Here is a 57,671-nt window from a genome sequence, read left to right as displayed (position 1 = left end):
TTCCAGTTCGGGACTACTCACCTCCAAAATTTTCTGGCCCTGTGAAACGTACTCCCCGCTTACCACCAATATCTCTTTTACCTCCACGACCTCTCCATAACTGATAATTTTCTCGTCCTTCTCAGCTACTCCCAAAAAAGCCGAATTGGATTGTATGTTTTGAAAATTAAAGAAAATAAGAAAGCCCACCGCGACTAGCCACAATAAGAGCAGGTAACCAAATTTTTTCATCTTCAATTAAAGTTTTCATTCGTGTCTTCATATTCAATTCTTGCCGTCAATGAAGGGGTGAGCTTTTCCAACTCAAAGAGCAGGTTAACCTCTTCATTTTGCGATTTCATCCGGATCTGGTATTCCAGTTGCACCCTTCTCTCTTTATCCACCGGCCTGGTATGTCTGATGTTCATCAAAGAAACACCATGACACCAATCTCCCAGTACTTTTTCCACTTTGTTTTTTTGCTCCATATCCCCCTCATAACTGATCCTGACAAGGGCAGAAGGCATGTATTTTCTGCCGAAATAGGTAAAATGAAGGGCAAAAGCCGCCATACAGAAAAACAGCGTGCCTACTATCGCTATGGCGTAACCATATACCCCACATGCAATGCCGATCGCCAACGACGCGAATAAAAATATAATATTTCTCGGGTTTCGGAAATTGGTCCTGAAGCGTATGATGGCCAAGGCCCCCAACATACCTAAACCTATAGCCACACTGTCTCCAATCGCTTGAATTACCATAATGGCTACTATGGGACTCAAAACCAATGCCTGTATGAAAGGAGCACTATAACCTGAAAGAGGAGTGGTAAGGTAATAGGTAAAAGCGATGAGTATGGCCAAAGAAAAGGCAAAAAGCACTGTGTACAACACAGTGAAAAATGCCGGAAATTCCCCCGATGTGTGTAAACTAAAATAGTCCATTAAGTAATATCGCTTTAATGCTTGATAAACCGCAACACTTCCATATGCTGTGAAGTCGTGATCTTGATGCTGTATGCGCCTGCCGGTAAGCCATCCAATGCTACCGAAATGCTTTGGTCCGGCACTTTGCCAAACTTATTGACGATAACTCCTTGCGAATTGATAATTTCAAAACCATTAATATTTTCCCATCCCTCACTGAAATCAATTTTCAAGCCCGAAGGGGTAGGGTTGGGATAAATTCGATTTATCAGCGACTTTTTCTCTTTATTCAAATGGTCAGGAAGACCGGTAATTATTTCATCCCTCATTGGTACCCCCTCCACGGCAATGTTGTTGAACCTCGCGTTTCCACTGTTTCCCGTGACGGTGCTGCCATCGAATGAAAACCGGATGGCAAGGTCGGAATTGTCATTGGCTTCCGTTATTTCACTTAAGTCAATGGTCAACAATTGATAATTTTCGGCAAGCTGAATGGTGTTTTCAGCCAATCCTTCGGTTGTCCAGTCACCATTATTGCTGTTGAAATATTCCCAACGCATGACAGAAGGACCGTTATTCGTCCTGGAAACCGCTAAGGTAAGCTTTATATCGGTGTGAAACGAGGAAGGTATTTTTAATTCTAGCATGCCTTTTCGAATTTCCCCATTCTCTACCACCTGCAAAGGATTTCTAACCCTTATTCCTCTCATTTCAGCGTCCGCAAAAGGAATACCGCTGTTGGCTTCCTCCCTGTAATTAACTGCGGTAGGATCATTTACCCTGTCCATGATGCCTTCTGTTCCTTCTTCCGGCGGATAATCGGAAACAGCAGGGTGAAAAATCAATTCACCTAAAGGTACTAGCGGCAAGCGGTTGTAATGGGGATGGACCTGACTTAAAGGGGTATCGTTTGGAACTTTGGTATCAAACAGCCAGAAATGGATCAGCTGATGGTCTTTTTCTTCTTTTTCCCTGAAAAATACCTCTACCGTGAAATCTTCTGAAAATGTAACTTCCGGCTCCTTTTCCTCGGTAGGTACCCCATTGATAAGCCAATGATCAAATTCATATCCGGAATGGGGGTTTGCGGCCAATTTTATGGGGACATCCTTAAAATAAATCCCGTTCCATGGATAAGGAGCTTCTCCTACGCCAGCTGTTTCGGAATTGAGCGCTACGGTATTGATCCGTATCGAGCCTGCTCCCGGATCATTTACATTTGCCGTGACCTTCAAGGTTCCCGGGATGTTAAAATAACTACAAAGCTGCTGGAACTGGTGGCTGGGCCGATGGTGGGCAAAATGTATATAATTGTTCAATTTCTGCTCCGTTGCCCACTGATAATGCCACCTCCTTTCATGCTCCTCCAACTCTGACCGCACTTTTTCGTAAGTGTCCCTAAGTATCGGCTCCATGCGCTCGGGCCTGAAAATCGTATTGATATGATCTGCAAACCGGTTTAAAAAAAGATGCTTGAACTCCTCATTTTGCAAAAGGCTCCTTAACATCGCAGTTTTCTCCGGATCGCCCGATGCAAACTGATTCCCCCCACCCTCAGGATGGATAAAATTAATCAACATATCAAACTCCGGTCCGCCATGGGGTGCAGCGTCAAAATCCCATACCATAAACCGCCATTTCCCATCCTGATAAGGGCGGTCATTAGGGTTTTTCACCCTCCAATAGTTAAAATGTTTTTCTCCGTACCAGTCGGAATTGCTCAGGTAAATAAAAAGGACATTATAATCAATGTAACTTAGTACATCCACCCTGTCCTCAAACGTTTTGTAGTTTTCGGCCTCCGACATATCCCTCCCTGTCACGTGATTGTACAGCGCTCTGTACAGAAGTATGTCCTCAGGATTATCTGTCTCCACCTGACTGCTGTTTCCCTGGCCCCAAGGCGCCGCCAATATCACCAGGTTATCTCTCTCAATAAGGTATTTTTTGGAAAGAAAATGATCGTTTGTTCTATCTCTGATATTGGCTACCCCCCAATATTCTCCATTAAAAAAATGGACAACAGGCAGGGAACGCTGCACCTCGACTTTGGCAGGCTGCATGATCCTGTGAGTGGCAGCATCAGAAAAAACATCCATTAAGTCCCCTCCCATCCTCACCAGCAAGTGCTTATGGTCATCCATGGGCGCTCCATAGATATCAGTTCCCCCTTGAAAAAAAGGATAAACCATGGAATTTTGTTCGTCGTAATCGTTCCGGGCATACAGCCGAAACCCTTTCATGGGACGTGACCTTGACCCTCCCCCATGAATCCTCATCCCCAAGTTTTGGGAAAATTCCAATTCTCCTTCCGTACTGAAGAATTCTGCATGGACCGGCCGTTCCCATTCTATGCCCCTTTTTCCAAAGTTCGCATAGTCCACATAATTACTTGGAGTCCCTCCCGCATCAAAATAAGTTTTGCCCTGTACATAAATGCCTTTTTCATAACCAAATAGATTTTCAGCATCAGTAGAAATGGACAGGACGGGTAACGAATACCGGGCACTTTGCTCCGGATGCACAAAGTAGGTCGCCGTCACCGTCTCACTCTCCTCGCCCTCCTTGATCACTTTGGCTTTAATTACCTGACCTTTGAAAGTTTTCTCCGTGGGTTTTCTCCAATAAATTCCAAATGAGGTATCATAACTCGTGATGATCTCCGAAAGATCGTTGTTTTCCGAAGTTCTGTTGTTTACATGTACAGGGTCGCTATAAATATATGTGATATTATTTCGGGGTATATTCTGACTCTCAGTCCATTCCTGGTGATGGAAATAATTCACCAGATAAGACACAGATTCTTCTATATTTTCCAGGCTTGGCTCAGAGCCGTCAAGTGTATACAAAATGGTCGCCGACGGATCCTCCGTCTGTATGAGCACATCCAAATCACTGCTGTACCATCCCGGGTCGGGAGAAAATAGGGGAGCCGGTACCTGGACCAACAACCTGGGAGAAGTAAGAAAACCCGGAAGCATCCCCGGTGAAGCATACGTCTCTCCAATGGTTTTTAAAAATGAGACCATTAACAAGATTCCAAAAAGTAAAACTTTTCCCATTCGCAATACTGTTTTTAAATAAACCAAATAGCCGAAATCAATAGACAGGCCAGTCTAAACTTACGTACAAATGCCGCCGAGGTTCAAAAATAGTTTCAAAAACACCAATCGTCCAACTATATTCCTCAAAGTTATTTAAGAATATAGTTAATCCCTATGTTGGCCACGAAGTTTTTCCGGTCCCATCCAGGTATAAAATACTGGTTCGGTTGGTTTACGATGTACCATTTGTAATTCAGAGTATTCACATATTGTATCCTGCTGTACAACAGCAGATTACCAAACCTCCAGTCTCCTACTACAGAGGGGACCATATCCACGTATTTCACCCGCCAATCTTTGATGTGCTCAAACCTAAAATAATAAAAGTCATTATTGTATACAATCCTTTCAAATTGCAGACCGATTCGGTTAAAATCCTTGATCCAGCTTACCTCAGCAAAGATTACATTGCTTCCGGGCCCGTTCCCTGCGCCCAAAACCTGGCCAAGGTGGGTGTAGCCATGTCTCACATGGTGATGCACATACCAGCTGTCCACATTCCGGATTGTCTCCCTTACTGTCTGACCTGTTTGGGTGATCTCCATCGCAACCTGAAGATAACCATCCTTTTTAAGCCGCTGGTAATTTACAAAACCGAAAGTGAATGCGCGATTGAGTTCCGGTACTGTCAGAAATTCCTCCAGGACGCGATCATTCCCTTTGGTTCCGAATTCACCATAAAACTCAAAATGCCCTTTGGGACTCATCCATCTGAAAAATCCTGAGCTCATCTGATAGCGCTTGTCCCGTCTTGGATTGACCACGGACCTGCTGCCTTTTTCACCATTAAAAACCGGCAACCAATCGGAGAACCCTTCCATATCATTAAAATACATCTGGGAAACGGAACTGAAACCCAAAAACAAACCCGGAACCCATTTGGGTTGATAACTCAGGATAAGACCCGAGAGGTATCTCCCGTCCCTGTCCCTTTTGGGCTGGTACACGGTTGTTTGCTGCCATACATAATCAGAATGAGGGGGCTGGTATTGTGAATTCTCCAAATATCCGGCAATTAACTGCCCCTCAAAAGCTCCGACAGTTGTTTGAAGGGGCTTTTGGGTGTTCGCCGTAAGATGCCAAAACCCAGGAGCGTTATTGCTTAGCATCAAGGAATTGCGCTTGGCTGGTCCCCACCACAGATTTTCAGAGGATATCCCGAAGGAAAGGCCATTTACATTGTAGCGAAGACTGGATTGACCGGGGTGCAAACTGGTGTAGGCCCTTTCTCCAAACCGTTCCGGGGCATCAATCCGGTTCATCCACTCATAATAGTACAGTACAGTGCTGCGATGTTCAACAGGAAATCCCAGAAAATCCTTGTTTTGGGCGACTACCAATTCGGGCTGGACCTGTAAACTCAGCTTGCCTATTTTATAAAAGAACCCCCCTGAAACCAGCGTCTGCATTCCCCTGGCAGGAATCATCGCGCCGTTGTTGATCCCAAAACTGTATTTAGAGGTGAACTGGTTGTTCATGATCAAAGGGAGCACATTAAAACGGCCTTCGTCATCAGTGATGCTGTGGTAGTCTGAATTTTCATAATCCAAAAAACTCCCGTCCAAATCTATCCCATCTTTTCTTCCGAACACCATTTCTGGCAGGATAGGCCTGATGGCAAAGGAAAAGGTGCTATCCACATTTCCCAAGAGCTGTTGCCTCCTCATGTACTCTTCCATCATAGGTGCATTCAGGGATATTGATTGAGCCTGCCCTTCCCATGTCCGGAAAAACAATGCGGACAACAACAAAAAACCGAGTATTTTTTTCATTAGCGTTCTGGGGTCAAAAAATTTCAATTAACGGATAATGCGTGGATTGTGATGCGGGAAACGGACCAGCTTTCGTCGCATTTTGGATCTGCTGCGTTTTCCTGTTTCAGCCCGTCCCCCATAAGAATGCTAACCTGCCCCCCTCTATGTCTCACCAGTTTATTGATTTCATATTTGGAAGTATGATTGGGTATACCCTCATATTGACATCTTCCAGGCAGGTCGGTCTGGACCGCTCCTGATTTTGGTTCAAATTGGCGCACATAGTTTTCAGGATAGGACTGGTATAGACAATAAAGGGATTCACAAATTGAATTGGAAAAAGTGGTTCTCATGATCTCATGTCCGTCTACCTGCAGGTACCAGAAATCGGGTCCGCCAATATTGTATGAATTTCCGTCCCAGCTATCATGGGCCAACAGCTCGATGGTAATCCGCAATACATTGTGGGGAGGGAGTTGATCCAGGCTAAAAGTAACTTCCTCGTTGTGAAAAGGCCCGAGGACGGTATCCCCGTCAAATTCAAACCACTGAACATTATCAATTCCGGAAAAATCAAGTTCTTTAAAATTCCTTGAATGGATCAACCGCTCGCTTTGGAGGTTTTCCATACAGGAACTAAACAGCATAAACAAGGGGATAATACCCCAATACACAGAATTAAATCTTCCCACCCTCGTCATAAACATAAAATTCCTTTTTCTTTCTTGGGATTAGAAATATTTAAATTTTCATTAGAATAATTCAAAATAAAAGATTAATTCTGATTAAACAAAGCACGGATACCAAAATATCGTTTTTTTAACTAAACAGTTATGGGGGTTCTCTACATAATTAGCTTTTTGTTTAAGGAAAAGATTGATTTTAATACTATCTTCGCCCCCTACATGAAAAGGATATTATTTTTTTCGCTGACCTTATTCGGCATGACCCTCCAGGTGTGGGCTCAGATGGAGAGCGAAAGCCGAAATAAAGGATTTATAGAAGGACTATTTGACACCGCGGATGAAGTGATCGGTTTTATCAGCAGAGACAAATGGACTTTTATACCCGCGATAACGTACGCCCCCGAAACCAGCCTTGGGCTAGGGGCAAGGGCCATAAAGGTCTTCAGGCACCAAAACGCGGAGGATTCTTTGACCCGTCCTTCAACTTTACCTATTACTTTTTTATATACGTTAAATAGACAGGCATTCCTTACGGGCGAACTCAATTTATGGAAAAGTGAAAACAACGCCTATCTGAACGCAAGGGTTGAATTGGCTGATTTCCCCTTTAAGTTCTCCGGGATTGGGGAAAATGTCGGGGAGATGCAGGACGAACTTTATGCTACCCGCTACTTCTATTTTCACATCAATTATGAAAAAAGAATTGCTCCCGGAATCTATATCGGTCCAAGGTACGAGTTTAGGGCCGATGATATCTATGAAAAAGAGACGGGAAAAATGCTGGATAGCGGTCATATACCCGGCAGTGACGGCCAAAGATTATCCGGCATTGGAATGGTCCTGAACTATGACACAAGAGACAATATATTCCAACCCGCAAACGGAGCTTTCCATCAGGCTTCATATATGGGATTTCATTCCGCTTTGGGCAGCAATTTTTCCTTCAGCCAATATGTGTTGGATTTTCGTAAATACCTGACTGTCCGACCGTCCCACGTTTGGGTGGGCCAGGCTTGGTTCAGTTTTACCTCCGGCGATGCTCCATTCCAGCACATTTCCCTGATCGGTGGCAGTGATGTCATGAGGGGCTACTTTGAAGGACGATTCAGGGATCGTCATGCCATGGCCTATCAGACAGAATACCGCCTACCCGTCCACCGAAATCTTGGCCTCGTTTTATTCGGAAGTGCCGGTCAGATCAGTCCGGACCTTTCGGGATTCAGGTGGGGAAAATTTCGATACGGTGGGGGTGTAGGTTTCAGGTATAAGCTGAATGATGACGGGTTAAACATTCGACTGGATATCGCCGTTGGGGACCAAAAAGCCTTTTATTTCGGACTTAATGAAGTTATCTGAGGTGGTTCAAAAATCTATCCATTGTCTAGTGGAGGTTAAAAAACCATTTCAGGCTTAGTGCGATATCGGTTACATTGACTATATTGGATGATATGGATATCAAATCGCTTAACCGGTTACTGGGTAACATAGACCTCTATCTGCTGGACCTTATTTTGAAAGGCAGGTTTGATAAATCCACTAAAATCCTGGATGCTGGGTGTGGTGAAGGCCGGAATACCCACTATTTTATCCAGGAAGGTTATAGCATATACGGCATCGATAAAAGCCCATCAGCCATAAAGATGGCACGGGCGTATGCGACAACCCTTTCTCCAGCTTTTGACCCGCTACGGTTTCAGGTTGCCCCGGTAGAAGATCTGCCGTTCCATAACGGTGCTTTCGATGCTTTGCTCAGCAGTGCTGTGATGCATTTTGCCACAGACACCGTGCATTTCCACCGGATGTTGGACGAGCAAATGCGGGTACTCGTGCAGGGAGGTATTTTTTGGCTCAGGATGTGTACTGATGCGGATGGGCTTTTTAAGGAGATGGAGCATCTGGAAAACGGAAGGGCTCTTCTTCCGGACGGGTCAGAGCGTTTTATTTTAACAAATGCCCTCCTGGAAGAGCTCATGAAAAAACACCATCTTCATTTTGTCGAACCGCCAAAATCCGTTTTGGTACATGGTTTAAGGGCCATGGGGGTATTTTTGTTCAAAAAAGAAAAATAAAAGATTAACCTGAACCTCTCCTGAAATCGGCAGAAGCCATTAACTTCGCATCAAAATTTCAAATGCCCCTATCTTTATGAATTTGCAATATGCTTTAGAATTGGCCGGAACATTCGTATTTGCCATATCAGGGGCTTTGGCGGTTCAGGACCGCGAACATGATTTATTCGGTGCAGGATTTACGGGCTTCATCACGGCCATAGGCGGCGGGAGTCTTAGGGATATTTTGTTGGGAGCATATCCTTTGGTGTGGATAGGAAATGTGAATTTTCTTTATGCCATTTTCGCGGGCATTGTCACCACTTTCCTTTTTTTCAGGTTCGTGGCCAAATTGCGCCGTACCTTGTTCTTTTTTGACACATTGGGAATTGGTTTTTTCACTATTCTCGGTGTAGAAAAAGCGCTCGGCCTTGGCTTTAGGCCGGAAATAGCGGCCATTATGGGGATGTTCTCCGCTGTCATGGGCGGTGTCATAAGGGATACGTTAACCAATGAAATCCCTATCCTGTTCCGGAAGGAAATTTACGCTTCTGCCTGCCTGGCAGGCGCAGTGGTTTATCTTGCTTTAAACCATTGGGGTATGGAAAGGGATTACAACCTCTTACTTTCCATAAGCATCATCATCACCATAAGATTGTTGGCTGTGAAATACAAACTAAGCCTTCCCGGTCTGGGGCAACACCCAAAAAGAAACGGTTGAATAGCCTGGAAAAAAACATATCGGTATATATTGTTAAATTCTAATTTGATTGTCTTAATAAAGAAAGAAATGCAGATCGTTACTCACAAAAACTCCGAAAAGGTATACGAGGCAGTGACAAAAGAAATTACAGAAGCCACAAAGTCCAATCCCCATATTGTACTGGGCCTGGCCACCGGCAGCACACCAGTGGGAATCTATGCCAGAATGGTAAAAGAGCATAGGAGCGGCGGTACAGATTACAGCAACGTCACTACTTTTAACCTGGATGAGTATGAGGGATTGGCAGGAAATCATCCCAGCAGCTACCGCTATTTCATGAACGACCATTTGTTTAATCACCTGAATATTCTCTTAAAAAACACCCATGTCCCGGCCGGCACCGGGGATCTGGCAGCAGCGTGTGAGGAATATGAAAAAGCTATCGAAAAAGCAGGGGGGATAGATATTCAGCTTTTGGGGATAGGGGCTAACGGACATATAGGTTTTAACGAACCAGACACCCCTTTCGACACCAAGACCCATATCGCCTACCTTGCAGAAGAAACCATACAGTCTAATGCAAAGTTTTTTGCGGACGGCCAAAGCGTGCCTTCCAGGGCTGTCACCATGGGGATCAGTACCATCATGAAAGCAAAGAGAATAATTTTAGTGGCTTTGGGAAAGAGCAAGGCTGAGGCTGTGCAAAAAACCGTCGCCGGTCCGGTGACCGAGCGTCATCCTGCCTCTGTACTTCAAAGACATCCCCATGTCACCCTGTATCTGGATGAAGACGCTGCTTCATTGTTATGATGTGGTCATAAGCTTATAAGGAGGGGGAAGTCACCGGAAATCAGCACTTTCGTTCCGAATCAAGTTTCTCAAGTAAATCTTAAAAACGGTCCCCTTCCCCACTTCACTTTCAATGGTTATTTTTCCGTCATTGGCCCTGATCTGTTCCCTGACCAGATAGAGCCCCAGCCCTTTACCCTCCACGTGGTTGTGAAACCTTTGGTACAGCCCGAAAATTCTGTCACCATACCTTTCGAGGTCCAGTCCGATCCCGTTGTCTTCAAACCGGATCACGCAGTAATCATTTTCTTTATAGGTGGTGATCCACATCTCAGGCATCCTATCCGGATGTCTGTATTTCACCGAATTGGTCATAAAATTCATGAAGAAATTCTCCATATGCGCATACACATAATTCATTTCCTCAAGTGCCCTAAAGTCTTTATGGATGATGGTCCCGGCTTCCCTTAGCTGATTAAAAAGACTTTTTTCGATATTGTTCAGCAGCGACCGGAAATTAATCAGTTCTACCTTAGGGATTTTCTGTTTTTTGATAGACACCACCTCTATCAGATCCTGAAGTGTGGTGTTTAACAGATTGGTGGATATTTTTAGATTTTCTATCACCTCGCTGTTTTCCGGATTGTCGGGATTGGCTTCATCATATAAATCCAGTAGCAGGGATATATTGACAATCGGGGCTCTCAAATTATGGGAAACGATGTAGGCGAACCGTAACAATTCCTCATTATGGGATTTGAGATCTTTGATGAGTTTTTCCCTTTCCGACTCCAGCTTTTTGGCTTGGGTGATGTTCTGTTTTACCAATAAAATCCTATCCACCTCACCCTCATTATTCACCAAAGGAACACCTATTTTAAGGTATTTTTGATTTTTATAGGAGATTTCGTACGTCACCATTTCCCCTGCCAATACCCTATCAAGGTGAGATCGGGCGATATCATAATTCTCCCCTCCCTCATATTGATCCAAGTGACGGGTACCTATCAGCGCTTTGGGTTCAATACCCATCCGCCGGTACTCCTTACCTTCAGTGTAAATATACCTCAGGGACTTGTCCAACACATCAATTGTGCCTCTTGGAAAATTTTCGGCAATGCATCGATACAGTTGCTCCGATTCGATCAGTTTCTTTTCTGATAATGTCCGGTCAGTAATATCATCCACAAAGACCACATAAGATATCTGGTTTTTCTTCCCGTATTTGATCCTGGTAAAAGATATTTTTAATTCCCGGAATTCATTGTTTCCGGTCTTTAAAAGATAATAATCGGTTTTTTTTCTTGAAGAGGAAGCCTCTTTGATGATATCCGCCAGCGTATGGTTCCTGTCGTTTTTTGCAAGAACCGTGGCCAACAGTTTACTCTTGCTCTTCAAATTGAAAACAGGCAGGGTATTTTCGTTGATCAGGGTGATCTCCAATTTATGATTTACAGCGAATATCCCATAATCTGTACCGTTGAGGATGGCATCATGCATATAGTTGGTTTCTACCAGAGATGCTTCATATCTGAACCGGTGCAACTCCAATGCTATCCAGTCTCCCAATATCCGGAAAAGTCCCTTGTATAAATTTTCATCTACAATAGGCTTTGTGTCAAAAAAACAAAGCATTCCTATTTTTTCCCCGCCCTTGCTGACAATATTTACAGCGATAAATGAGGTGATTTTTTTCCTCTCCAGAAAGCCATTGACTGGAAAACGACAGTGAAAATCCGCCTTCACCATGAAAAAATTATCCTGCTCTTTCGTAAAAGATTCTTTTTCATCCTCTAAAAAACGCTGCCAATTGGATATGTCTTTGCTTATCAGTTTTCCTTTATGGCTCAATGAAATGATATCTATTGATCCCGGCGTTTCATCATAGTTGCCTATCACCCCATAAGCCAATCCCAGTTTTTGGGTCAATAGTTTCACCACATGATCAAAAAAAGACTTGTCCTTATAGAGTGTGGAAATCTCTGTGATCTTATGAAGTATATCCTGGATAAATTCTTTTTCTGACAGCTCCCTGATCTGCCCTTCTTTTTCCTTCAGGCTCTCTTCGGCTTCTTTCAGCTCGGAAATATCATTGATCATTCCAATAATGACCTTTTCTCCTATAGATAGATTGAAAAAGGTCTTAACGGTATTTCTGACATATATATATCTGCCGGATCGGTGTCTAACCCTGTACAGGTTTTCATAAGCTTCCTGGGTATGATCATCTTCTTTTAGGATGGTTTCAAAATGCTGTTGATCGTCAGGATGGATAAGCTCCATCCAGTCCCAAACAGAATACCGCTTAAATACAGCATCCTCATAACCCAGCAATTCCGAAATGGCACCGGACCACACAATTTCACCGCTTTTTGGAAGGTATTCAAAATAAATAATACCCAAAATCCTGTCCGTAATGCTCAGCATTTCCCCTTCCACCACATTGGGCACTCCCTTATTTTGGCCCTCTTTTCTCAGTTCCAAAAGCTGATAGCCATTTCCCAGACAGACGCTTTGTAATCGGAGAGCACCTGGATATATTTCAATACTAAAAGGCTTTTTTGATTCGAGTTTTTCCAAAATCCCTTTGGCGCCTGGAAACCTGTACTTTTTGGCTAAATGATGCACCAACTCAATCTTGTTTTCAAGTTTGGTTAAAGTATGGTTATCCGCACAGGTTCCCAATGTTTCCTTCTGATTATGGATGATCCAGGATGCCTGGAGATGGGGCAGGTTAGTCGGAATAATGATGGCATTGACCAAGTAGGTATTGTCTTCCTGAGAAATGGTATAACCTTCGACCCTCACCCATTGGAATACGTCTTCCTCAATGAAAAGCGGGACTTCCATATTTAAGCCCTTGCCCAGATTGGCAAACAGTGTTTCAAAAAAAGGCCGTTCTACCGTAGGAAACACCCTGTCAAAAAATGTGGCATGGTAGAATTTTTCATGCCGCTTCAGCAGATGTAAGACATCCTTAGATATATATAAGATTTCGTACGTTTCTTTGTCGTACTTTTTAAAAGTAAGAAGTAATTTTTTAAAACTTTTATCAAACATAATTGCCATTCCCAACTTAAAGTATTAGCAAACCCACAGAAACAATGGTGATTAAAATTAACACAGTTTATAGATTTCCAATAATAATTAATGCTTAACGCATGCTACTCCCTCATATGTGGCCGATAAATCATGTATCTGCCGTGAATCGGGGATACCTTCATAGCTGCTGCTCCAGCACAAACGTTATTTTGCGTAAGCTGCCGGTAGCTTCATCCCCGTCCTTCCTTCTCAACAACTCTAAGCTGATCACTTTCCCTTCTTCTGAACGGAACAGCTCGGAGATATCGCTCAAATTCCAAAAAACCGCCGGAATTTTATTGATAGAAATTATTTCATCATATAACTCTACCCCTTGTTTTGCGGCGGGAGATCCTTTTCTTACCTGGCTGACATAGAATCTTTTCTCATCTGCCGAATACATCCTGACCATAAGCCCACTCATATCGTATTTGAATTCATTGCTGAATTTCCCTCCTTTTTTAAAGAGCATACGCTCCCGCGGGTAATCCAGGATGATTTTGATTCTGTTTAACAGATCAGAGCCCAAACTTCCCTGCCTTCCCGTTTCGATGATCACATCTGAAAATTCCGTCTCCTCCGGATAGGAGGTAATGACATTTCTGAATTTGAGCCCATCAATACTCACCCTCCTGACCCGCCCTACAAAACCGAATAAGTCTCCCCCCAAAGATCTCCCCAAGTCACTTTCCAGTATCAAAGGGGGAAGCACTATGTCTTCAGAGGTTTCCCTGTTCAGCAATAGCCCGTGATTGGCTCCTGTATCTATCAACAGCTTGGAATCAAAATTAGGGCCTTTGGTTTGGCGGATTTCGGTCTGAATATAGGGTTTGTTGCCGATGAGTTCCATGTCCACCTTTCTGTATCCAAACGGCCTCCACCTAAAAGCGCTCCGCCTGTAAAAAGAAAGAACCATATTGTCATAATCTATTTTAATGGGGTTATTTTTGAAAAACTCATGCCCTATCACACCATAAACAGGCACCCCTATTACTTTCTCCAGCTCTAAAAAATCCTCATCCAAAACCAAAATAGCCTGGAATATCCCCTCTATGGGCCCCATATCAAAATTGTTGTTGGGAGACACAGAAGCACTGAGCACCGTTCTTCCATCCGCCCCCACCAGGTTGAGTTGCCGGGTATATTCCATTCCCAGTCCATCGGCAATGGTTTTGCTAAAAAAAATATTGGACTTGACCCCGGTATCAAACAGGAAATTGACTTCTGGGCCCCCATTGATGGAAACGGGCATTATGATTAAACTATTCGCATCTAAAAAGGGAAGCTTAATCTTCCTTTTATCCTCCTTCATGTAAAATCCGGGAACCTGGGCCTTAGATAAGGACAAACAGAAAAATAATAAAGATATAAGGATAAACTTCGATTGTAAATGCATGAATAAGCTCGTCGTCGATTTTGTTGCATTAATATATAAAATAAATCTGAGTAGAATACTTTTATTATCTTTTCTTTGGCGAAGATTATCCAACCGGTCTTATTTTTTATTTAGAAAGATTGAAAATAACATTTGACAGCCGATTCAGGGAGGGCCTCAGTTTGATAAATCTAAAAAATGCTGCATCTTTAATCTTTAGAATTGAGAAATATGGCGGACAGTTCGATAATTGAAAAAGCAAAAAAAATATTTGAAAATTACCTCATTCGTCAGGGAAGCCGTAAAACACCGGAAAGGTTTTCAGTTATAGATGAATTATATGCGCTCCCTCAAGACGAACACATTGACGTGGAAGGCTTGTTTTTATTGATGAGAAATAAAGGTTATTCTATCAGCAGAGCGACTATCTACAATACGCTGGACCTCCTCGTGGAATGTGGTCTTGCGGTAAAACATCAGTTTAAAGACAAAGTGGCCCTTTACGAACAGGCCCTTACCTATAAACACCACGATCACTACGTATGCAACCAGTGCCGGAAAATAAAAGAATTTTCGGATGAAAGAATCAACCTGATCAAAGATGCAATGGGCAAGGAGTTCATATCCAAAATCACCAGTCACTCGCTTGTCCTATATGGCGACTGTCAGATTCCCAACTGTGAAAACCTCCAGGTAATCTAAAAAGCGGGGTACGCTGTTGGCTCTGCAAAGGGGCATCGGCCATTTATCACTCTTTAGCCAAGTTAACCCATTTGATCAAGATGCTTCCCTAAATGGCAGAAAACTGTAAATCCGATTCCTGACAAATTATCTCCCTTTCGCAAAAAAAACCTTCAACGTAAACCACGCGGAAAAAGGGGAGCGGACACAAGTAAACAACACTTCGCCGCACCCTCCCCTTATTAATTTTTCATTGTATGGAAATATAGGCTTTCAGTACCTTATTGAATCAATGCTACTGCAATCTTTTCAAATATTGGAAAAATTCACTGTCAGATGACAGCACAATGCTGGTTTTGTCATCCATTGATTTTTCGAAAGCTTCCATGGTTCTCAAAAACTTATACAGTTCCACTGCCTGCCGGTTTCTATTATAGGCCGCCGCATACACGTCTGTGGCTTCAGCATCTGCCCTGCCCCGGATTTCCTCCGCTTCCCTGGCGGCCTCCGATTGGATCTGAGCCAAATCCCTTTCTTTGTTTCCCTGGATCACCCTGGCTTCGCCCTGTCCTTCTGATCTGAACTGGTCAGCTATCCGGTTCCGTTCACTGATCATTCTGTCATACACCCTATCCCTTACTTCATCCACATAATTCATCCTTTTAAAACGGAAATCCAGAATCCTGACCCCTAAGTCAGAAGTCCGGTCATTGGCTTTCTCCAAAATGATCTTCTCAATGGCAGCCCTGCCCACAGAAATGTCTTCCAGCACCTCAATTTCCTCCATAAACTCCTCCGTTACCTCAGGATCCCTATTGGTAGACCTCACCAGATCCAACAGCTCATTGCTGGCAATAGCATTTCGGGTTTCTCCATCCAATATATCATCCAGCCTGGACTGGGCAGAACGCTCGTCCCTTAACCGGATAAAAAACTGAAGCGGATTGGTTATCTGCCAGCGGGCATAGGTATCTACAAATATAAACTTCTTGTCTTTGGTAGGCACCTGGTTTTTATCACCGTCCCATTCCAGGTATCTTTTATCAAAAAACTGAACTTTATGGATGAAAGGCGTTTTAAAATTCATGCCGGGTGTGGTCCGCGGCTCTCCCACCGGTTTTCCAAACTGCGTCACGATGGCCTGTTGTGTTTCATCCAAAATAAATAGGGAATTGCTTAAAATGATCAAAATGAGCGCCCCGAGTACGATGTATCCTATTCTGTTCTTTTTCATTGTTGGGGTGTTTTTTGCTGGGGATTGAGATTCAAAAGCGGCAGCACATTGCTGCCCCTCTCATCAGTGATGACCTTGTTTCCTATTTTTGGGAGGATTTTTTCTATCGTTTCCAAATAAAGCCGCTGTTTGGTCACCTCCGGTGCTTTCACATAGGCCTCAAAAATAGAATTAAATCTGTCTGCCTCTCCCCTGGCCCGGTTCACCCGGTTCAGTGCATAGGCCTCTGCCAATTGGATCGTCTCCCTGGCTTCCCCCCTGGCCCTTGGGATCACCCGGTTGTATTCGGCTTCGGCCTGGTTGATCAAGGTCTCCCGTTCCTGCTGGGCTTCGTTGACCGCATTGAAACTTGGCTTTACCGGCTCCGGGGGATTCACATCCTGCAATACCACCTGATCTATTCTGATCCCGTTTTCATACTCTTCGCACATCTCCTGCAGCAGTATTTCCACACTCGTAGCGATTTCCTGACGGCCTACAGTAAGCACCTCATTGACCGTTCTGTCTCCAACAATCTTCCTCATGGCCGCCTCCGACATATCACGCAGGGTCTTGTCCGCATTCCTCACCCGGAAAAGGTATTTATAGGAATCCACAATCCTGTATTGCACCACCCATTCCACGTCAGTGAGGTTCAGGTCCCCGGTTAACATCATGCTTTCATCCGAATATCCGGTTTTCACATACTCTGATCGCTGGGAAGGCGCAGAAGTCCGAAAACCAAATTCCTGCTTTAGCTGGCGCTGCACCGGTATCTTATACATGGTTTCCACAAAAGGAACGATAAAGTTCAATCCAGGCTGCACTGTCCTGTTATACTCTCCTAACTGGATGACCACCCCTTCCTCCTCGGGCCCTACCGTTTTTACCGCCATAAAAATAATCACCAAGCCAAATAACCCCAGTAAAATTTTGGCAAGGTATTTCCTTATCCAATCCGGGTTGATGTTGATTTCGTATTGATTGTCTGCCATATTTACTTTTTTGCTGCAATTTACGATTAAATAAATAACTTGTCAGGTCTATTTGTCAGGGTAAGGATCAAGCCCTTTGATCAAAACATCCAGATGAACAGTAAAAAAAGAAACAACCAAACAAAATCCATAAATTTCCAATAGGTAGAGAACAACTGGAATCTCATCCTGTCATAGGGATTGGAAAGCAATATAAGTTTTTTGACATGATCATTGCTGCACTTTTGAACATGGATGATCAGCATCAACGCAAAACCCATGGCTCCCACAAGATGAAAAATATGTATCCCGCTCAGCACGTATAAAAAACTGCCCGAAGGCAGTCCCCTAAAGTCTATCCCCATTTTTGAAAGCTCCATCCAGCCAAAAAACTGCAGGCCTGTAAAACATAACCCCAACAAAAAAGTACTTAGCAAGAAATTTTTCAGTTTCCGGGTATCGTCCTTAACGTAACTTGGAAGTATTTTGGAGGCAGTATAGGTACTTATAAGCAAAACGATGGAACTCAATACAAACGATCTGGGTATATTATACTGTGAATAGATTTCTTCATCCGGCTGAGACGCAATAAAAGCGGCCGCCATGAAAAGAAAAATCAGTCCGCTACCAAACATCCCCAAATAAACCAAGGTTTTGTAGGGATGCATGTTCTCCAACATTGAGAACCAGCGGTTTATATCCTTTTGTACCATATAATTATGATAATGCTATATTCTAAAACAAAATCCATCACTGATGGGGTTCATGCCGTGAAATCCTTTTATTATGGATACCGGTATATCCTGAAAGCCCACTCCCAAGCGTTGATATCTATAAGCCGGCAACGTCTTAATTATGTTGGCAATATCAGCCTTAAGGAAGGAATTTTCTAAATTGCGCCAAAAAAATACTTTCCCGAAAAATACAAACAAAAAATTAATTGGAGAAACAAGCATTTTTATCGCTTTACGAAAATGATCCATTCGTAAAAACCCTTGCTAACGACCTGAAATCCAGTACAGAAAAAACATTCCAGGTTAAAGGTATATCCGGTAGCCTTGATATGCTTTTATTAAATGCAGTATCCAAAATTGTGGGTGGTTTTCATGTAGTAATGGCTCATGATAAAGAGGAAGCCGCTTTTCTTAACAGCGATCTTCAGGCACTGGAGGGCACATACCCTTACTTTTTCCCTTCAAGCTACAAAAAACCCTATCATCATGAGGAAATCGATAATGCAAATGTCCTTCTGCGGGCCGAAATTCTCACTAAACTACTAAACCAGCCCACTGCTGGAAAGGTCCTGATCACTTATCCAGAGGCCATATATGAAAAAGTCATCAACCGCAGAAGCCTGAGAGAAAATACGTTCACTGCCAAAACAGGGGAACCGGTAGATCTCTCCTTTGTCGAAGAACTGCTCAGCACATACGGGTTCGAAAAAACAGATTTTGTATATGAAGCCGGTCAATTTGCTGTCAGAGGGGGGATCATAGATGTATTCTCCTATGCGAACGATCTCCCTTACCGGCTGGAACTCTTTGGCAAGGAGATTGACAGCATCAGGACCTTCGATCCCGAATCCCAGCTTTCCGTCGCGGCCGTTCAGGAAATCAGCATTATCCCCAACATCCAGACTAAGCTGCAACAGGAAACAAGGCAGTCACTGCCTGAATTTTTCCCGGAAGACACCTATCTGTGGTTTAAAGATTACAGTCATTGTGCGGGGATTTTGAATGAACTTTATGACAAAGCTTCCTTAAGTTTTCAAAATGCCGCGGAAAACACTGATAAAGGAAAAGTGCTTTTGTTGGAACCGGAAAAACTTTTTATCAACGCCAAAGATTTTGAAGAGAAAACCGGCCCTTATAAACGGATTGCCTTTGGCCACATATTTGAGCTGAAAGATGCCAAATCCTTTCAGTTTGATGTCCAACCCCAGCCATCCTTCAACAAGGATTTTGATCTTTTGGTGGAAAACCTCAATCAAAATGAGAGCAAGGGCTTTGTCAACATCATCTGCTCTGAAAGCGAAAAACAGATCGATAGGCTATTGAACATTTTTTCCGAACTGGATCCTACCCTCAAAGTTCAATCACTTTCCATCAGTCTGAGGGAAGGTTTTGTGGACCTCTCCCAAAAAATTGTCTGCTATACGGACCATCAGATATTCGAAAGGTATCACAGGTACAAAACTGCTCCCCGCACTTCCAAAACGAAGGCCATGACCCTCAAGGAGCTTAAAAGCCTCCACCCCGGGGATTTTATAGTCCATGTGGATTATGGGATAGGGAGGTTTGCGGGCCTGGAAAAAGTGGAAGTGAACGGCAAATACCAGGAAGCCATACGGCTTGTATTCAGGGACGATGATCTGCTGTACGTCAACATCCATTCCCTGCATAAGATTTCCAAATACAGCAGCCAGGAAGGCACGCATCCGACCATGTCCAAGTTGGGCTCGCCGGAATGGGACAACAAAAAGAAAAAAGTAAAAAGGAAAGTCAAGGACATTGCCAAGGATCTTATTCAGCTTTATTCCAAAAGGAAAGCCGCGCAGGGGCATCGGTTTTCTCAGGACAGCGTCCTCCAGGTTGAGCTGGAAAGCTCTTTCCTCTACGAGGATACGCCCGATCAGGCGGCTGCCACCATGGATGTCAAAAGTGACATGGAAAAGCCCTATCCTATGGATAGGCTGGTCTGTGGAGATGTGGGTTTCGGCAAAACCGAAGTGGCCATCCGGGCAGCGTTCAAAGCGGTCAATGACAGAAAACAAGTAGCTGTGCTTGTTCCCACCACCATCCTGGCCATGCAGCATTACCAGACTTTTAAAGACCGTCTTGGCAGCTTTCCTGTGGAAATCGCTTATATCAACAGGTTCAGGTCGACAAAAGAAACCAAGGAAATCATTCGTAAAGTCGCCTCGGGAGAAATTGACATCCTGATCGGCACCCACCGCATCGTCAATAAGGACATAAAGTTTAAAGATCTGGGTTTATTGGTGATCGATGAAGAACAGAAATTCGGCGTAAAGGTAAAAGATCAATTAAAAGAACTCAGGGTAAATGTAGATGTGCTGACCCTTACCGCTACTCCCATACCCCGTACCCTACATTTCTCCTTAATGGGGGCAAGGGATTTGTCTGTGATCGCAACCCCTCCTCCAAACAGGCAGCCTGTCACCACTGAGATGTATACTTTCCAGGAAGAAATCATCAGGGATGCCATCTCTTATGAAATCAGAAGGGGAGGACAGGTATTTTTTGTGCACAACAGGGTCGGGGAAATCGACACCATCGCCAACCTGATTTTGAAGCTTGTTCCTGATGCCAAAGTCATAGGAGCCCATGGCCAAATGGATGGCAAGAAGTTGGAAAAAATCATGATCGATTTTATTGAGGGCGAGTATGATGTTTTGGTCTCCACCAACATCATTGAATCAGGCTTGGACATCCCCAATGCCAACACCATTATCATCAACAGAGCCCATATGTTTGGACTGAGTGATCTTCACCAAATGAGGGGAAGGGTCGGCCGAAGCAACAAAAAAGCCTTCTGCTACCTGCTCACCCCCCCAACATCCACTCTTACCTCTGAATCCAGAAAAAGACTTCAGGCATTGGAGGAATTTTCTGACCTCGGAGATGGCTTCAAGGTGGCCATGCGGGATTTGGACATCCGGGGGGCCGGCAACTTATTGGGAGCTGAACAGAGCGGCTTTATTACCGATCTTGGTTTTGAGATGTACCATAAAATACTGGATGAGACCGTTCAGGAGCTAAAAGAAACGGATTTTTCCGAACTGTTTGAGATAGATCTTAAGGAAAAGGTGGCCCCGCTGGTACTGGATTGCATCATAGAAACAGACATGGAACTTCTCATCCCGGAAAGCTATGTCGGCAATATATCCGAGCGGCTTGGACTGTATTCAAAACTGGACAACATTCAGACCCAAGAGGAACTGAGCAGGTTCATCGGGGAAATGCGGGACCGGTTTGGGCCTATCCCCGAAAAAGTAACCGATCTCTTTGAGACGGTTGAGCTTCGGTGGATAGCCGAATCTCTTGGCTTCGAAAAACTGGTACTCAAAAACGGGCAAATGAAGTGCTACTTTGTGGCACCGGAAAAAGAATCCTATTTCCGCTCTCCTGTATTTTCCAACATTATCAAGTATATCCAGGATAAAGGGAAAAATTGTAAAATAAAAGAACACAAGAATCGTTTAATCCTTACCATAAAAGGGGTAAATACCATAGGAGCCGCAAAAGAATGGCTGAATCACATGAATTGACCTTTAAATTCCCATAAAAAAATGAAATTCTGTAAATTTTTCATATCCTATAATTCTGTTGTAGAATAATTGATTTTGCAGTTTTTCATGGAATTTTGTCATATTCAGTAAAATGGCAACGGTTTTGGTAGAAAAAGATTATTGTAATAATATATTAATGATTATATATTAGCGTTTTATTAGGACAAAAATAAATGCTTGTCGAATGAAATTGGGGAATTATAACTTTGGAATCAGCTTTTTGGCTTCTTTGGTAATCGCTGCCTTGCTGCTGTCATCCTGCGGGAATAAAAGCGGGAGAAGAACAGCAAGTAGCCCAGGCTCCTTCAGTGCATCCACTGGTGCGAAATACAATTTTAATGATAACGACACTACCAATTTTCAGGTCTTTAAGTTACCAAAAGAAGTGGTTGGCCCCAGATTGAAATTCATTCAGGGCGGCCGCGCGGTTTTAGGTTCCCAGGAACAGGATGTGATGGGATTCCGGGATAATATCGAAAGAACGGTTACCATAGCTTCTTTCTACATGGATGAGACTGAGGTGACGAACGTCGATTACAAGGAGTTCCTGTTTAACATGAAATCCCGGGTAAGCACTGATTCTGTTCTCAGGCTCGAGCCCAACGAGAAAGTTTGGGATGGCACCATGTCCTACAATGATGTTTATGCTACTTACTACTTCAGGTATCCCGGGTTCAATTTCTACCCAGTTGCCGGTGTGAGTTGGACACAGGCAAACGCTTATTGCCAATGGAGAACCATGTATGTGAATGAACTGAGCCGTGAAAAGAACAAACTGGATTCTGCCCTGTCCCAAGGTCAGCTGATAGAAAGAGGGGTTACTTTTCCTGCTTACAGGCTTCCTAATGAAGCTGAATGGGAATTTGCAGCCAAAGCCATGATCGGAACCCAATACATGGATGAAAACCAAGAGCACGGCAGGATCTACCCTTGGGATGGAAGAGGGCCCCGTAACCCTTATAATATAAAAAGAAAATCCAGACAAGGTGATTTTCTTGCCAACTTCAAAAGAGGAAGGGGTGACTATGCGGGTATTCCCGGAGGTATATCCAATGATGGTGAAATCATCCCCACCAATGTGTATGATTTCCCACCCAATGATTTCGGCTTGTACAATATGGCCGGAAACATGAATGAGTGGGTACAAGATGTATACAGACCTCTCTCCTTCCAGGATTTTGATGATTTGAACCCCCTGAGAAAGGATGGCACCTACGACGACGCCAACACATATAACACGACGCTGATAGATGACAATTTCAGGGTTTTTAAAGGAGGTTCATGGAGAGATGTAGCTTACTGGTTGTCCCCGGGAACCAGAAGATTTCTTCATCAGGACTCCTCTACCAATCATATAGGATTCAGATGTGCGATGATCGCTGTGGGTGGTAAAGACAGATAATCAAACACCTATTCATAAAACAAAAAAGGGGCTCAAGGCCCTTTTTTTATGCTTTTTTTTCAATTTGATCAACACATAATTGTATTTTGTCAAAAACCGGAATTATAAAATAAATTTTTGCTATTATATACTGATTTAAACATTATTTTTGTATCCATAAATTATTTGATATCAGGAGATTGTATGAAGAGGGTTTTACTTTTATGTTTCATCCTTTTTTGTGGATACCATCAGGTCATAGGGCAAAGTTGGAGACGGGTAGGCAGCTGGGGAAACACCTTTTCAGATATCCAGTGGATCAACAACCAAGTTGGGTACATTGCCGGAGAAAATATCATTCTCAAATCCATTGACAGCGGCCTCAGCTGGACGGAACTGGAATCCCCTACCAGAGAAAACATCCGCGCGTTCGTCTTTCTCACGGAAAACAGGGGAATATGCTTGGGAACAGCGGGTGAGGTTTTTCTAACAAGAAACGGAGGAGGCTCTTGGGAGGAAACGGTGTTGTCCGCCGGAGAGGAACTAAAAGCCATAACCGTTTTTGACACAAACAAAATATTGATTGCGGGAACGAACGGCACCTTGTTTTTATCCGATGACAGGGGGGATTCCTGGGAAAGACGGGATGCCCAAACCTCACATGACATTCATTCTCTTTTTTTTACCGGAGCCCATACAGGCTATGCGGTCACTTCTGCTTCCGAATTGATAAAAACCTCCGACGGCGGAGAAAATTGGGCAGTGTCTTCCACAGGATTTGGCGTTCCCCTTAATGACCTGCATTTCATCAACGATACGACAGGATATGCGGTCGGTAACGCGGGGAGCATCATCAAGACAGAAAACGCCGGAGAAAGCTGGCAATTCATCAACAGCGGGATAGACACAGACTTGACCAGGGTGGTCTTTCACCCCGACAATCCCTTGATTGGCATCATTGCCGGAAAAAACGGCACGATATTAAGAACAGCTAACGGTGGTCAAACCTTTGCAGGCATCGCCAGCAGGACCACGGAACCTATCCACGCTGTGGCTTTTCGGCCGCAATCCAACAATGTGTTTGCGGTGGCTTCCAGCGGATTCCTGATTTCCTCAACCAACAGTGGCAGCAGCTGGGCGGTCCGCCTTTCCGGCAGAGCCAATGATTATGCTGCCGTTCAGTTCACCACAGACCTACGGGGATACCTGGTAGGCAACCAAGGTTTGATCCTTCTTACCACAAATGGCGGCAATTCCTTCACAGACAGGTCCAGACCGATCGGGCTGCCATTCAATTCACTTTTCTTTGTCAACAATGCCACTGGGTATGCCGCGGGAAACAACGGTAATATCATCAGCACAACCAATTCCGGGGCAAACTGGACCACCTTGAATCCGGGCACCAACAGGAATATTCACGGCTTGTATTTCTTTAACGTCAATCACGGATATGCGGTAGGAAGCAGGGGCCTTATTACCAAGACCGAAAACAGGGGATTAAATTGGACCCCATTAATTTCGGGAGAAACGGAAATTGACCTCAAAGGGATCATCTTTTTTGATGAAGAAACGGGCTTGACCATTGGCGAAGAAGGGCTTATCCTGAGATCTTCGGACGGTGTTAAATGGGAGAGGATTGCTATTCCCACCGCTGAAGATTTCAATGCCATCCAAAAGCTGGATGATCAAACAGCGGTCATTGTGGGCAACAACGGCGTGGCATTCAAAACCAAGGACAAGGGTAGAACATGGCAAAAACTGGAACTCCCCTGGGATGCGGATTTCAACGATGTGGAGTTTTTGGATGAATCAGTTGGTTTTGTGGCGGGAACAAAGGGCCTGATCCTAAAAACATTTGACGGAGGGGACACCTGGGAGCGGCTGCCCACCGCTACCTTCCAACATTTTACCGGAATCAGCTTCGGGGACCTTAATGTAGGCTACGCGGTAGGGGAAAACGGCACCTTTTACCAATACACCTGTCAGGTACCGGAGGAAGTACCCGTCATATTCGGTGAAAGTAACATATGCCTCAGCCAGCAGATTTATTCTATACAAGGGACCGAGGAAGAAGGGACAACCTATGAATGGCGTGTGGACGGAGGTACGATTTTGGAAGGACAGGAATCTACAAGAATTGTGGTGAGGTGGGACCGGCCGGGAAGGAATGCGGTTATGGTTAGGGGCCAGAATAACTGTGGGAATGGATCCACCACCGCGCTGGAAGTAATCACTTCTGTCCAGCCTGACCAGCCTGCAGCCATCCAGGGAGAAGGCGTGGTGTGCCTCTCTTCTTTTGCTGATTACCGGGTGGATTCCATCCCTGGGACGGAATACATATGGCAGGCCACCGGAGGTGTGGTGCGTGGCGGACAAGGGACCCATAAAATCACCATCGAATGGACCAACCTGAAGGACCAAGCGATTTCAGTATATTCCCGCAATCCTTGCGGAACAGGCCCGGTAAGCGAGAAACCCATTCTGGTGATTACCACTCCTGCCCAACCTTCGGTAATCGAAGGACCAAACAAGGTGGGTATCCAGGAAGCGGATTATGAAGTAGTGGAGGAGCAGGATATCAATTACCAATGGCATGTGGGCGACGGCGGTAAAATCGTCAGTGGACAAGGCACATCTAAAGTACGCGTAAGCTGGGAAAAAGAGGGAGATCATGAGCTTAAAGTGACCCCCATGAATGCCTGCAATCAGGGAGAAAGCAGGATTCTTGAAGTCAACGTAAACCTGATCACCTCATTGGAGGAAAGAAACAGACCCGCTCAGATAAATATTTATCCAAACCCCTCAGCAGGAGATGTGTATATCAGTACCTTTGGCATCCCGGACATTCAGGAAATACTGGTATTCAGTACACAAGGTCAGAAAATCCGCGAAATCAAGCCGGAAAAGGATCAATATATATTCCAGATCCGTCAACTTCCCAAAGGGCTCTTCACCGTGATATTAAGAAGCAGGACATCAGAATATAAGAAAAAAATCATCATACAATAACATTCCCGTTACGGGTTTGCCACAGCGCTATCAACTGTCCATTCCCCCTTCTTTCATTTTTTCCGCATTCTCCGCAAACCTCAATGCGTTGATAAATTCGCCTATATTTCCCTCCATAACCTCATGCAAGTTGTATACGGTTTTGTTGATTCGATGATCAGTCACACGGCTTTGAGGATAGTTATACGTTCGGATCTTGTCCGACCGGTCTCCGCTACCTACCATGGATTTACGCTGGGCGCCCACGGCCTCATTGTGCTTGGCCAATTCTATTTCATAAATCCGGGACCGGAGGACTTTTAGTGCTTTTTCAAAATTTTTGATCTGTGATTTTTGATCCTGGCAGGTCACTACTATGCCGGTGGGCTCATGGGTAAGCCTGACAGCAGAGTAGGTGGTGTTTACGGACTGCCCACCCGGTCCTGACGAGCAATAAGTATCCTTTCGCACCTCATTCATATCGATCTGAACATCTACTTCCTCCATCTCCGGCAGTACAGCCACCGTAGCCGCTGAAGTGTGCACCCTCCCTTGGGTTTCAGTGGCCGGCACCCTTTGTACCCGGTGTACACCTGATTCATATTTCAGCATCCCATACACATCCGTTCCCGACACCGAACTGATAATCTCTTTATATCCGCCCGAAGACCCAAAAGTAAGATCAAGTACAGTAAGGTTCCAGCCCTGTTTTTCACAAAAACGCTCATACATCCTAAAAAGGTCTCCGGCAAAAATAGCGGCTTCATCCCCTCCCGTGCCGCTTCGGATTTCCAGGATGCAGTCTTTGGAATCATTGGGGTCTTTTGGAATCAACATCTTCCTGAGCTCTTCCTCCAGTTCCACCTGTTTTTCCCTTAGCTCTTCCAGCTCCAGCTTAGCCATCTCTCTGAAGTCGGGGTCCCTTTCCTTTTCCAAAATGGACTTGGTACTGCTTATATTATCCATGACAAGCTTATAGGCACCATATACCTGCACAATTTTCTCAAGGTCTTTGTACTCTTTGGATAATTTGGTGTACTTACCCATATCGGACATGGCATCCGGCTGGATAATCAGCTGGCTCACCTCTTCAAACCGCTCCTTTATCGCTTCCAGTTTATCAAGCATAGTTTACATTTTAGGAGTGCAAAATTAAGAAATTCCACGGATCATTTGGGTTTTATCCCCGGTCTTTTATGAGGTTTGCCGGCCGGGACATCATAATCATTGTCCATGATGTTTCAAAATTCCTGTTTAGTGATTAAATTGGTGCTCATCTTCTAACCCTCCTTAGCCGTGAAAAATCTTTCTGTCTGTTGGTTCTATTTGTTTGTCCTGGTTTCCTGTCAGTCCGAAAAAAAAATCGATCGATCAGTAGTGGACGAGGTCAAAAAATCCAGTGAGGTTAAAAAGTTAAGTGAAGCGGAGATCATCGACCATGCGATCAAATGGGGAAATGAAATCAGTCAGGAGGCCCAGGAGGCTTTGATCGGTGCGCTGCAGGGGGCCATAGCTGGAAAAGGCGTGGCAGGTGCTATCGGATTCTGCCATGAGGAAGCCTTGCCCATTACCCAAAAAACGGCAGAAAAACATCGGGTGAAGATAAAGAGGGTTTCATCTAAAAACAGGAATCCTGATAACGCCCCCAATGAGGACGAACAGGAAGTATGGGACGCTTACGTTTACAATGCGGAAAACAATGTTGATAACAGGCCTAACATACAAAAAATAGATGGCGGAGAAACCCTCCTTTATACCAGGGCCATCCAGATTCCCAGTAGCTTGTGTCTCAACTGCCACGGTGAGCCCGGAAAGGACATTGACGAAACCACGCTTGGAACAATCCATCAAATATATCCGGAAGACAAGGCCACAGGATATAAAGTCGGCGATTTGAGGGGAATGTGGAGTATCTATCTACCCAAAAAGGAAGTGGTAAAGCGAATGTAAAGGGCCGTTTTTATTTTGCTACCTAAAAAAACAAGCGTTTTCTTAAGCTTGTTATGCGGGATGGTGTAATTTTGCCGCTGATGGTTATTCCATTATTTCAATAATAAGCTTTCAGATGAAAAAAACCTACACCATTCTTTTATGCAGTTGGATGGGGATATGTATGGCCTTTGGTCAAACCAAAAGTCCTGCTGAATTCCTCGGCTATGAACTTGGTGAAAGATTTACCCCTCACCACCGTGTTGTCGCCTATTTTGAGCATGTTGCCGAAAACAACAGCAATGTACGCATCCACTATTATGGAAAAACCAACGAAATGCGCCCTTTGATGGCTGCTTTTGTCTCTTCCCAAAAAAACATCGACCAACTTGAAGCCATCAGGGAAGATAACCTGAAAAGGACCGGATTGATGGAAGGGGCTATTACCACCAATGTCCCCATCACCTGGATGAGCTACAATGTCCACGGTAATGAGGCCGTTTCTTCTGAAGCCACCATGATGACCTTATTTTCCCTCGTTGACACGGGAGCACCACAGACCAAGGCGTGGCTGGAAAATAATTTGGTTGTTTTAGACCCCTGCCTAAACCCCGATGGTCAGGAGAGATATGTGAACTGGTACAACCAAAAAATGAATGCCGTGCTCCAGCCTGATCCTCAATCCATAGAACACCGTGAACCCTGGCCCGGCGGAAGACCTAACCATTACCTTTTTGACCTGAACCGGGACTGGGCCTGGCAAACGCAGATAGAATCCCAGCAACGTGTGGCCTTTTACAACGAATGGCTCCCCCAGGTCCATCTGGATTTTCATGAGCAGTCGGTGGACCAGCCCTACTATTTTGCGCCGGCAGCAGAACCGCTTCACAGGCAACTGACAGCCTACCAGCATGAATTCCAGGAACTCTTCGGAAGAAACACTGCCCGGTATTTTGATCAAAACAATTGGTTTTATTTCACCAAGGAACGCTTCGATCTGCTTTATCCCAGCTATGGAGACACGTATCCTATGTACAATGGAGCCATTGGGATGACCATCGAACAAGGGGGATCCGGTAGGGCCGGTATCGGCATTCACAACGCCGAAGGGGACACGGTAACGCTCAAAGACCGGATCATCCACCACCACACTACTGCCCTTTCTGCCATAGAAACCACCTCTCAGCAGGCCGAAAGGGTATTGGAAGAATTTGAGAAATATTTCCGCGAAAGCCGCCAAAACCCGGCAGGAAAATATAAAAGCTTTGTGATCCGCGGAAACAATAAGCCGGCTAAAATGCAGGCACTCCTGGAACTGTTGAAAAAAAACCACATCCGATATGGCCATGGGGGAAAGGCTGGGACATTTACCGGCCTGAGTTACCAGACGGGTAAAACTGAACGTTTTGAGCTGGCTGAAAACGATATCGTCATCAATGCTTACCAGCCCAAGTCTGTCCTGGTTCAGGTATTATTCGAACCGGAACCCGTGCTGAATGACAGCATCACTTACGACATTACCAGTTGGGCCCTTCCGTATGCTTACAACCTCTCTGCTTTTGCGCTGGAGTCCCGGCTGGATGCGGGAAGTTTCAAGACAGCCGAATTTATTCCAAACCAACCCGCTGCGGAAACCCTGGCTTACATTGCTCCATGGCATGCCACCAGGCACGTGGCTTTTCTGGCGGCTCTATTAAGGGAAAACGTCAGGGTCAGGTTCGCAGAGTATGCCTTTGAAATTGGAGCAACACCCTATCCTGTGGGCTCCCTGATCATTACCAGGGGAGGTAACCAATATATTGCGGATTTCCATCAAAAAGTAACCCACATTGCCAACCAATTCGAAATAGAACTTGGACAAACCTCCACGGGATATGTGGACAGCGGCAAAGACTTTGGATCTCCAAATGTAAAAACCATCAAACGGCCCAAAATTGCCTTGGTAGGCGGTGAAGGCACCTCCTCTCTGAATTTTGGGGAAATCTGGCACTTTCTTGACAAAGAACTCGCCTACCCCGTAAGTATACTGGAAGCCAATTCCCTGGAATCAGTTAAACTCCATGAATATGACCTTATCATCCTGCCAGCAGGTAGGTACGGCGCTATCGATGAGGATACACATACAAAGATGATGGATTGGATAAAAGCCGGAGGAAAACTGATAGCCATTGAGTCGGCATTGGAGCTTTTTGCGGACAAAGATGGTGTGCAGCTAAAAACCTATGCTGATGATGCGGAGAAAAAGAAATTTGAAGAGAAGTTTTCGAAAACAAAGAACGCTGAAAAAACGGCCCCATACCTGGAAAGAGAGAGACTGGATATTTCCAACTATGCTGCCGGAGCGGTTTTTGAGGTGCAGATGGATGTCACCCATCCATTGGGATACGGCACAGACGGAAAATTTTATACCCTTAAAAACAATGCTAAAAGGTTTGCCTATCTCGATAAAGGCGTAAATGCAGGGATCATCCCCACCAAGGATCATCACCGGACAGGGTTTATCGGTTACAAAATATTGCCTCAAATGGAAAAATCCATGGTATTCGGACAGGAAAACGTGGGCCGTGGCCAGATCATTTATATGGCTGACAATCCCCTTTTCAGGAGTTTCTGGGAAAGTGGCAAGCTCATCATGGCCAATGCGATTTTTATGGCAGGAAATTAAAACAATGCCCCATGATGTTCATAAAACAGGCCCGGTAGGACACCGGGCTTATTTTTTTGACGGCTATTCACTATCTTTAATAAATAACCCTATACATATGATGAGCAAATATACCCCCGACCAATCAGAAACATTCAGGTGCCCCTGGTGTCTCGGATTTAAAAAGTACATCCAGTATCATGATGAGGAATGGGGCGTGCCGGTATACAACGACAAGAAACATTTTGAGTTTTTGGTATTGGAAAGTGCCCAGGCGGGACTCAGTTGGGCCACTGTCCTGAATAAAAGGGAAGGTTATCAACAGGCATTTTCTGATTTTGATTACACAAAAGTTGCCCAGTATACGCCAGAAAAAATCGAAGAAATCCTTTCCGACACGAATATCATCAGAAACCGCAAAAAAGTGGAAGCCGCCGTCCGCAATGCAAGCAGGTTTATGGAGATCCAGCAAAATTATGGCTCATTTTCCGGCTATCTATGGGATTTTGTGGGAGGCAGGCCTGTTCAAAACGAATGGAGGACCTTATCTGAGATTCCCGCCAGCACAGAACTTTCCCATAAAATCGCCATAGATCTCAAAAAAAGAGGTTTTAAATTCCTGGGCAGCACCATTGTTTATTCCCACTTACAGGCCACCGGAATCGTCAATGACCATTTGGTGCAATGTTTCAGGCATCAGGAAGTAAAACAGCTGGCCAGGTGATTCCCCTATTCATCATCCAGGATATCAGATCTTTTTGCTGATTTTGATTGTTTGATCCGGTAATTCAGGGAGAGGTTGATTTGTCTTCTTCTTGGCAGAACGTCCCCTTCGGTCATAAATCCCGGTCCTTCAAAAATAAACCTGTTTCTTCTCGTGTTGAACATGTCCATCACGTTGAGGATCAGCGTTGCCCTTCCCTGCATGATGTCTTTGCTGGCCGACAGATCGAGGTAATAAAGTGCCTTTCTGACACCCTGAGCCACCCGTTGTCTGCCTTCGTAATTGGTCCTCACCTGAATGTCAAGTCCATTGGCCATGGAAATCCTGGAGGTCAAACGGGTAAACCAGCTATAGGTATTTGCCCTATACGTATCCAAAATATTGGTGCCATCTATGTCCGCATAAAAGAAATTAAAATTGGCATCCAGTTTCAACCAGTCGGCCGGTGAATAATCACTGGTAAATTCCAAACCGAATGACCGTTCAGACAATAAATTTTCAGGAATGGTCATCGCGTTCCCCTCTTCATCCACTGTTCGGATTCTTTCTATTTTGTCGGTGGTGCTTCTGAAGTAAACAGTGGAAAAGACGGAGCCTTTATCCATGTACTTGATATGCCCCAGTTCATACGCATCCGTAAATTCGGGATCCAGGTCAGGGTTTCCGCTGAAAAAATTCCTGGCATCGGAAAATGTCATAAAAGGGCTGAGGTCATTGTAAAATGGCCGACGGATCCTCCGGCTATAGGATACCTGAAAAGCATCATCAGGACTTACATTGTAGGTAACATGAGCGCTTGGAAAAAGATTGGCATACTCTCTTGGGTTGATTTCATTGGCCCTGACCAAAGTGGTCTTCACGTCGGTATACTCTGCCCTGAGGCCGCCTTGATAGGACAGCTTGTTGCTTTTGTTGCCCATTATGGCATAAGCCGCATGAATGTTTTCGTTGTACAGAAAGATGTCATCCAGCCCAGGCAAAGCCTCAAATTCCCCGCTTTCCGTCTGCTCACTGACATTGAAGTCATTTTCCATATTTCGGAAACTGCTCCTGAATCCTGTTTCAAAATTCCCGTCCTTACCGATCGGTTTGGTATAATCGAGTTGAAATAACCACTGCCGTTCAAATTCGTCATTTAAAGAAGTCTGAAGAACAGACCTGCTTGGGATCTGCGTACCGTTGGGCTGGAAAGCGTTCTCAGTATATACCTGGTCCGAGTTTTCCCAGTAATCCAAATAGGTCACCCCTCCGGTCAATACATGTCCGTTTTGATCAAATGTCCTTTTATAGGTCAGGTTGACTTCCGAGTTGGGCTCTTTTTCGTCTTCATCTTGTGTCCTTAAGGTATAACTTTCCAATTGTCCACCCGGCGCATAATAATCATCGTAACGGATATTGGTAATCCTCCTGGCATCACTTCTTCTCAAAAGATAAGAAGCCGTAAGGATGTTGTTATCGCTGAAAAAATAATCCAGCCCCGCCCTGATGTTGTTATTCAGACTATTCACCGTTCCTGTGGTGCTTTGGTCGGAGACAAAAGTGGTATCAGGAGTATATACTTCCTGATAGATGGAGCCTACCCTGGGCACCCTTCTGTAGGCGACACCATAATTGATAAACCAGTTGATCTTGTTATGTCTGTAATTCAGATTGGCAGCCAGTCCCAGATTGGTTGGGTTGCCCACAATGCCCTCAAAGGATCCGTTAAACCCCTGCGTATTCTCCTTTTTCAGAACGATGTTGATCACACCCGCCATGCCTTCAGCCTCATACCTGGCAGAAGGATTGGTGATGACTTCCACGGTTTCGATCATGCTGGCGGGAAGCTGTTGCAGGCCGCTGCTGCCTTTAAAGCTGACCAGTCCGGAAGGTTTGCCATCCACCAAAATCCTCACGTTGTCGCTGCCCCGTAGCCGTACATTTCCCTCCGGGTCTACCGATATGGAAGGAAGGTTCATCAAAATATCCGTGGCGGTTCCCCCTGCGTTTGCCAAGTCTTTTCCTACATTGAATATACGTTTGTCGAGAGACAGCTCCATCAGGTTTTTCTGACCCTGAACCACCACCTCATCCAGGTTTTCGGCAGTTCCCGTTAATTTGATCAGGCCAAGGTCTCTTTGCCTGTTCTCCCGGTTGATGCCCACGGCTTCCATCTGGAAAGGTTCGTAGCCCATAAATTCCACCAAAACCAAAAAATCACCCTGTGGCAGGGAGAGCGAAAAAGTTCCGTCTTCCTCTGTTATGCCCCCGGTCATCAGCTTCTTCTCCCCACCTTCATCCCGGTAAACACTCACGGTGGCAAAACCCAATGGTATGTTGCCGTCAGCATCCATTACCTTCCCTTTTAACTCACCGAAACCGGAAGATTGGGAAAACAGATCCGCGGAGAAAAAGAAAACAGTTGTTGGTATAAAAATTAGGGTAATTATATATTTTATTTTCATAGTTAACAATCTATAGAGACAAGCAGCAAAGATAGTTAATTGGTGGATAGATGTTCCGTATTTTTACAGGAAAGCAAAATGTAGAGGATAAATTACCTAATGACATAGAAAATTTTTTTTTTAAAGTAAAAATGCCCGGCGTGTTGAACAAAACCTGCCAATTAGCTGATTGCAGATTTTTATATTTTGATTTATTAGCCTACATTAGGCCGGTTATTTCATATGATTATAATTGTCTATTCAACGGTCATATGGAATCTCGCTATTGATAATCATCTCTGTGTGTGACGACCTCGTCATGCTCGATTTCATCTGTTTATAATTGTTTTTCAATGGTCAGATGGAATCTCGCATGTGTGATAATCATGCCTCCGTGTGACGATTCCGTCATGCTCGATTTCTTATGTAGAAAACCAAATAAAACTAGCTATAAAAGTCCAATATTGACAATGAAATTTAACCTTAATCATTTTTTCCGGGTATTTATACTTTCACTGTGTCTTTCCTGTGATTCTTCAGAAAAATCAATAGAAAACCGGATTCCGATGGATGCCGCTACCGTTAGCGACGGACAAACCATCTTCGAAAACAACTGCAGCACCTGCCATAATTTCAACCAGGACGGCATAGGTCCCCATCTGGGGGGGCTTACCCGGGAGGAACCCTTGGAATGGATCCGCGATTTTATCAAAAACCCCACCGCAGTGATCCAATCAGGTGACGAACGGGCTGCCAACCTGTTTGCCAAATTCAACACCTACATGCCTTCGTTTGATCACCTGCCGGCTGAGGAAATTGATGCCATTATCGCCTATATGCATCAGCATGAAGCGCCTGCAGAAAAAACAAAAACCAGAAGCGACTCCATCGTCAACCCCATACCGGAGCCCATTCCGCTTTCTGAACTTGTAGTTGAATTGGAATGGATAGCTACCATCCCCCCATCCAGCGAGGAAATGCCAAGAACCAGGATAGCCAAACTGGACTTTCATCCAGGCACCAAAGACCTGTTTATCATGGACCTTCGGGGGAAAATGTACCGCATTGCCGGCGACAAAACCGAAGAATACATGGATATGGAAAAGCTGATGCCGGATTTTATCAACCAACCCGGCCTGGCAACGGGATTTGGAAGCTTTGCCTTTCATCCGGAATTTTCGGAAAACGGCTTGCTGTACACCACCCATACGGAGTCCCCCGGTTCGGGAAAAGCTGACTTCACCTTCGGGGATTCTATCCGCAACACATTACAGTGGGTCGTGCTGGAATGGCAGACAGATAATGCCAACGGAATCCCATTTAAGGGAAAAAGCAGAGAACTTTTCAGAATTGACATGGTGACCGGCATTCATGGCATGCAGGAAATCACATTTAACCCCCTGGCCAGTCCCGGGGAAGAAGATTACGGCCTGCTTTATATCGGAATAGGGGATGGTGGGAGCGTTGGGGCCGGTCACGCCTGGGTCCCCCATGGGCCCACACAGCCTTGGGGTTGCATTTTCCGAATTGATCCCAGCGGAAACAACAGCCGAAACAGGAAATACGGAATCCCTAAAAGCAACCCCTTCGTTAATAACGGGAAAGGATGGCTGGAAGAGATTTATGCCCATGGCTTCCGAAACGCACACCGGATCACCTGGACAAAGAACGGTGAATGTCTCGCCACTAACATAGGCCAGATGCAGATAGAATCGCTGTACATGGTAAAACCTGGTGATGACTATGGATGGCCGGTAAGGGAAGGAACCTTTGTCATAGATCCTGAAATAGATATCAATCAGGTTTTTCCTCTTCCCGAAGATGATGAGAAATATGGTTACACCTACCCCGTGGCCATGTATGACCATGATGAGGGAAATGCCATTTCGGGCGGGTATGAGTATTGGGGAACCCATGTCCCCGCTCTGGAGGGCAAATACCTTTTTGGGGATATTGTCCAGGGCCGGCTGTTTTACATCCATACCGCCGAATTGCAACGTGGAAGCCATGCCCCTATTTATGAGTGGCGCATCAGCTTTGAGGGCAAAGTCCAGAGTTTGGTAGAATTATGCGGCAGCAAGCGGGTAGATCTGCGCTTTGGAAGGGATCATGAAGGAGAGCTTTACCTGTTTACCAAACCAGACGGGAAAGTGTATAAGATGAAGAATACGTTATAAAGACCCTGTATGATGTATGACCAATAAACCCAAATACAACAGAAGAACCGCAGTGAAAAAAGGTATTTTGCTTACGGCCCTCGCTGGTATGCAGCCCCTGACAGGCTTTATGGCTCCTCCGCGGCCCCACGCCTACCGGATCGGCGCATGTGACTGGTCGATCGGACAAGCATCGGATCCGGAAGCTTTTCGGGTCGCCAAAGAAATCGGACTGGACGGTGTCCAGGTCAGTTTGGGCAATGTGTCCAACAACATGCATCTTCGGAGAAAAGAAGTACAGCAGACCTATCTACAAACCTCAAAAGACACCCAGGTGCGGATTGCCAGCCTGGCTATCGGTGAGCTGAACAATGTTCCTTACAAATCCGATCCTGTGACGGAAGAATGGGTGGAAGACAGCATAGATGTGGCCAAAGCTTTGGGCTGCCAAGTCATTTTACTGGCTTTTTTCGGAAAAGGCGACCTTAGAGAGGATGAAGAAGGAAAAAAAGAAGTTATCAGAAGGCTTCAAAAAGTCGCTCCAAAAGCAGAAAAACAGGATATCTACCTGGCGTTGGAGTCCTGGTTAAGCGCGGAAGAACACCTCCGGATCATAGAGGCGGTAGGATCCAGCCATGTAAAAGTCTATTATGACGTGGCCAACTCCACGGAAATGGGATACGATATTTTCAAAGAAATGAAGTTGTTGGGTACTGAATACATCTGTGAAATACATGCAAAGGAAAACGGACAGCTTCTGGGCAAAGGCAAAGTGGACTTCGGAAGGGTTAAAAACACCCTTCAGGAGATCGGCTACAAAGATTGGGTGATTATGGAAGGCGCCATTCCCCCAGGCGGCGATATGCTTACCGCATACCAAGCCAACCTCGCTTATCTCCGACGCGTTTTGAACAACCAATAAGATCCGCATGAACAGGCTTCATACATATTATGTCCTGGGTTTAATCTTCCTGTTCTTTGCCTGCAAAAAAACAACCGAAGAGAAACCTTTGCTCCATGTCCCCGATGACCTTGAAGTAACATTGTGGGCCTCCTCACCGATGTTTTACAATCCCACCAACGTGGATGTGGACATGCGGGGAAGGCTATGGGTCACAGAAGCTGTCAACTACCGGGATTTCCGGAACAAAGACGGGCACATGGTCCATGCTGAGGGTGATCGTATTGTGATATTGGAAGACACCAACGGGGACGGAAAAGCCGACAGTTCCAAAATATTTGTGCAGGACAGTGACCTGCGTTCGCCTTTGGGCATCGCTGTGGTGGGCAACCAGGTAATCGTTTCCTGTTCCCCCTCCATTATCGTCTACACCGATGAGGATGGAGATGACATCCCCGACCATAAAGAAATCCTCCTTACAGGATTTGGAGGCAAAGACCATGATCATGGCCTGCATGCAGGGGTCCTTGGTCCCGATGGCAAATGGTATTTTATCGTCGGCAACGCGGGCCCCCACGAAGTGACCGGCCGGGACGGTTGGACCCTTCGGTCAGGAAGTGTCTATAACGAATACACTCCCTATAGCACAGAAAACACGCCTTCACAAGTAAGCGATGACGGTAAGGTCTATACAGGGGGGATGGTCATCCGGGTAAATCCCGATGGGACCGGACTCGAAGTATTGTCCCACAATTTCAGAAATGCTTTTGAAGTTTTTGTGGATTCCTTTGGCAACATGTGGCAGAGCGACAATGACGACCAGACCGCTTCCTGCAGAACAACCTGGCTGATGGAGGGCAGCAATGCGGGGTTTTTCAGCGAGCAGGGGGACAGAACCTGGCAAGCCGACAGGCGGCCCGGACAAAGTATAGCGGAAGCCCATTGGCACCAGCATGATCCCGGCGTGCTTCCCGCCGGAGACATCTACGGTGCCGGATCTCCTACCGGAATCGTGCGGGTGGAAAACGATGCCCTTGGGGAACACTACCGGGGACTATTGCTCAGCGCCGACGCGGGAAGGAACATCATCTTTGGCTACTTTCCCACACCTCAGGGATCAGGATATTCTTTAAATGAAAGACAGGCGTTTATTTCCTCAGTAGATACGGACAATGTCCATTATGTATGGCATGAGATAGAAGAGGACGACAGCAAATGGTTCCGGCCCAGCGATGTGGCCGTAGGCACCGATGGCTCGCTGTTTGTGGCCGATTGGTATGATCCCATAGTTGGGGGGCACCAGATGCGGGACAAGGAAGGTTATGGCAGGATCTACCGGATCCACCCGAAAAATAAACAGCTTACTTCACCTGTAATCAGTTTGGATGAAATCCCCGGTCAGATTGAGGCACTATATAACCCTGCCATCCACGTGAGATCCTTGGCGGCCCAGGCGTTGCTCGCACAAAGTGGAGAGGCTGTGCCTGCCTTAGCCGCGGTGTTGAAAGACAATAACCCCTTCCATCAAGCCAGGGCTATCTGGCTTCTGAGCCAATTGGGGGATACAGGCTGGGCAGCGGTTGAACCTTATCTGGAAGACCGTAACCCGGAACTTGCCTTAACGGCCCTAAGGGCGCTTTCCCAATTCAGAGGGCAGGAGCTACTTGCCTATTCCAAGGCCCTGGCCAAATCGGCTCATCCCTTGGTGCGGAGAGAACTGGCCCTGTTGCTAAAAGATTTTCCCTTGAACCAATCCCTGGACATTTATCTCCAATTGTTCGATGGATTTGACGGAGTGGATCCCTGGTACCGTAACGCTATGGGAATAGGACTCAGGGGAAAAGAAAACGCGTTTTATCCAGCTCTAATGTCTCACTTAGGCGGACCGGACCCTGTGGAATGGCCAGACGCCGCCAGCAAAATGGTGTGGGAGCTGCACCCTGCCGCTGCCATGGACGACCTTCGGCAGCGTGTGACTTCCGAAAAACTTGACGAAAACAAAAGGAAGGAGGCGATGGAGACATTGGCCTTTATCGGAGACAAAGACGCTGCGCAGATCGTATTGGCGCTGTATGAGGGCAATGATGACATGCTCTCTGAAGATGCCCTATGGTGGCTGCAATTCAGACAACACAATCTGTGGCAATCCCATTTGAAAAATTGGGAGTCTCCAGTAGACAACCTGCCGGATGCCCAGCCTGAGCTGCTGGCCTGGCGTAATACCTTACTGGACAGCTTAGCCTCCCCTGAAGAAAAATCCGACGTCTGGGAAAAACTTTCAGAAAACAGTAACGGGAGACTCCATCTGGCTCTGTTGGCTGCCACAGGCAAACTTTCGGGGGAGCTTAAAAAAGAAAGCAGCCAGCTACTGGAAAAAGAAAACCGTGCCCCTATAAAAAGCCTGCTTGCCCGGCACTTTCAGGAGAAAAAAAAGACGTATTCGGAAGAAAAGATATCCCAATCCCATGCGGACGTACAAATGGGGAAAACCCTGACGGAAAAAAATTGTCTGGGATGCCATAAAATAGGTAATTCAGGTAATGAAATCGGCCCGGACCTCAGCCAGATACAGCTGAAGATGGACAGAAAAACCTTGATCAATGCCATCACCGAGCCGGATGCCGCGGTCGCTTTTGGCTCGGAAGCATTTCTGGTAAGCCTGAAAAACGGTGCCGTACTTTATGGCATACTCCTGTCCAACGGCCCGGTAGTCACCGTACAGGAATACAACGGGCGGAAATTTATTATCCCGGCCAATGAAATTGAGCAGCGCCGGCAGTTGAAACATAGTCTGATGCCTGCACCCGAACATATGGATCTGGAAGAAAATGACGTCACCCACATCACAGCCTATCTATTGGATAGCCGGGGCGGAACCAAATGATCTCGGGTTCACAAGCTCTTTAATTGATTTATACTAAATTCAACCCCTTGCACAATGCTGGTTTTTGACTAATTTTACGGTTATGGCTAAAACAGAAGAAACACAGGAAATTTCCTTATTTAAAGATATCATAGCCCATGCCAAAGAATATGGGTTTGTTTACCCTTCTTCCGAGATTTATGACGGTCTGCAGGCTGTGTACGACTTTGGCCCATATGGGGTAGAGCTCAAAAACAACCTCAAGCGGCTTTGGTGGGAATCCATGACCCGCCTCAATGACAACATCGTAGGTATCGATGCCGCCATTTTTATGCACCCTACCACTTGGAAAGCCTCAGGGCATGTGGACAGTTTCAATGACCCCATGGTGGACAACAGGGACAGTAAAAAGCGTTACCGGGCTGATGTGCTGATCGAAGAAAAAGCGGCGGCTTACGAACAGGCCGGCGACCCTGTACATGCCAAGGAACTGCTCTCCGCTATGGGAAAATTGATGGATGCGGAGAATTTTGCGGCGCTTCGGGATTTGATGATCAATGAGGAAATCACCTGCCCCATCAGCGGAACTTCTAACTGGACGGAGATCAGACAATTCAACCTGATGTTCTCCACACAGGTAGGCTCTGTGGCGGACGAGACCTCTACCATCTATTTAAGACCTGAAACTGCCCAGGGGATATTTGTCAATTTTCTGAATGTTCAGAAAACGGCAAGAATGAAAGTACCTTTCGGTATCGCGCAGATCGGAAAAGCCTTCCGAAACGAAATCGTTGCCCGGCAGTTCATATTCAGGATGAGGGAATTTGAACAGATGGAAATGCAATATTTTGTACGGCCCGGCACTGAACTGGACTGGTACAAGGCCTGGGCCGATACCCGGGTAAAATGGCATAAAGCGCTCGGCATCCCCGAATCGAAACTTCGAAGGCATGACCATGAGAAATTGGCCCACTATGCCAACGCGGCCCTGGACATTGAATATGAGTTTCCGTTTGGATTCAAAGAAGTGGAGGGCATCCACTCCCGGACCGATTTTGACCTGAAAGCACACCAGGAATATTCCAAAAAGAAACAGCAGTATTTTGACCCTGAGGTCAACCAAAACTATATTCCCTATGTCATTGAAACTTCCATAGGCGCTGACAGGTTATTTTTAATGGCGTTCTGTAATGCCTATGTAGAGGAAGAAAGCCAGGAAAAACAACGCACTTACCTGAAATTTCACCCTGCCATAGCCCCGGTGAAAGCCGCCATCCTTCCGTTGACCAAAAAAGATGGTCTCCCGGAAAAAGGCAAGGAGATCTTTGAAAAGCTGAAGTATGATTTCAACATCATCTATGAAGACGCGGCTTCGATCGGAAAAAGGTACACCCGGCAGGACCTCATCGGCACGCCTTTCTGCATTGCAGTAGACCATCAAACCCTGGAAGACAATACGGTGACCATCCGGGACCGGGACACCACTGAGCAAATCAGGGTACCTATAGATGAATTGCACGCGCGGCTAAGCGAAGCATGCAGCTTTAGAAAAATATTCGAGAAAATATAAGCCCTTTTCAGCCTCCTGACTGCATCGGGAGGCTTTTTTATGCCCCATGGATTAAAAACATCGACCTTTCAACTTGTCAACCCCAGCAAATGACGAAAAAGATCGCTATAATAGGCCTAGGAGGTGTAGGAGGATACTTCGGTTTCAAAATCACCCAAAAAACCCGGGACACCAAGGATGTGAAAATCAGTTTTGTTGCCAGGGAGAAAACTTTTGAGGCGGTGCGTGATCATGGACTGACCCTCCTTTCTCCTGAAAACTCCGGCGCAGCTGTCCGGCCGGATAGCCTTTTTTCAATTATTCCGGAAATGGAGCCACAGGATTTGATCCTGATCTGTGTGAAAGCGTTTGACCTGGAGCAGGTATGTGAAGCTTTGAAGACAAAGGTGGAGCCGGATACCGTCGTGCTCCCTCTGATGAATGGCGTGGATATTTATGACAGGGTGAGGAACCAACTTGAAACAGGCGCTGTCCTGCCATCCTGCGTATATGTGGCCTCCCATATCAAAGAAAAAGGAGTGATCGAACACCAGGGGAAACCCGGTAGGATCATTCTTGGAAAGGATCCCAGAGAGCACCGACAGGATACCGATTGGGTGGTTGATTTTTTGGCCGATTGCGGGATTGATGTGGCTTTTAAAGCCGACGTGTTTCCAGATATATGGACGAAGTTCTATTTTATCGCCAGTTTTGGGTTGATATCATCCCGATACGACCAACCCATGGGGGCTGTCTGCGAAGAGCCTGCCCTTCGGGAGAGGGCAATGGCCATTATGAAAGAGATCGGCCAGATTGCTGCCAACAGGGGGATTGCTCTTCCCCAAAACATCACCGGACTTACCTTTCAGAAAGCCGCCGCTTTTCCGTACCACACCCCCACTTCCCTTCAACTGGATATCCGTTCCAAAAAGGCATCCAATGAATTGGATTTATTTGCCGGCGCGATTGTACGGTATGGCGGGGAATTGGGCATTCCCGTTCCGGAGACGGAAAAAATTTACCGCGAGATTCAAGAGATCATGAACAATTAAGCACAAGGGTCTTTCCGGACGTTGTCACTGCACATGCACCCTGATGACAAAATCGAGATCCCGGGGAAAATAACATTTTGTGGCGTCACAGGGCTGGTAATGCAGCTTCCCCTTTAGTGGAAATTCGCCCTTATGGTGTTTTTCTGTTTTGATGGGCACCACGACTTCCAGCAACTCGCTGTAAACATATAGAGGTTCTTCGACACCGTCCATTCTGAATTCATGTCCTTTTGGAAAAACAGGTTCACCGATGGCCATTTCACCGGCACCGTCCACGGACAAAACAGAGGGGATCAGGTTTTCGTTGTTGACCCGGTTTGCCTGGATATGGAAGTTTTCCCGGATACGGAAAAAAAGCTTTAGATGGGTTTCTTCACCAGGGGTGACCTGAAATTCCATTTCACCGTTTACCCTAACAAATGCAGGTTCCTGATCTTGAACAGGAAAGGGACTGTGCAGGAAAAGGAACAGCCAAAGCAATAAATTATTGGTCAGCAAGTAACGCATCCAGTTTTGCTCTTAAACCTACCAGCTTCGCATCAAAATTTTTCGAATCAAGCAAAGAAAGGAATTGGATTTTCCCTTCCGGGTCTACCAGTATATTGGATGCGAGCATGACTTCATCGCGGGCAAGATCAGGAAGGACGTCCTCTGGGGCAAAGCTGGCTGCCACGGTCCCGTCAGGGTCAAGCAAGACCGGAAAGCTGAGGTTAAACCGGTTCTGAAGTTTGTCTTGAACCAGCTCTTTGGGTTCCTTTACATCTATGATCAGCACCTCGACATTCCTGTCTTTGTATTCCTGGTTTAATTGCTCCAAATAGGGGGCCTCTGCATTACAAAAAGGGCACCAGGTAGTGGCAATATGGATTACGAGGTAATTTCCCTGGAAAGATTTTGAATTGACCTCATTGCCTTGAAGGTCAGACAGCTTAAACCCAGGCATCTGCATGCCTTCCAATCCATCCGGACTTTGCGCAAACAGGATCTGTAAGGGCATCATTAACACGACAAGCAGCAAGATTATGGATTTCAGTGGGAGTATGGCTTTGGGGTTCATAACAGGTAATGGTTTGGTTTATATCCTAATTTAACCAATACCCATGAAATTATCAAACTCAAAACCAGCCACTTAATTATTTTTTGACGATCAAAATCGGTGATCTTGTGATGGGGTGATTTTGATGAGAGCTTTCCCATTCGTACTGCCTCGGTCAAAGGGCAGCGCTTGGGGTCCTGAGCGAGGTCCTGAGCGGAGCCGAAGGACCAATTTCGATGCCACTTGTCACAATTAAAAATCGGTGATCTTGTGATGGGGTGATTTTGATGAGAGCTTTCCCATTCGTACTGCCTCGGTCAAAGGGCAACGCCTGGGGTCCTGAGCGAGGTCCTGAGCGGAGCCGAAGGACCAATTTCGATGCCACTTGTCACAATTAAAAATCGGTGATCTTGTGATGGGGTGATTTTGATCAGATCTTCCCATTCCTATTGCCTCGATTAACGGGCAACGCCTGGGGTCCTGAACGAGGTCCTGAGCGGAGCCGAAGGACCATTTCGATGCCACTTGTCACAATTAAAAATCTATGATCTTGTGATTTGGAGATTTTGATCAGATCTTCCCATTCCTATTGCCTCAATTAAAGGGCAACGCCTGGGGTCCTGAGCGAGGTCCTGAGCGGAGCCGAAGGACCATTTCGATGCCACTTGTCACAATTAAAAATCTATGATCTTGTGATTTGGAGATTTTGATCAGATCTTCCCATTCCTATTGCCTCGATTAACGGGCAACGCCTGGGGTCCTGAGCGAAGTCGAAGGGCCAATTTCGATGCCACTTGTCACAATTAAAAATCGGTGATCTTGTGATGGGGTGATTTTGATGAGATCCATTCATATTGCCTCGATTAAAGGGCAACGCCTGGGGTCCTGAGCGAAGTCGAAGGGCCACTTGGTGCGATTAAAGGCCGATTTTATCCTGTTCCGCGTCGTTCACCTTGTTGATTTCAATTCCACTTGGTGCGATTAAAGGCACGATTCCCACCTGGAATCTTCTATCCAAGTCTCCATTTCAATTCCACTTGGTGCGATTAAAGGATGCCGACAAACGAAACGTTTTGCACCGCATCGTTTCATTTCAATTCCACTTGGTGCGATTAAAGGAAGATTTATTAAGGTTTTCGGGTAGTCTTGGCGGAATTTCAATTCCACTTGGTGCGATTAAAGGACATGTAACGGTAAAAGGTTGCCCGGCTGACAACGCATTTCAATTCCACTTGGTGCGATTAAAGGAACACGCCCAGTTCATTTCCTATTGCTTCAATAATATTTCAATTCCACTTGGTGCGATTAAAGGATGGCCAGATCGAAAGGGCCGAAAAAGTCGAAAAGAATTTCAATTCCACTTGGTGCGATTAAAGGTCGCCTCCCCTGTGCTGGCCGTTTTGATGGTCTGTTATTTCAATTCCACTTGGTGCGATTAAAGGTATTTTTTTTGAAATAGGGGATTGGGTGATTTCCAAATTTCAATTCCACTTGGTGCGATTAAAGGTCCCACGGTCCCAAGCCACGTCAATAGTATTTCTACATTTCAATTCCACTTGGTGCGATTAAAGGCAGTAGTTTTTCAAAAATCAGGGTTTTCTGTATCTCATTTCAATTCCACTTGGTGCGATTAAAGGAAGCAGGAATCATTAAAAGTGAGGTGTGAAAAAGCCGATTTCAATTCCACTTGGTGCGATTAAAGGGTTGAAGCAACGGGGAATAAAAGTGGAGATCGTAAATTTCAATTCCACTTGGTGCGATTAAAGGCAGTCGAATGTACAAAATCCGCTGAAAGTCTATGAGATTTCAATTCCACTTGGTGCGATTAAAGGTCGGTCATAAGAAGTTAGACACCACGCTCAAGTATGATTTCAATTCCACTTGGTGCGATTAAAGGTGTCGGAAGTGGGATTGCCAGAAAACGAGATATGATATTTCAATTCCACTTGGTGCGATTAAAGGGAGCAGATGCACCACCTGGTAAACAAGATCTACACCAATTTCAATTCCACTTGGTGCGATTAAAGGACGCTACCGGTTTGCGGGAAGCACATCGTCTGGCGAATTTCAATTCCACTTGGTGCGATTAAAGGTTCCGCATTCAGCAGCAATCGCTTTGAGCATGCGATATTTCAATTCCACTTGGTGCGATTAAAGGCCCTCAACGGACAGACAATGAGCCAAAACCACCGTAATTTCAATTCCACTTGGTGCGATTAAAGGCAATACTTGTAACCTGAAGCAATTGCAAAACCCCGTATTTCAATTCCACTTGGTGCGATTAAAGGCCTAATTTGGTTAGGCATCTGTGAAATCTTAACATTATTTCAATTCCACTTGGTGCGATTAAAGGCCTCTATTTCCAAAATCCGGTGTACGGGCTTGGCCGATTTCAATTCCACTTGGTGCGATTAAAGGTGAAAAACCGTATTAGATTCAGCTATCAAAACGGTGTATTTCAATTCCACTTGGTGCGATTAAAGGTTACTATCATAACAAGAAAGAGGTATTCTTTTCGTAATTTCAATTCCACTTGGTGCGATTAAAGGTGCTGATGATATTTGGGATTATGTCCTGAAAAATTGATTTCAATTCCACTTGGTGCGATTAAAGGAGGGGGTGGCTGATTTTATGGCCGCAACCGTCACCGATTTCAATTCCACTTGGTGCGATTAAAGGAATCCGGTCTTTTCAAGGTCTCGAAGGAACAACTCTATTTCAATTCCACTTGGTGCGATTAAAGGAAGTTGTCCTCAAAGTATTGTTTAGCAACTAACCATATTTCAATTCCACTTGGTGCGATTAAAGGTAAACTGGCAGAAAAGCACGGTGTTAGATCCTTTGATTTCAATTCCACTTGGTGCGATTAAAGGCAAAAAAACCGGCCTGAATAACAGACCGGCGGGGTAATTTCAATTCCACTTGGTGCGATTAAAGGAGGAAAATGATTATCAAACCTATCTTGAAATAGGGTTATTTCAATTCCACTTGGTGCGATTAAAGGCCATTCTGGAATGAATCAATCATTTCACCCTTTACCATTTCAATTCCACTTGGTGCGATTAAAGGGCTTGAGGAAAAACTAAGCAAAGCCTTACACATAAATTTCAATTCCACTTGGTGCGATTAAAGGACTTAAGGAATGAATACAACCAGTATGCACAAACCAATTTCAATTCCACTTGGTGCGATTAAAGGAGGGATGCACATAGGATTGCTGACATGAATGATCAAATTTCAATTCCACTTGGTGCGATTAAAGGAACGATTCAAAGGAAATAACACTGTCTATATTAAGTCATTTCAATTCCACTTGGTGCGATTAAAGGTCCTTTTTTTCTATGTAATTAGATAGTTCATTCTTAATTTCAATTCCACTTGGTGCGATTAAAGGGTAAAAAGGAATTGGGTTTGCCACGTCAGATACAAATTTCAATTCCACTTGGTGCGATTAAAGGAATTGATGCAATAGATGCTCCATTATTTATAACTGAATTTCAATTCCACTTGGTGCGATTAAAGGAGACGGGAATTTGTATAAACTCCCGTTCGAAAGCAAATTTCAATTCCACTTGGTGCGATTAAAGGTAAACGGTAAATTCATAGATTTTCTATTTTCAAAATATTTCAATTCCACTTGGTGCGATTAAAGGGCTGGTCCAGTTGGCCAACAACCATCATACCGCCAAATTTCAATTCCACTTGGTGCGATTAAAGGGTTCCTCCCCCTTTAACATTGTACAAATTTGGCTTATTTCAATTCCACTTGGTGCGATTAAAGGTTTATGCAGTCGCTCACACCACTCATAGACTTTCAGATTTCAATTCCACTTGGTGCGATTAAAGGGAACCTATCGTCAACGTCCGGTCCGCCCGTACAGCGATTTCAATTCCACTTGGTGCGATTAAAGGGAAATTTGAATCCCTTGACGAAACCTATCTAAGAATATTTCAATTCCACTTGGTGCGATTAAAGGGCATGGGTTCCACTTCTAATTCAGACATATTCCTGTATTTCAATTCCACTTGGTGCGATTAAAGGCATACTCTTTCATGTAATGCCCTATTTTGTCGTCTTATTTCAATTCCACTTGGTGCGATTAAAGGAGCTATGAATATAATTCCTGTTATTCGTCAGTTGCATTTCAATTCCACTTGGTGCGATTAAAGGTAGACCAAGACGCGGAAAAAACGCTTTCAAAAATGAATTTCAATTCCACTTGGTGCGATTAAAGGCCACAACAAAGTGAAGGATTCCGAAGACGACAAAATATTTCAATTCCACTTGGTGCGATTAAAGGAGGACATTGTTTAATGTCTCTGTATCAAAGCTATGAATTTCAATTCCACTTGGTGCGATTAAAGGTCCGATACCTCCCTGATCGGGGTAGTGGTTTCGATTATTTCAATTCCACTTGGTGCGATTAAAGGTTAGGGAACCATTTAAATGAACCTGTGCCATCATTCATTTCAATTCCACTTGGTGCGATTAAAGGAAAAATTTATGAATAAGCTTTTTTTTATCATTTATATTTCAATTCCACTTGGTGCGATTAAAGGAGTTTGTTGAGGGTGTGTATAAAGAACTAGAGTCAAATTTCAATTCCACTTGGTGCGATTAAAGGTTATCTTGTGCCTGAGCCGCACAACATAATAGACGGATTTCAATTCCACTTGGTGCGATTAAAGGAAAAGCCATGAAGTATATAACAATGGCAGCAATGACATTTCAATTCCACTTGGTGCGATTAAAGGTTGAATATTCGTCCCACCACCAAGCCCTTCCCTTGATTTCAATTCCACTTGGTGCGATTAAAGGAGTGTCGGGCCATTTAAGGGCAAGCCGGTTGAATTAATTTCAATTCCACTTGGTGCGATTAAAGGTCTGTTTTTGCTCTTGCAATAAGGTTCTTTGTAACTATTTCAATTCCACTTGGTGCGATTAAAGGACATCGCCATTGTCATCCGTAAACCTGACCACCTTTATTTCAATTCCACTTGGTGCGATTAAAGGTAAGTATCCCAAAATAACTTGTCCGGTGATGCTGTATTTCAATTCCACTTGGTGCGATTAAAGGAAGGACGTAAACTTCAGTCAATCCGACTGCATTACCATTTCAATTCCACTTGGTGCGATTAAAGGAAATAATTGCGTCTTGTGAAGCAGACGGTGTTACACATTTCAATTCCACTTGGTGCGATTAAAGGAAATAATTGCGTCTTGTGAAGCAGACGGTGTTACACATTTCAATTCCACTTGGTGCGATTAAAGGCGGTAAAATGGGGCCATGACACCTATACAAAAACTAATTTCAATTCCACTTGGTGCGATTAAAGGAGGAATACACGCTTCCGGTGATACAGAAATCATCTATTTCAATTCCACTTGGTGCGATTAAAGGTAAACACCACCAAAACATATAGGCTTTGGTCGTTGAATTTCAATTCCACTTGGTGCGATTAAAGGATTGCCGCGGCTGGGGCTTCGGAGACCAGCAAGACAGATTTCAATTCCACTTGGTGCGATTAAAGGTATGTCAACTTCTTTTATCTTCTCTATGAGTGTTTCATTTCAATTCCACTTGGTGCGATTAAAGGCATTGCCTCTGATATTATCATAACCTTGGTTTTCAATTTCAATTCCACTTGGTGCGATTAAAGGTGGAACCGTTTTACTGCCGGGATTGCCTACATTGAATTTCAATTCCACTTGGTGCGATTAAAGGATGTGAGGATTATGAATGTGAAGAAGGCCCAACATTATTTCAATTCCACTTGGTGCGATTAAAGGTGTACCCAATATTTCTGATAAAGGAGCTAAATTCCTATTTCAATTCCACTTGGTGCGATTAAAGGGAGCTGACCGAAGCGTCGCTTCATAAATAAAAACAATTTCAATTCCACTTGGTGCGATTAAAGGGTAATCTTCCCACTCTCTATCGTCATCGCTTTGAGGATTTCAATTCCACTTGGTGCGATTAAAGGCAGGTGTATTATATAGGCCCATGTCGAAATGATTCAATTTCAATTCCACTTGGTGCGATTAAAGGCTTGCAGGAAGCAGGCTTAAACCCTAATCTTGTCTAATTTCAATTCCACTTGGTGCGATTAAAGGAATGTAAAAATGTTAACAGTAATCGCATTGGGAACGCATTTCAATTCCACTTGGTGCGATTAAAGGGAAACGCCCTTCAATTACCGTGTTTTCGGAAGGCAATTTCAATTCCACTTGGTGCGATTAAAGGACTTGAACAACACAAGAAAGAGTGGGAAGAAACGAATTTCAATTCCACTTGGTGCGATTAAAGGCATCTGAGAAATCCTAACAGTAGGACTGCTAATTTCATTTCAATTCCACTTGGTGCGATTAAAGGTATTATCGCTGTAATGGTTTGTAATATTCTTTACAAATTTCAATTCCACTTGGTGCGATTAAAGGCCGGCACCGTTGCTTCTTCCGCTGCCTCCTGTTCCTATTTCAATTCCACTTGGTGCGATTAAAGGCGTTGTTGTGGTAGGCCATCGGAGTGGTCATGAACAATTTCAATTCCACTTGGTGCGATTAAAGGGTGGTTATGTAAGCATGAGAGAATGTAGCCATCAAATTTCAATTCCACTTGGTGCGATTAAAGGCGTGAACATTGAAAGTCTTTAGGAGGTGCTAAGGCAATTTCAATTCCACTTGGTGCGATTAAAGGTACTGAATCCAATATACTTGCAATATAAGCAAATTAATTTCAATTCCACTTGGTGCGATTAAAGGATGTGACTGCCCCAATCCACCGCTATCCTTAGCGGCATTTCAATTCCACTTGGTGCGATTAAAGGTTACCAGTACTTCCAGTTCAGGACCGCCCTTGAATAATTTCAATTCCACTTGGTGCGATTAAAGGCCGGCTTGGATTTATCCACCAGGTATTTTCCGGCCTATTTCAATTCCACTTGGTGCGATTAAAGGCGGACAAACTTTTTTGGGATACATACGATGAAGACTAATTTCAATTCCACTTGGTGCGATTAAAGGTTATTGCTCATACGGATCAGCCATTCACCGTCTGTTATTTCAATTCCACTTGGTGCGATTAAAGGTTCGCTGACTATGCGGTGCAGCATTTCCTATACAGAATTTCAATTCCACTTGGTGCGATTAAAGGTGGAAAAATATTCCTTCTCCATTTTCTCCCTAAATCATTTCAATTCCACTTGGTGCGATTAAAGGTCGCCAGTTCCAGTTCGTCCGCCCGGCTGGTATCATATTTCAATTCCACTTGGTGCGATTAAAGGTTGCTTGTCTGAATAGGCATGGCGTCTGTAGCGGTTTATTTCAATTCCACTTGGTGCGATTAAAGGTATCTTCATCGATTTCAAACTGTGTGCGGCAATCTGATTTCAATTCCACTTGGTGCGATTAAAGGGGACCTGGGGGAGGCCGCAAGTGATCTGAATGTGAATTTCAATTCCACTTGGTGCGATTAAAGGCCAAGTGTGTCAATTATACCGTGACGATCATATACAATTTCAATTCCACTTGGTGCGATTAAAGGGGGTGCGGGTTTTTGTCAGCTGCTTTCCCTGGTACCATTTCAATTCCACTTGGTGCGATTAAAGGATGAAAACAGGATAGGTCTCCGAACACAGTACCCAAATTTCAATTCCACTTGGTGCGATTAAAGGAAACAGATTTAAGATAGGTTAGATGGGTGTTCCACGATTTCAATTCCACTTGGTGCGATTAAAGGGCAAATGTGACCACTCAGCCCCAGACATAACGATATATTTCAATTCCACTTGGTGCGATTAAAGGCTCTACAGCTTCCAGAACCTCAACGGCGTCATCTGTATTTCAATTCCACTTGGTGCGATTAAAGGCGTAAAAAATAGACATAGGGTCTATCGGTATCTCTAATTTCAATTCCACTTGGTGCGATTAAAGGTTTGGAAAAACCATCTGATTTGGGTTATCCGGATGAATTTCAATTCCACTTGGTGCGATTAAAGGCATCCACCTGAGCGGAGAGCGTTACTTAAGATCGGTATTTCAATTCCACTTGGTGCGATTAAAGGAACGCGAATACCGTTGTCTCGCTTTCAAGTCCAAGGATTTCAATTCCACTTGGTGCGATTAAAGGGGGTAAAAAGGGAGAGGACGGGGTTTATGTGAACATATTTCAATTCCACTTGGTGCGATTAAAGGAGGACCTGAGGGAAGGATAAACCCCGACGGATCCTTATTTCAATTCCACTTGGTGCGATTAAAGGACTTTAGGAAAACCCGTTTGGTGGACAGGATCCGAAATTTCAATTCCACTTGGTGCGATTAAAGGATTGGTCCCTGTTTGAAGGGTATTCGCAACACGCAAATTTCAATTCCACTTGGTGCGATTAAAGGCCGTTGAATGTCATGAGGGTGCACTGGTAGAATTTCATTTCAATTCCACTTGGTGCGATTAAAGGTTTTTGATTCCAGCTGCTATCGCCTCTTCTTTGTCGATTTCAATTCCACTTGGTGCGATTAAAGGTACTATCATTTCGTCATAGTTCATTTTGTTTTCAAATTTCAATTCCACTTGGTGCGATTAAAGGCTGACCTTAATTTCAGAAGATGAAAACGTGGCTGAAATTTCAATTCCACTTGGTGCGATTAAAGGATTCTCTTCCCGTATCGGCCACATAGACCGATTTTCATTTCAATTCCACTTGGTGCGATTAAAGGCTGGGTATCGGTTATGAAGACAAGCCGTCCCATATCATTTCAATTCCACTTGGTGCGATTAAAGGAGGAAGACGGGGTACAATCCGGTAAAGTGGTACCGAATTTCAATTCCACTTGGTGCGATTAAAGGTATTGATGGTAAATATGGCGAATGTTGGTTAGTTGAATTTCAATTCCACTTGGTGCGATTAAAGGTGAATTTCGGTTAATGAAAAATTGGTTCATCGACCAATTTCAATTCCACTTGGTGCGATTAAAGGTTTTCGGTCGTTGAAAAAATCGATGGGCCGGTCTAATTTCAATTCCACTTGGTGCGATTAAAGGAATCAGGAGCCGCGCCAGCGGGCAGGTTTTTAATCAAATTTCAATTCCACTTGGTGCGATTAAAGGCTTGTAACACAGCTTTTCGCAATCGGAATGAGCTTCATTTCAATTCCACTTGGTGCGATTAAAGGCCGGCACACAGAGCCGTGAAGTGATCCGTGAACTCCGATTTCAATTCCACTTGGTGCGATTAAAGGATTTGTTAGATCAGCAGTAAATCAAGTTGGTCGTGAATTTCAATTCCACTTGGTGCGATTAAAGGGTTAGTGCTTGTGCATAACGTGATGCAGCTACCAGAATTTCAATTCCACTTGGTGCGATTAAAGGTCTGACCATACCATTGTTCATGACTTCTTTCCATTCCATTTCAATTCCACTTGGTGCGATTAAAGGCCGTCTGGCCATGGGATAAAAATAAGCCTAATTTCTTGAAAATCGAGGTTTTCTGCCCGGAAATTTCCCCGCTTTTGTCGTCGATGCCCAATAAACTGATTCTATATGGGGTCCGACAACCTCCCCGCCGGCACCGTCAACCCGGATTTTTGACATTATTCCCTGCATGTGCTCCTTCAAAACATGAGAAAAAGCAACCTCCGACGACGTTCTTCTCACAAAAATGTATCCAGGTCGTTTTTCTCCTGGCCAATGATTTCCTTTTCCAGCCACTTCGCATCCCGGCTCTTGAAAATAATCAGGCTGTCTTCTTCCTGCTTCATAAATTTCTTCGCCTTTGCTACCAGCTCCTTCAATTTTACCTCCGTCATCTCTCCTTCGAAAACAGAATTCTGGATCCAGTTCAAATACTGCCTGCAAAGTTTCAGCATCTTGCCTACCCTTTTTTCTCCTATATCGTAAACCAGGATGACGTACATATGTGATTTGGTGATTTAGTGATTTGATGATTTAGTGATCTGGTGAGCGGTGATTTGGTGATGTTGGGAAAGTTTTTTGGGATAACAAGAGCTGTTTTATTACCACCAAACTTTAAAAGGCTTATATTCCTCTATTCCCAACAAATGTTTGCTCAATTTATAGCATTCCAACTTTACCAAATGTTTATAGCTCACATGTTTTTTCAATGTTCGGTGCTTAATGGTCTCGTTTAGCCGTTCCTCAAAGGCCTTGATAAATGCCTTCTTGCCGGATTCTTTCAAAATCACCTTGTTGACATGAAAGTCAAAATCGCCGGATTTCACCTCTCTTTTGTTCAGTACCCTGAATATTGTCCGGTCCACCAGGATAGGCTTGAAGATCTCCGCCAAATCCAGGGCCAGGGAATACCTTCTATAACCCGGTTCATGCAAAAAACTGATGGTCGGGTTCAATTGGGTATGGTAAATCTGGTCCAGACAAAGGGTATAACACATCATGTTGCCGAAAGAGATCAACGCGTTCACCTCGTTCATCGGAGGCTGCTTGCTCCGCCCCTCCATAGCATGGTCCTTCAACACCAAATCAAAAGCCCCATAATAGCACTGGCGGATATTTCCCTCCAAACCCATCAGGGAAGGTATATCCATACAGGAGCTAATATTCTCGGAAAATCCGTTGATATAAGCAATACAGGTTTCCAGATCCTTGCCCCTGTTTTGGTAATACCGCAAATTCTTTAAAATATTGAATGCCGCTCCCTCTATCATCCGGGCGGCGATAAACTGTCGCTTTTTGGGAGAAAGGTAATGCTTCGTCTGACTGATCTGCATTTTGCCGGCCAATAAGTATTCCTTTGCCTGAAAACTCCCCGTGTAATGTTCATAATAATCGAAAAAATGTACGCTGATGCCATGTTTGCCCAGAAAATTGTACATGGCGCTGTTTGCATCCAGGCTGCCGAAACAATACAGATCGGAGATCCCCTCAACCGGTAAATACTTGGGTGCCCCCTCCCTCCCCGATTCATCGACCGGAGTAAATTTGAGCGTGTTGTCTTTGCGGCTCAGTCTGCCGGGATTGAAGAGATAGTAGGTTTTTTTCATTTGGTGATGTAGTGATATAGTGATCTGTGATCGGGTGATCAGGACTTGAATTTGGATTTGAAGGAAGACATGACTTTGAGGATTTCTTCCGCTTCCTGGTAAAGAGGGGCGATTTTTTCGGTCGTAATAAATTCTCCTTCTAGCAGTAGTTCCATCCAAAACAGACTCTCGTCAGCCTCTTCCACTACTATACACAGCTTGGCAAATCTCTCCCTTTCCGATCTGGCGCGGCATACTGCTCTGAAATTAGCCGCCGTTGATGTCACTGACCGGATCAATTGTTTCCTGATAATTCCTAAGGCATCACTGTATTTGATCTCTTCCGATTCCCGCACAACCTTTAAGGCCAAGGCTTTAGTCCTGTTTCTGAAAACCTCATTAAATACATCCTGTTTCATGAAAAATCTATTTATATGGTTTTAAAACTGATAAACATCCAAAATCGAAAGCTTTATCACTACATCACCGATCACTGATCACTAAATCACCGCTCACCAAATCACCCAATCACTACATCACTATATCACCCCATCTCCTCCGCTGCGTAGCAAAAATCATAATAACTGCACTTCTTACAAATGGACTTCTTTTCCAGTGGCGGGCAGCTTTCGTTGGCCAGGATTGCTTCTGCTTCCGATACCCAGCGGAGCACGCTCTCTTCGTCACCTTCTTCCCACTCCACGGTTTCACGCTGTTTCATCCTAGGGTATTCGATGATCGCGGTTGCCCCATCTATGCCGTTCTTCTTTAAGATATACAGGTAATATTTGACCTGGGCAATATGGGCATGCTCCACTTTGTCAGATTTCTTGACTTCATGGATCACCTTGTTTTTGGCGTCGTAGAAATCGATTTTGATGCCGTCGATGGCCAGTTCGGTATACTTCCTGGCCCTATCCTGATAGCTCGTTTCTCCGATCAGCTTGCCCTCGGCCACGGTATCTGAAGTATGCTCCATCTGTATGCCATGGGCAAAGAGCCACAATTTACGATGGCAGGTGTGGAGGTAGGCGATATGGGTCCCGGTAAGTCTCATGTTTTTGAGGTATTTTACTTCATAACTTTTCGTAGACAGTGTTTTAATTCGCAAAATGTAAATTACAAAATGTGAAATGGGTAATAGTGTAGGGATGTCTGTTTGGTTTTGGGGATATTGTCAAGGCAAAGTGAAATACTCAATATAAAAATGAATCAACCAGATGAGAGTCATCTGGTTGATTGACAATTAAAATTATTTCACTAATTGGCTTTCATAGTCAAATGCACTCAGCAGATCTATCAATTTCTGTTCTGCTTTATCCAGTGCATTGGCAGTTTCTCCTTTGGTCTGAATGTAGCCACCTGCTTGCAAGGTAATAAAGGTTTCTACACCTTTTAGATTTTCATCTACAATCGGATCAGCTTTTCTGGAATCCTCTTCAGAGAGTTTGGCCCGTATGCTGCCTGCAACCAGGTTAGCATTGTCACTGATCGCTAAGGCTAATGTGTCCATCAAGCTAAATGTTCTAGATTGATTGGAAGTGATTCTCCAGTTGATAATCGCATGAGCCAGACCGGCTATCCATTTTTCCCTAAGAGGTTGAGGGGTTACCAGGCATGGGCCAAATACATTTTCCGATTCTATCCACTTTTCACTTTTTAGTTTTTCAACAGTTGATTCAGACATTTCCGGTTCATTAGAATTTAAACTTACTGAAAACAATCTTCTTAAATCAATGGCTATATCAAAGACAAAAAGACCAGTGGCTCTATTAGCGGGATTTAGCCATTTTCTGCCCAAGCTTCTATCGGTGTTACCCTCTACTTTTAGTAGCTCTGCTATTTCAGTTTCTGAAAGTTCTTTACCATCAGCTCCACGAATAATCACCTTATTATTAGGGCGATCACTTCGGTCAAAAGTTCCTGCCTCTCCTCCTCTGATATCAATTCCAGCCAACAGCGGATGAAGTGCTCTCATGGCCGAAATCGACAAAGGACTTCTTCGCTTAAGTGTTCTTTCACCTCCACCTTTAATGGCTTTCATCCAACCACCAAAAAGTTGATCAGGATAAGTAGGGTCACAGGTTCCATATACTTCACCTTCACCTAGTTTTTTCTGCTTATCCACATCAAAAAGAAAGGTAGTCGGAGATGGGGCAATGTTGAGGCTTTCACAAGCCGATTCGAGCAATGACCTTTTTACTTGCTGGCCACTAGAGAATGGGATGGCTCTGCTGAACTGCTGATCAAAATAGGTTTTTTGGCCATTTGCTACATTAAAAACGGTATGCTCGGCTCTTTTGAGTGTACGGATATAAATAGTGTTCATTTTTTATTTAGTTTTTCGTTGAAGATAAGTGTAGTCAAATTTTAGAAGTGTGCTGAAATACACGAATTCTTCATTCGTCATTAAGTGAATTTCATTTTTTAAACTCTTGATGTCTTCCAGATGGGTTTCATCTGCATCTGATACCATTGCTGTTAAGTGTTCCAAAAATTCCTTTTTGGATTTCGTGTCAAAAAGGTTTTTGTCCACAAGAGTAACTCTGGACATTCCTTTTCCACCATTCCGATACGTTTGAATGATCTTGGCCATTTGCATCGTATAGTCAGTGATTTCTTCTTTGTTTTTAGATAACATTGCTATTAACCAGGTTTTATATGCTTGATAATTGATTAAATCTTCTTCTTTCTTGATTGTGAATGTTTTGCCTTCTTTCATGTACTTGACGAGACTGTCGGGACGCAGGGCGAGAAGTCCTATACTGCCTAATTCACAGGCTCTTTTGATATGCATACCAAAAAGACTCTCGAATTCCTTCGGATTGGAATATTTTCCTCCAAATAGCTGTTGGTATACGTCTTTTAGTCTTGTGCCTGATTTAAACTGAAAAGGAATAAATCCAATAGTTTTATTCGTCTGACCAAACCCATAGACATAGCCCATTATTTCGGATTTGGGAAATTGTTGGGAAAGACTGAAAAACAATTGTGACCAATTGACGGTGTTTACTTCTGCCAGCGAAGTATCTACCTTAAAAATCCCCTCATTATCGAGTTCTGAGAAATCAAAATCTTCTCTGAACTTATCCGGATCCATCGAGTAGGACAGCCACTGCCCATTCCAGGTATTGATCTGGTTTCCTCTTAGCTTTTCCAGTGTAGGATCATTCAGGTATTTTCGGTAAACTTTCCAGCCTTCAAAGGTTTGAAGGGTGATTTTTGGGTCATCAAATAGAATCGTGAAGCCCCCGGCGACGCCTATACCGAGGCCACTTCCAATCCATGACAGATACACTTCCTCTTCGTCAACTGGAATTACCAAGTCACTAACCGATCCTGATGTACTGGCATATTCTTTGGACTCAGAGGCAGGGAAACCCAGTGCAAAACTGGCATCAGGTATTT

At 44.6% G+C, this 57,671-nt stretch carries 36 protein-coding genes and 1 CRISPR repeat array (2 of these 37 running past the window's edge); of the genes, 16 read left to right on the top strand and 20 right to left on the bottom strand.

What is annotated here, in order from left to right; genetic code table 11:
- From ACFPFU_RS11105 to ACFPFU_RS11085, 5 genes are all read right to left on the bottom strand, one after another.
- Positions 1-231, bottom strand: the start of a protein-coding gene (locus ACFPFU_RS11105) for an HlyD family secretion protein (RefSeq protein ID WP_377064462.1). 774 nt of this gene lie to the left of the window's left edge; only the first 231 of its 1,005 coding nucleotides appear in the window; the start codon lies at positions 229-231; its stop codon lies beyond the left edge, outside the window.
- Positions 232-233: 2 nt separating this feature from the next.
- Positions 234-926, bottom strand: coding sequence for a DUF4956 domain-containing protein (locus ACFPFU_RS11100; RefSeq protein ID WP_377064461.1), 693 nt, complete (start codon positions 924-926; stop codon positions 234-236).
- 14 nt (positions 927-940) lie between these two features.
- A complete protein-coding gene (locus ACFPFU_RS11095; protein ID WP_377064460.1) occupies positions 941-3,970 on the bottom strand; it encodes a CotH kinase family protein in 3,030 nt (1,009 codons plus the stop codon).
- Positions 3,971-4,101: 131 nt separating this feature from the next.
- A complete protein-coding gene (locus ACFPFU_RS11090) occupies positions 4,102-5,784 on the bottom strand; it encodes a capsule assembly Wzi family protein (protein ID WP_377064459.1) in 1,683 nt (560 codons plus the stop codon).
- Between the two features lie 23 nt (positions 5,785-5,807).
- Positions 5,808-6,413 (bottom strand): hypothetical protein, encoded by a 606-nt coding sequence (locus ACFPFU_RS11085; RefSeq protein ID WP_377064458.1) that lies wholly within the window; start codon positions 6,411-6,413, stop codon positions 5,808-5,810.
- 258 nt (positions 6,414-6,671) lie between these two features.
- Here ACFPFU_RS11085 and ACFPFU_RS11080 point away from each other — a divergent pair, with 258 nt between their 5' ends.
- The 4 genes from ACFPFU_RS11080 to nagB all read left to right on the top strand — a co-directional run bounded on the left by ACFPFU_RS11080 (position 6,672) and on the right by nagB (position 10,013).
- Entirely contained in the window at positions 6,672-7,808 is a 1,137-nt protein-coding gene (locus tag ACFPFU_RS11080; RefSeq protein ID WP_377064457.1) for a BamA/TamA family outer membrane protein, read from the top strand.
- A 92-nt stretch (positions 7,809-7,900) separates the two neighbouring features.
- Positions 7,901-8,521 carry a class I SAM-dependent methyltransferase gene (locus ACFPFU_RS11075; protein ID WP_377064455.1) on the top strand — a complete coding sequence of 207 codons (621 nt, stop codon included), beginning with the start codon at positions 7,901-7,903 and terminating at the stop codon, positions 8,519-8,521.
- 76 nt (positions 8,522-8,597) lie between these two features.
- A complete protein-coding gene (locus ACFPFU_RS11070) occupies positions 8,598-9,221 on the top strand; it encodes a trimeric intracellular cation channel family protein (RefSeq protein ID WP_377064453.1) in 624 nt (207 codons plus the stop codon).
- A 69-nt stretch (positions 9,222-9,290) separates the two neighbouring features.
- Entirely contained in the window at positions 9,291-10,013 is a 723-nt protein-coding gene (gene nagB / locus ACFPFU_RS11065) for a glucosamine-6-phosphate deaminase (protein WP_377064452.1), read from the top strand.
- A 30-nt stretch (positions 10,014-10,043) separates the two neighbouring features.
- Here nagB and ACFPFU_RS11060 read toward each other — a convergent pair whose 3' ends face one another.
- On the bottom strand, positions 10,044-13,052 hold the full coding sequence (locus ACFPFU_RS11060) for a PAS domain S-box protein (RefSeq protein ID WP_377064451.1): 3,009 nt from the start codon (positions 13,050-13,052) through the stop codon (positions 10,044-10,046).
- Between the two features lie 160 nt (positions 13,053-13,212).
- The gene (locus tag ACFPFU_RS11055) at positions 13,213-14,325 is read right to left on the bottom strand and encodes an aspartyl protease family protein (protein ID WP_377064450.1); all 1,113 of its coding nucleotides are present in this window, start codon (positions 14,323-14,325) and stop codon (positions 13,213-13,215) included.
- 354 nt (positions 14,326-14,679) lie between these two features.
- On the opposite strand from ACFPFU_RS11055, the gene ACFPFU_RS11050 reads away from it, so the two are divergent.
- Positions 14,680-15,150 (top strand): Fur family transcriptional regulator, encoded by a 471-nt coding sequence (locus tag ACFPFU_RS11050; protein WP_377064448.1) that lies wholly within the window; start codon positions 14,680-14,682, stop codon positions 15,148-15,150.
- Positions 15,151-15,424: 274 nt separating this feature from the next.
- Here ACFPFU_RS11050 and hflC read toward each other — a convergent pair whose 3' ends face one another.
- From hflC to ACFPFU_RS11035, 3 genes are all read right to left on the bottom strand, one after another.
- A complete protein-coding gene (hflC, locus tag ACFPFU_RS11045) occupies positions 15,425-16,363 on the bottom strand; it encodes a protease modulator HflC (RefSeq protein ID WP_377064446.1) in 939 nt (312 codons plus the stop codon).
- Entirely contained in the window at positions 16,360-17,337 is a 978-nt protein-coding gene (gene hflK, locus ACFPFU_RS11040) for an FtsH protease activity modulator HflK (RefSeq protein WP_377064444.1), read from the bottom strand. The genes hflC and hflK overlap by 4 nt, the downstream gene beginning before the upstream one ends.
- 80 nt (positions 17,338-17,417) lie before the next feature.
- Positions 17,418-17,996 (bottom strand): cytochrome c oxidase subunit 3, encoded by a 579-nt coding sequence (locus tag ACFPFU_RS11035; protein WP_377064442.1) that lies wholly within the window; start codon positions 17,994-17,996, stop codon positions 17,418-17,420.
- A gap of 260 nt (positions 17,997-18,256) precedes the next feature.
- Between ACFPFU_RS11035 and mfd the strand changes: the two genes are divergently transcribed.
- The 3 genes from mfd (at position 18,257) to ACFPFU_RS11020 (ending at position 26,015) form a co-directional block, all read left to right on the top strand.
- On the top strand, positions 18,257-21,604 hold the full coding sequence (gene mfd, locus ACFPFU_RS11030; RefSeq protein ID WP_377064440.1) for a transcription-repair coupling factor: 3,348 nt from the start codon (positions 18,257-18,259) through the stop codon (positions 21,602-21,604).
- 205 nt (positions 21,605-21,809) lie between these two features.
- Positions 21,810-23,027, top strand: a complete 1,218-nt coding sequence (gene gldJ / locus ACFPFU_RS11025) for a gliding motility lipoprotein GldJ (RefSeq protein ID WP_377064438.1) — start codon at positions 21,810-21,812, stop codon at positions 23,025-23,027.
- A gap of 183 nt (positions 23,028-23,210) precedes the next feature.
- On the top strand, positions 23,211-26,015 hold the full coding sequence (locus ACFPFU_RS11020) for a YCF48-related protein (protein ID WP_377064436.1): 2,805 nt from the start codon (positions 23,211-23,213) through the stop codon (positions 26,013-26,015).
- A gap of 30 nt (positions 26,016-26,045) precedes the next feature.
- Here the strand turns inward: ACFPFU_RS11020 and prfA are convergent, their stop codons facing one another.
- Positions 26,046-27,122 (bottom strand): peptide chain release factor 1, encoded by a 1,077-nt coding sequence (gene prfA / locus ACFPFU_RS11015; protein WP_377064434.1) that lies wholly within the window; start codon positions 27,120-27,122, stop codon positions 26,046-26,048.
- Positions 27,123-27,290: 168 nt separating this feature from the next.
- On the opposite strand from prfA, the gene ACFPFU_RS11010 reads away from it, so the two are divergent.
- From ACFPFU_RS11010 to ACFPFU_RS11000, 3 genes are all read left to right on the top strand, one after another.
- On the top strand, positions 27,291-27,944 hold the full coding sequence (locus ACFPFU_RS11010; RefSeq protein WP_377064432.1) for a Tll0287-like domain-containing protein: 654 nt from the start codon (positions 27,291-27,293) through the stop codon (positions 27,942-27,944).
- Between the two features lie 115 nt (positions 27,945-28,059).
- Positions 28,060-30,588, top strand: a complete 2,529-nt coding sequence (locus tag ACFPFU_RS11005; RefSeq protein WP_377064430.1) for a M14 family metallopeptidase — start codon at positions 28,060-28,062, stop codon at positions 30,586-30,588.
- A gap of 100 nt (positions 30,589-30,688) precedes the next feature.
- Positions 30,689-31,291, top strand: a complete 603-nt coding sequence (locus ACFPFU_RS11000; protein WP_377064684.1) for a DNA-3-methyladenine glycosylase I — start codon at positions 30,689-30,691, stop codon at positions 31,289-31,291.
- A gap of 5 nt (positions 31,292-31,296) precedes the next feature.
- Here ACFPFU_RS11000 and ACFPFU_RS10995 read toward each other — a convergent pair whose 3' ends face one another.
- Positions 31,297-33,735, bottom strand: a complete 2,439-nt coding sequence (locus ACFPFU_RS10995; protein ID WP_377064428.1) for a TonB-dependent receptor — start codon at positions 33,733-33,735, stop codon at positions 31,297-31,299.
- Between the two features lie 449 nt (positions 33,736-34,184).
- On the opposite strand from ACFPFU_RS10995, the gene ACFPFU_RS10990 reads away from it, so the two are divergent.
- The 5 genes from ACFPFU_RS10990 to ACFPFU_RS10970 all read left to right on the top strand — a co-directional run bounded on the left by ACFPFU_RS10990 (position 34,185) and on the right by ACFPFU_RS10970 (position 42,235).
- Positions 34,185-35,891: a PQQ-dependent sugar dehydrogenase gene (locus ACFPFU_RS10990; protein WP_377064426.1), complete on the top strand. Its 1,707-nt coding sequence runs from the start codon at positions 34,185-34,187 to the stop codon at positions 35,889-35,891.
- A gap of 16 nt (positions 35,892-35,907) precedes the next feature.
- Positions 35,908-36,792: a sugar phosphate isomerase/epimerase family protein gene (locus tag ACFPFU_RS10985; RefSeq protein ID WP_377064424.1), complete on the top strand. Its 885-nt coding sequence runs from the start codon at positions 35,908-35,910 to the stop codon at positions 36,790-36,792.
- Between the two features lie 7 nt (positions 36,793-36,799).
- Positions 36,800-39,655 (top strand): PVC-type heme-binding CxxCH protein, encoded by a 2,856-nt coding sequence (locus tag ACFPFU_RS10980; RefSeq protein ID WP_377064422.1) that lies wholly within the window; start codon positions 36,800-36,802, stop codon positions 39,653-39,655.
- Between the two features lie 82 nt (positions 39,656-39,737).
- Entirely contained in the window at positions 39,738-41,204 is a 1,467-nt protein-coding gene (locus tag ACFPFU_RS10975) for a glycine--tRNA ligase (protein ID WP_377064420.1), read from the top strand.
- A gap of 89 nt (positions 41,205-41,293) precedes the next feature.
- A complete protein-coding gene (locus tag ACFPFU_RS10970) occupies positions 41,294-42,235 on the top strand; it encodes a ketopantoate reductase family protein (RefSeq protein WP_377064418.1) in 942 nt (313 codons plus the stop codon).
- A 24-nt stretch (positions 42,236-42,259) separates the two neighbouring features.
- Here ACFPFU_RS10970 and ACFPFU_RS10965 read toward each other — a convergent pair whose 3' ends face one another.
- The 8 genes from ACFPFU_RS10965 to ACFPFU_RS10930 form a co-directional block, all read right to left on the bottom strand.
- Positions 42,260-42,742 carry a protein-disulfide reductase DsbD domain-containing protein gene (locus tag ACFPFU_RS10965; RefSeq protein ID WP_377064416.1) on the bottom strand — a complete coding sequence of 161 codons (483 nt, stop codon included), beginning with the start codon at positions 42,740-42,742 and terminating at the stop codon, positions 42,260-42,262.
- On the bottom strand, positions 42,720-43,292 hold the full coding sequence (locus ACFPFU_RS10960; RefSeq protein WP_377064414.1) for a TlpA family protein disulfide reductase: 573 nt from the start codon (positions 43,290-43,292) through the stop codon (positions 42,720-42,722). Before ACFPFU_RS10960 ends, ACFPFU_RS10965 begins: the two co-directional genes overlap by 23 nt.
- 938 nt (positions 43,293-44,230) lie before the next feature.
- Positions 44,231-52,701: direct repeats of the CRISPR family, unit length 29 nt; unit sequence ATTTCAATTCCACTTGGTGCGATTAAAGG.
- 215 nt (positions 52,702-52,916) lie between these two features.
- The gene (gene cas2 / locus ACFPFU_RS10955) at positions 52,917-53,180 is read right to left on the bottom strand and encodes a CRISPR-associated endonuclease Cas2 (RefSeq protein ID WP_377064412.1); all 264 of its coding nucleotides are present in this window, start codon (positions 53,178-53,180) and stop codon (positions 52,917-52,919) included.
- Between the two features lie 99 nt (positions 53,181-53,279).
- On the bottom strand, positions 53,280-54,284 hold the full coding sequence (gene cas1b / locus ACFPFU_RS10950; RefSeq protein ID WP_377064410.1) for a type I-B CRISPR-associated endonuclease Cas1b: 1,005 nt from the start codon (positions 54,282-54,284) through the stop codon (positions 53,280-53,282).
- Positions 54,285-54,322: 38 nt separating this feature from the next.
- The gene (locus tag ACFPFU_RS10945) at positions 54,323-54,682 is read right to left on the bottom strand and encodes a four helix bundle protein (RefSeq protein ID WP_377064408.1); all 360 of its coding nucleotides are present in this window, start codon (positions 54,680-54,682) and stop codon (positions 54,323-54,325) included.
- Positions 54,683-54,807: 125 nt separating this feature from the next.
- Positions 54,808-55,320 carry a CRISPR-associated protein Cas4 gene (gene cas4 / locus ACFPFU_RS10940; RefSeq protein WP_377064406.1) on the bottom strand — a complete coding sequence of 171 codons (513 nt, stop codon included), beginning with the start codon at positions 55,318-55,320 and terminating at the stop codon, positions 54,808-54,810.
- A gap of 195 nt (positions 55,321-55,515) precedes the next feature.
- On the bottom strand, positions 55,516-56,592 hold the full coding sequence (locus ACFPFU_RS10935; RefSeq protein WP_377064404.1) for a CRISPR-associated protein Cas7: 1,077 nt from the start codon (positions 56,590-56,592) through the stop codon (positions 55,516-55,518).
- Positions 56,593-56,595: 3 nt separating this feature from the next.
- A protein-coding gene (locus tag ACFPFU_RS10930; protein WP_377064402.1) for a hypothetical protein crosses the window boundary here: on the bottom strand, positions 56,596-57,671 show its 3' portion. It continues 244 nt past the right edge of the window; 1,076 of the gene's 1,320 nt are visible here — the last part of the coding sequence; its start codon lies beyond the right edge, outside the window; it ends in the stop codon at positions 56,596-56,598.

This window comes from Negadavirga shengliensis (assembly GCF_042652345.1).
In the GTDB taxonomy this organism is placed as follows: Bacteria; Bacteroidota; Bacteroidia; order Cytophagales; family Cyclobacteriaceae; genus Negadavirga; species Negadavirga shengliensis.
Note: the sequence above shows the minus strand (reverse complement) of the source record. Positions and strands in the feature narration are given on the sequence as shown.

What these genes read in the sequence shown, in the direction of transcription:
- ACFPFU_RS10990 (WP_377064426.1), top strand. Translation starts at nt 34,185, where the DNA reads ATGAAATTTAACCTTAATCATTTTTTCCGGGTATTTATACTTTCACTG.
- ACFPFU_RS11080 (WP_377064457.1), top strand. Translation starts at nt 6,672, where the DNA reads ATGAAAAGGATATTATTTTTTTCGCTGACCTTATTCGGCATGACCCTC.
- ACFPFU_RS10965 (WP_377064416.1), bottom strand. Translation starts at nt 42,742, where the DNA reads ATGCGTTACTTGCTGACCAATAATTTATTGCTTTGGCTGTTCCTTTTC.
- ACFPFU_RS10935 (WP_377064404.1), bottom strand. Translation starts at nt 56,592, where the DNA reads ATGAACACTATTTATATCCGTACACTCAAAAGAGCCGAGCATACCGTT.
- ACFPFU_RS10985 (WP_377064424.1), top strand. Translation starts at nt 35,908, where the DNA reads ATGACCAATAAACCCAAATACAACAGAAGAACCGCAGTGAAAAAAGGT.
- ACFPFU_RS10975 (WP_377064420.1), top strand. Translation starts at nt 39,738, where the DNA reads ATGGCTAAAACAGAAGAAACACAGGAAATTTCCTTATTTAAAGATATC.
- ACFPFU_RS11020 (WP_377064436.1), top strand. Translation starts at nt 23,211, where the DNA reads ATGAAGAGGGTTTTACTTTTATGTTTCATCCTTTTTTGTGGATACCAT.
- ACFPFU_RS11090 (WP_377064459.1), bottom strand. Translation starts at nt 5,784, where the DNA reads ATGAAAAAAATACTCGGTTTTTTGTTGTTGTCCGCATTGTTTTTCCGG.
- ACFPFU_RS11100 (WP_377064461.1), bottom strand. Translation starts at nt 926, where the DNA reads ATGGACTATTTTAGTTTACACACATCGGGGGAATTTCCGGCATTTTTC.
- ACFPFU_RS11000 (WP_377064684.1), top strand. Translation starts at nt 30,689, where the DNA reads ATGAGCAAATATACCCCCGACCAATCAGAAACATTCAGGTGCCCCTGG.
- ACFPFU_RS10995 (WP_377064428.1), bottom strand. Translation starts at nt 33,735, where the DNA reads ATGAAAATAAAATATATAATTACCCTAATTTTTATACCAACAACTGTT.
- cas2 (WP_377064412.1), bottom strand. Translation starts at nt 53,180, where the DNA reads ATGTACGTCATCCTGGTTTACGATATAGGAGAAAAAAGGGTAGGCAAG.
- hflK (WP_377064444.1), bottom strand. Translation starts at nt 17,337, where the DNA reads ATGGCAGACAATCAATACGAAATCAACATCAACCCGGATTGGATAAGG.
- ACFPFU_RS10980 (WP_377064422.1), top strand. Translation starts at nt 36,800, where the DNA reads ATGAACAGGCTTCATACATATTATGTCCTGGGTTTAATCTTCCTGTTC.
- ACFPFU_RS11050 (WP_377064448.1), top strand. Translation starts at nt 14,680, where the DNA reads ATGGCGGACAGTTCGATAATTGAAAAAGCAAAAAAAATATTTGAAAAT.
- ACFPFU_RS11005 (WP_377064430.1), top strand. Translation starts at nt 28,060, where the DNA reads ATGAAAAAAACCTACACCATTCTTTTATGCAGTTGGATGGGGATATGT.
- ACFPFU_RS11070 (WP_377064453.1), top strand. Translation starts at nt 8,598, where the DNA reads ATGAATTTGCAATATGCTTTAGAATTGGCCGGAACATTCGTATTTGCC.
- nagB (WP_377064452.1), top strand. Translation starts at nt 9,291, where the DNA reads ATGCAGATCGTTACTCACAAAAACTCCGAAAAGGTATACGAGGCAGTG.
- ACFPFU_RS11055 (WP_377064450.1), bottom strand. Translation starts at nt 14,325, where the DNA reads ATGCCCGTTTCCATCAATGGGGGCCCAGAAGTCAATTTCCTGTTTGAT.
- ACFPFU_RS11035 (WP_377064442.1), bottom strand. Translation starts at nt 17,996, where the DNA reads ATGTTGGAGAACATGCATCCCTACAAAACCTTGGTTTATTTGGGGATG.
- gldJ (WP_377064438.1), top strand. Translation starts at nt 21,810, where the DNA reads ATGAAATTGGGGAATTATAACTTTGGAATCAGCTTTTTGGCTTCTTTG.
- ACFPFU_RS10970 (WP_377064418.1), top strand. Translation starts at nt 41,294, where the DNA reads ATGACGAAAAAGATCGCTATAATAGGCCTAGGAGGTGTAGGAGGATAC.
- ACFPFU_RS10945 (WP_377064408.1), bottom strand. Translation starts at nt 54,682, where the DNA reads ATGAAACAGGATGTATTTAATGAGGTTTTCAGAAACAGGACTAAAGCC.
- prfA (WP_377064434.1), bottom strand. Translation starts at nt 27,122, where the DNA reads ATGCTTGATAAACTGGAAGCGATAAAGGAGCGGTTTGAAGAGGTGAGC.
- cas4 (WP_377064406.1), bottom strand. Translation starts at nt 55,320, where the DNA reads ATGAGACTTACCGGGACCCATATCGCCTACCTCCACACCTGCCATCGT.
- cas1b (WP_377064410.1), bottom strand. Translation starts at nt 54,284, where the DNA reads ATGAAAAAAACCTACTATCTCTTCAATCCCGGCAGACTGAGCCGCAAA.
- ACFPFU_RS11075 (WP_377064455.1), top strand. Translation starts at nt 7,901, where the DNA reads ATGGATATCAAATCGCTTAACCGGTTACTGGGTAACATAGACCTCTAT.
- ACFPFU_RS11085 (WP_377064458.1), bottom strand. Translation starts at nt 6,413, where the DNA reads ATGCTGTTTAGTTCCTGTATGGAAAACCTCCAAAGCGAGCGGTTGATC.
- ACFPFU_RS11060 (WP_377064451.1), bottom strand. Translation starts at nt 13,052, where the DNA reads ATGTTTGATAAAAGTTTTAAAAAATTACTTCTTACTTTTAAAAAGTAC.
- ACFPFU_RS10960 (WP_377064414.1), bottom strand. Translation starts at nt 43,292, where the DNA reads ATGAACCCCAAAGCCATACTCCCACTGAAATCCATAATCTTGCTGCTT.
- hflC (WP_377064446.1), bottom strand. Translation starts at nt 16,363, where the DNA reads ATGAAAAAGAACAGAATAGGATACATCGTACTCGGGGCGCTCATTTTG.
- ACFPFU_RS11095 (WP_377064460.1), bottom strand. Translation starts at nt 3,970, where the DNA reads ATGGGAAAAGTTTTACTTTTTGGAATCTTGTTAATGGTCTCATTTTTA.